Source organism: Methylobacterium sp. FW102-HT35C08 (assembly GCF_058790235.1).
The window spans coordinates 4043913-4098569 of sequence record NZ_JBYTCL010000002.1 but is presented as its reverse complement, the minus strand read 5'-3'; the positions used below and the strand labels follow the sequence as shown (position 1 = coordinate 4098569).

The 54657-nt window shown below is 71.6% G+C and carries 59 protein-coding genes (2 of these 59 running past the window's edge); 37 read left to right on the top strand and 22 right to left on the bottom strand.

The window, feature by feature from the left end; genetic code table 11:
* Positions 1-767, top strand: partial view of a LolA family protein gene (locus AC3WSN_RS19510; protein WP_492540154.1) — the 3' portion only. Its footprint begins 124 nt before the window's first position; only the last 767 of its 891 coding nucleotides appear in the window; its start codon lies beyond the left edge, outside the window; the stop codon is at positions 765-767.
* A 6-nt stretch (positions 768-773) separates the two neighbouring features.
* On the opposite strand, the gene AC3WSN_RS19505 is transcribed toward AC3WSN_RS19510, so the two are convergent.
* Positions 774-1505, bottom strand: coding sequence for a lysophospholipid acyltransferase family protein (locus AC3WSN_RS19505; RefSeq protein WP_492540152.1), 732 nt, complete (start codon positions 1503-1505; stop codon positions 774-776).
* A gap of 160 nt (positions 1506-1665) precedes the next feature.
* On the opposite strand from AC3WSN_RS19505, the gene xth reads away from it, so the two are divergent.
* On the top strand, positions 1666-2475 hold the full coding sequence (gene xth / locus AC3WSN_RS19500; protein WP_492540150.1) for an exodeoxyribonuclease III: 810 nt from the start codon (positions 1666-1668) through the stop codon (positions 2473-2475).
* 373 nt (positions 2476-2848) lie between these two features.
* On the opposite strand, the gene AC3WSN_RS19495 is transcribed toward xth, so the two are convergent.
* From AC3WSN_RS19495 to AC3WSN_RS19480, 4 genes are all read right to left on the bottom strand, one after another.
* Positions 2849-3157 carry a hypothetical protein gene (locus AC3WSN_RS19495; RefSeq protein WP_492540149.1) on the bottom strand — a complete coding sequence of 103 codons (309 nt, stop codon included), beginning with the start codon at positions 3155-3157 and terminating at the stop codon, positions 2849-2851.
* Positions 3158-3248: 91 nt separating this feature from the next.
* Positions 3249-3755 (bottom strand): peptide deformylase, encoded by a 507-nt coding sequence (locus tag AC3WSN_RS19490; RefSeq protein ID WP_492540147.1) that lies wholly within the window; start codon positions 3753-3755, stop codon positions 3249-3251.
* Positions 3756-3938: 183 nt separating this feature from the next.
* Positions 3939-4109, bottom strand: a complete 171-nt coding sequence (locus AC3WSN_RS19485; RefSeq protein ID WP_492540145.1) for a hypothetical protein — start codon at positions 4107-4109, stop codon at positions 3939-3941.
* Positions 4110-4415: 306 nt separating this feature from the next.
* On the bottom strand, positions 4416-4748 hold the full coding sequence (locus tag AC3WSN_RS19480) for a hypothetical protein (protein ID WP_238199317.1): 333 nt from the start codon (positions 4746-4748) through the stop codon (positions 4416-4418).
* 63 nt (positions 4749-4811) lie between these two features.
* Between AC3WSN_RS19480 and AC3WSN_RS19475 the strand changes: the two genes are divergently transcribed.
* Positions 4812-5192 (top strand): hypothetical protein, encoded by a 381-nt coding sequence (locus tag AC3WSN_RS19475; protein WP_192709845.1) that lies wholly within the window; start codon positions 4812-4814, stop codon positions 5190-5192.
* Here AC3WSN_RS19475 and AC3WSN_RS19470 read toward each other — a convergent pair.
* A complete protein-coding gene (locus AC3WSN_RS19470; protein WP_492540143.1) occupies positions 5177-5485 on the bottom strand; it encodes a GCG_CRPN prefix-to-repeats domain-containing protein in 309 nt (102 codons plus the stop codon). The genes AC3WSN_RS19475 and AC3WSN_RS19470 overlap by 16 nt on opposite strands.
* 271 nt (positions 5486-5756) lie before the next feature.
* On the opposite strand from AC3WSN_RS19470, the gene AC3WSN_RS19465 reads away from it, so the two are divergent.
* Both AC3WSN_RS19465 and AC3WSN_RS19460 read left to right on the top strand, forming a co-directional pair.
* Positions 5757-6032 (top strand): GNAT family N-acetyltransferase, encoded by a 276-nt coding sequence (locus AC3WSN_RS19465; protein WP_492540141.1) that lies wholly within the window; start codon positions 5757-5759, stop codon positions 6030-6032.
* Between the two features lie 756 nt (positions 6033-6788).
* Positions 6789-7658: a hypothetical protein gene (locus AC3WSN_RS19460; RefSeq protein ID WP_492540139.1), complete on the top strand. Its 870-nt coding sequence runs from the start codon at positions 6789-6791 to the stop codon at positions 7656-7658.
* Positions 7659-7909: 251 nt separating this feature from the next.
* Here the strand turns inward: AC3WSN_RS19460 and atzF are convergent, their stop codons facing one another.
* From atzF to AC3WSN_RS19435, 5 genes are read right to left on the bottom strand one after another with little or no spacing between them, the layout of a single operon-like run.
* Positions 7910-9715 (bottom strand): allophanate hydrolase, encoded by a 1806-nt coding sequence (gene atzF / locus AC3WSN_RS19455; RefSeq protein WP_492540137.1) that lies wholly within the window; start codon positions 9713-9715, stop codon positions 7910-7912.
* Positions 9716-9736: 21 nt separating this feature from the next.
* Positions 9737-10651 carry a polysaccharide deacetylase family protein gene (locus AC3WSN_RS19450; protein ID WP_492540135.1) on the bottom strand — a complete coding sequence of 305 codons (915 nt, stop codon included), beginning with the start codon at positions 10649-10651 and terminating at the stop codon, positions 9737-9739.
* On the bottom strand, positions 10651-11433 hold the full coding sequence (locus AC3WSN_RS19445; RefSeq protein WP_492540133.1) for an ABC transporter ATP-binding protein: 783 nt from the start codon (positions 11431-11433) through the stop codon (positions 10651-10653). The genes AC3WSN_RS19450 and AC3WSN_RS19445 overlap by 1 nt, the downstream gene beginning before the upstream one ends.
* On the bottom strand, positions 11426-12283 hold the full coding sequence (locus AC3WSN_RS19440; RefSeq protein WP_492540131.1) for an ABC transporter permease: 858 nt from the start codon (positions 12281-12283) through the stop codon (positions 11426-11428). The genes AC3WSN_RS19445 and AC3WSN_RS19440 overlap by 8 nt, the downstream gene beginning before the upstream one ends.
* Positions 12280-13230: an ABC transporter substrate-binding protein gene (locus tag AC3WSN_RS19435; RefSeq protein ID WP_492540129.1), complete on the bottom strand. Its 951-nt coding sequence runs from the start codon at positions 13228-13230 to the stop codon at positions 12280-12282. Before AC3WSN_RS19435 ends, AC3WSN_RS19440 begins: the two co-directional genes overlap by 4 nt.
* Positions 13231-13348: 118 nt before the next feature.
* Here AC3WSN_RS19435 and AC3WSN_RS19430 point away from each other — a divergent pair, with 118 nt between their 5' ends.
* A complete protein-coding gene (locus AC3WSN_RS19430; RefSeq protein ID WP_192709853.1) occupies positions 13349-14245 on the top strand; it encodes a LysR family transcriptional regulator in 897 nt (298 codons plus the stop codon).
* A 113-nt stretch (positions 14246-14358) separates the two neighbouring features.
* Here the strand turns inward: AC3WSN_RS19430 and AC3WSN_RS19425 are convergent, their stop codons facing one another.
* Complete coding sequence (locus tag AC3WSN_RS19425) at positions 14359-15036, bottom strand: Fe2+-dependent dioxygenase (protein WP_492540127.1); 678 nt, start codon at positions 15034-15036, stop codon at positions 14359-14361.
* Between the two features lie 18 nt (positions 15037-15054).
* Entirely contained in the window at positions 15055-16275 is a 1221-nt protein-coding gene (locus AC3WSN_RS19420; protein WP_492540125.1) for a PepSY-associated TM helix domain-containing protein, read from the bottom strand.
* A 221-nt stretch (positions 16276-16496) separates the two neighbouring features.
* On the opposite strand from AC3WSN_RS19420, the gene AC3WSN_RS19415 reads away from it, so the two are divergent.
* From AC3WSN_RS19415 to AC3WSN_RS19400, 4 genes are all read left to right on the top strand, one after another.
* Positions 16497-18845 (top strand): TonB-dependent receptor, encoded by a 2349-nt coding sequence (locus AC3WSN_RS19415; protein WP_192709856.1) that lies wholly within the window; start codon positions 16497-16499, stop codon positions 18843-18845.
* A 288-nt stretch (positions 18846-19133) separates the two neighbouring features.
* Positions 19134-19901: a YfdX family protein gene (locus AC3WSN_RS19410; RefSeq protein WP_492540123.1), complete on the top strand. Its 768-nt coding sequence runs from the start codon at positions 19134-19136 to the stop codon at positions 19899-19901.
* A 142-nt stretch (positions 19902-20043) separates the two neighbouring features.
* Entirely contained in the window at positions 20044-20685 is a 642-nt protein-coding gene (locus tag AC3WSN_RS19405) for a helix-turn-helix domain-containing protein (protein WP_492540121.1), read from the top strand.
* Positions 20651-21958, top strand: coding sequence for a DNA-packaging protein (locus tag AC3WSN_RS19400; protein WP_492540120.1), 1308 nt, complete (start codon positions 20651-20653; stop codon positions 21956-21958). Before AC3WSN_RS19405 ends, AC3WSN_RS19400 begins: the two co-directional genes overlap by 35 nt.
* 641 nt (positions 21959-22599) lie before the next feature.
* Here the strand turns inward: AC3WSN_RS19400 and AC3WSN_RS19395 are convergent.
* Positions 22600-23490 (bottom strand): hypothetical protein, encoded by an 891-nt coding sequence (locus tag AC3WSN_RS19395; protein ID WP_492540118.1) that lies wholly within the window; start codon positions 23488-23490, stop codon positions 22600-22602.
* Between the two features lie 30 nt (positions 23491-23520).
* On the opposite strand from AC3WSN_RS19395, the gene AC3WSN_RS19390 reads away from it, so the two are divergent.
* From AC3WSN_RS19390 to AC3WSN_RS19380, 3 genes are all read left to right on the top strand, one after another.
* The gene (locus AC3WSN_RS19390; RefSeq protein ID WP_492540116.1) at positions 23521-24717 is read left to right on the top strand and encodes a phage portal protein; all 1197 of its coding nucleotides are present in this window, start codon (positions 23521-23523) and stop codon (positions 24715-24717) included.
* Between the two features lie 237 nt (positions 24718-24954).
* Positions 24955-25461 (top strand): HK97 family phage prohead protease, encoded by a 507-nt coding sequence (locus tag AC3WSN_RS19385; protein ID WP_492540114.1) that lies wholly within the window; start codon positions 24955-24957, stop codon positions 25459-25461.
* A 15-nt stretch (positions 25462-25476) separates the two neighbouring features.
* On the top strand, positions 25477-26763 hold the full coding sequence (locus AC3WSN_RS19380; protein ID WP_492540112.1) for a phage major capsid protein: 1287 nt from the start codon (positions 25477-25479) through the stop codon (positions 26761-26763).
* 67 nt (positions 26764-26830) lie between these two features.
* Here AC3WSN_RS19380 and AC3WSN_RS19375 read toward each other — a convergent pair whose 3' ends face one another.
* Positions 26831-27580, bottom strand: coding sequence for a hypothetical protein (locus AC3WSN_RS19375; RefSeq protein ID WP_492540110.1), 750 nt, complete (start codon positions 27578-27580; stop codon positions 26831-26833).
* A gap of 693 nt (positions 27581-28273) precedes the next feature.
* Here AC3WSN_RS19375 and AC3WSN_RS19370 point away from each other — a divergent pair.
* A complete protein-coding gene (locus tag AC3WSN_RS19370; protein ID WP_192709866.1) occupies positions 28274-29908 on the top strand; it encodes a porin in 1635 nt (544 codons plus the stop codon).
* 142 nt (positions 29909-30050) lie between these two features.
* Here the strand turns inward: AC3WSN_RS19370 and dps are convergent, their stop codons facing one another.
* The 3 genes from dps to AC3WSN_RS19355 all read right to left on the bottom strand — a co-directional run bounded on the left by dps (position 30051) and on the right by AC3WSN_RS19355 (position 32691).
* Positions 30051-30596, bottom strand: coding sequence for a DNA starvation/stationary phase protection protein Dps (gene dps, locus AC3WSN_RS19365; protein ID WP_091775184.1), 546 nt, complete (start codon positions 30594-30596; stop codon positions 30051-30053).
* 271 nt (positions 30597-30867) lie between these two features.
* Positions 30868-31791 (bottom strand): S1 family peptidase, encoded by a 924-nt coding sequence (locus tag AC3WSN_RS19360; RefSeq protein ID WP_492540108.1) that lies wholly within the window; start codon positions 31789-31791, stop codon positions 30868-30870.
* 117 nt (positions 31792-31908) lie between these two features.
* Positions 31909-32691, bottom strand: a complete 783-nt coding sequence (locus tag AC3WSN_RS19355) for a S1 family peptidase (RefSeq protein ID WP_492540106.1) — start codon at positions 32689-32691, stop codon at positions 31909-31911.
* Positions 32692-32717: 26 nt separating this feature from the next.
* Between AC3WSN_RS19355 and AC3WSN_RS19350 the strand changes: the two genes are divergently transcribed.
* From AC3WSN_RS19350 to AC3WSN_RS19320, 7 genes are all read left to right on the top strand, one after another.
* On the top strand, positions 32718-33278 hold the full coding sequence (locus AC3WSN_RS19350; RefSeq protein WP_492540104.1) for a head-tail connector protein: 561 nt from the start codon (positions 32718-32720) through the stop codon (positions 33276-33278).
* 23 nt (positions 33279-33301) lie between these two features.
* Entirely contained in the window at positions 33302-33649 is a 348-nt protein-coding gene (locus AC3WSN_RS19345) for a head-tail adaptor protein (protein WP_492540102.1), read from the top strand.
* Positions 33646-34062: a tail completion protein gp17 gene (gene gp17 / locus AC3WSN_RS19340; protein ID WP_492540100.1), complete on the top strand. Its 417-nt coding sequence runs from the start codon at positions 33646-33648 to the stop codon at positions 34060-34062. The genes AC3WSN_RS19345 and gp17 overlap by 4 nt, the downstream gene beginning before the upstream one ends.
* Before the next feature lie 12 nt (positions 34063-34074).
* On the top strand, positions 34075-34485 hold the full coding sequence (locus AC3WSN_RS19335) for a phage major tail protein, TP901-1 family (RefSeq protein ID WP_238196226.1): 411 nt from the start codon (positions 34075-34077) through the stop codon (positions 34483-34485).
* A gap of 15 nt (positions 34486-34500) precedes the next feature.
* The gene (locus tag AC3WSN_RS19330) at positions 34501-34845 is read left to right on the top strand and encodes a gene transfer agent family protein (RefSeq protein ID WP_192709872.1); all 345 of its coding nucleotides are present in this window, start codon (positions 34501-34503) and stop codon (positions 34843-34845) included.
* Positions 34842-35072, top strand: a complete 231-nt coding sequence (locus AC3WSN_RS19325; RefSeq protein ID WP_492540098.1) for a rcc01693 family protein — start codon at positions 34842-34844, stop codon at positions 35070-35072. Before AC3WSN_RS19330 ends, AC3WSN_RS19325 begins: the two co-directional genes overlap by 4 nt.
* 132 nt (positions 35073-35204) lie before the next feature.
* Entirely contained in the window at positions 35205-35777 is a 573-nt protein-coding gene (locus tag AC3WSN_RS19320) for a phage tail tape measure protein (RefSeq protein WP_492540096.1), read from the top strand.
* Between the two features lie 3 nt (positions 35778-35780).
* On the opposite strand, the gene AC3WSN_RS19315 is transcribed toward AC3WSN_RS19320, so the two are convergent.
* Positions 35781-36692 carry a TauD/TfdA dioxygenase family protein gene (locus AC3WSN_RS19315; protein WP_492540094.1) on the bottom strand — a complete coding sequence of 304 codons (912 nt, stop codon included), beginning with the start codon at positions 36690-36692 and terminating at the stop codon, positions 35781-35783.
* Positions 36693-37087: 395 nt separating this feature from the next.
* On the opposite strand from AC3WSN_RS19315, the gene AC3WSN_RS19310 reads away from it, so the two are divergent.
* The 3 genes from AC3WSN_RS19310 (at position 37088) to AC3WSN_RS19300 (ending at position 39413) form a co-directional block, all read left to right on the top strand.
* A complete protein-coding gene (locus AC3WSN_RS19310; RefSeq protein WP_492540092.1) occupies positions 37088-37729 on the top strand; it encodes a phage distal tail protein, Rcc01695 family in 642 nt (213 codons plus the stop codon).
* 287 nt (positions 37730-38016) lie between these two features.
* Positions 38017-38892 carry a phage/gene transfer agent baseplate hub protein gene (locus AC3WSN_RS19305; RefSeq protein ID WP_492543175.1) on the top strand — a complete coding sequence of 292 codons (876 nt, stop codon included), beginning with the start codon at positions 38017-38019 and terminating at the stop codon, positions 38890-38892.
* Entirely contained in the window at positions 38889-39413 is a 525-nt protein-coding gene (locus tag AC3WSN_RS19300; RefSeq protein WP_492540090.1) for an NlpC/P60 family protein, read from the top strand. Before AC3WSN_RS19305 ends, AC3WSN_RS19300 begins: the two co-directional genes overlap by 4 nt.
* Before the next feature lie 41 nt (positions 39414-39454).
* On the opposite strand, the gene AC3WSN_RS19295 is transcribed toward AC3WSN_RS19300, so the two are convergent.
* The gene (locus tag AC3WSN_RS19295) at positions 39455-39736 is read right to left on the bottom strand and encodes a helix-turn-helix domain-containing protein (protein ID WP_492540088.1); all 282 of its coding nucleotides are present in this window, start codon (positions 39734-39736) and stop codon (positions 39455-39457) included.
* A complete protein-coding gene (locus AC3WSN_RS19290; RefSeq protein ID WP_492540086.1) occupies positions 39733-40173 on the bottom strand; it encodes a type II toxin-antitoxin system RelE/ParE family toxin in 441 nt (146 codons plus the stop codon). The genes AC3WSN_RS19295 and AC3WSN_RS19290 overlap by 4 nt, the downstream gene beginning before the upstream one ends.
* Between AC3WSN_RS19290 and AC3WSN_RS19285 the strand changes: the two genes are divergently transcribed.
* Positions 40172-44065, top strand: coding sequence for a baseplate multidomain protein megatron (locus AC3WSN_RS19285; RefSeq protein WP_492540084.1), 3894 nt, complete (start codon positions 40172-40174; stop codon positions 44063-44065). The two genes, AC3WSN_RS19290 and AC3WSN_RS19285, sit on opposite strands and share 2 nt — an antisense overlap.
* Before the next feature lie 17 nt (positions 44066-44082).
* Positions 44083-45063 carry a DUF2793 domain-containing protein gene (locus AC3WSN_RS19280; RefSeq protein WP_492540083.1) on the top strand — a complete coding sequence of 327 codons (981 nt, stop codon included), beginning with the start codon at positions 44083-44085 and terminating at the stop codon, positions 45061-45063.
* A gap of 138 nt (positions 45064-45201) precedes the next feature.
* On the opposite strand, the gene AC3WSN_RS19275 is transcribed toward AC3WSN_RS19280, so the two are convergent.
* Positions 45202-45756 (bottom strand): GDSL-type esterase/lipase family protein, encoded by a 555-nt coding sequence (locus AC3WSN_RS19275; protein WP_492540081.1) that lies wholly within the window; start codon positions 45754-45756, stop codon positions 45202-45204.
* A 78-nt stretch (positions 45757-45834) separates the two neighbouring features.
* Here AC3WSN_RS19275 and AC3WSN_RS19270 point away from each other — a divergent pair, with 78 nt between their 5' ends.
* From AC3WSN_RS19270 to AC3WSN_RS19220, 11 genes are all read left to right on the top strand, one after another.
* Positions 45835-46350: a phage tail tip lysozyme gene (locus AC3WSN_RS19270; RefSeq protein WP_192709884.1), complete on the top strand. Its 516-nt coding sequence runs from the start codon at positions 45835-45837 to the stop codon at positions 46348-46350.
* Between the two features lie 60 nt (positions 46351-46410).
* Positions 46411-46956 carry a hypothetical protein gene (locus AC3WSN_RS19265; RefSeq protein WP_492540078.1) on the top strand — a complete coding sequence of 182 codons (546 nt, stop codon included), beginning with the start codon at positions 46411-46413 and terminating at the stop codon, positions 46954-46956.
* A 74-nt stretch (positions 46957-47030) separates the two neighbouring features.
* A complete protein-coding gene (locus tag AC3WSN_RS19260; RefSeq protein WP_492540076.1) occupies positions 47031-47414 on the top strand; it encodes a hypothetical protein in 384 nt (127 codons plus the stop codon).
* Position 47415: 1 nt separating this feature from the next.
* Positions 47416-47706 (top strand): hypothetical protein, encoded by a 291-nt coding sequence (locus tag AC3WSN_RS19255; RefSeq protein WP_492540075.1) that lies wholly within the window; start codon positions 47416-47418, stop codon positions 47704-47706.
* Between the two features lie 133 nt (positions 47707-47839).
* The gene (locus tag AC3WSN_RS19250) at positions 47840-48211 is read left to right on the top strand and encodes a PepSY domain-containing protein (protein ID WP_492540073.1); all 372 of its coding nucleotides are present in this window, start codon (positions 47840-47842) and stop codon (positions 48209-48211) included.
* A 35-nt stretch (positions 48212-48246) separates the two neighbouring features.
* Entirely contained in the window at positions 48247-48924 is a 678-nt protein-coding gene (locus AC3WSN_RS19245) for a response regulator transcription factor (protein ID WP_192709888.1), read from the top strand.
* Positions 48925-48929: 5 nt separating this feature from the next.
* Positions 48930-50081, top strand: coding sequence for a 2-methylaconitate cis-trans isomerase PrpF family protein (locus AC3WSN_RS19240; protein ID WP_492543173.1), 1152 nt, complete (start codon positions 48930-48932; stop codon positions 50079-50081).
* 15 nt (positions 50082-50096) lie between these two features.
* On the top strand, positions 50097-51515 hold the full coding sequence (locus AC3WSN_RS19235) for an ATP-binding protein (RefSeq protein ID WP_192709889.1): 1419 nt from the start codon (positions 50097-50099) through the stop codon (positions 51513-51515).
* Positions 51516-51739: 224 nt separating this feature from the next.
* Positions 51740-53221, top strand: coding sequence for a c-type cytochrome biogenesis protein CcmI (gene ccmI, locus AC3WSN_RS19230; protein WP_492540071.1), 1482 nt, complete (start codon positions 51740-51742; stop codon positions 53219-53221).
* A gap of 181 nt (positions 53222-53402) precedes the next feature.
* Positions 53403-53915 (top strand): cytochrome c maturation protein CcmE, encoded by a 513-nt coding sequence (gene ccmE, locus AC3WSN_RS19225; protein ID WP_192709891.1) that lies wholly within the window; start codon positions 53403-53405, stop codon positions 53913-53915.
* A gap of 10 nt (positions 53916-53925) precedes the next feature.
* Positions 53926-54657 carry the start of a heme lyase CcmF/NrfE family subunit gene (locus AC3WSN_RS19220; protein ID WP_192709892.1) on the top strand. Its footprint extends 1269 nt past the window's final position, so the window shows 732 of its 2001 coding nt (coding positions 1-732); the start codon lies at positions 53926-53928; its stop codon lies beyond the right edge, outside the window.

Below are 54657 nucleotides of genomic sequence, written 5' to 3'. Positions count from 1 at the left end.
AGCCCGCACCGCAGCCGGAGGCCGCCCCGGCGGCGCCCGCGCCGGCCAAGAAGCCCGCGCCCAAGACCAAGGAAGCGAGCAAGGAATCGAAGCCCGTCAAGTCGGGCAAGGGCGGCGACAAAGCCGACCATAAGGCGCCCGAGCCCAAGGTCGCGGCGGTCGGCGCGCCGAGCGCGATCGTCACCGGCGACTCGGCGGATCCCGCCACGCTGCTGGCCCAGGCCAACGCCTATTTCAACGGCATCAACACCCTCACGGGCAGCTTCATGCAGATCGGCGCCGACGGGCGGCGGATCGGCGGCAAGCTGACGCTGGCCAAGCCCGGCCGCCTGCGCTTCGACTACGATCAGCCCTCGCCCCTGGAGGTCGTCGCCGACGGCACCTCGGTGGCGGTTCGCGACCGCAAGCTCAACACCCAGGACCTCTACTTCATCACTCAGACGCCGCTGAAATTCCTGCTGCGCGAAAAGATCGATCTCGCCCGCGACCTCACCGTCACCGACGTGGCCAACGATCCGGGCGGCGTGCGCATCAGCCTGGAGGACCGCGCGACCCTCGGCGGCACCTCGAAGATCCAGCTGTTCTTCGACGCCGACGTGAAGACCCTGTCGCAGTGGCGGATCACCGATCCGCAGGGCTACCTCACCACGGTGACGCTCTCGAACCTGCAGAAGGGCAAGAGCGTCGACGGAAGCCTGTTCTTCATCAATTACGGCCGCGCCGAGGACAAGGCGATGCAGCAGCAGATCCAGCAGACGCAGCCGTGACGGGCATCAAGCGCCGGTCGCGCTGAGCCCGGTCTCCCGCCACCGGTCCAGCTCCCGGTCGATGGCTTCCTCGGTGCCGCGCAGGAACTCTGCGGCCGGCAGGCCCGGGGCGACGGCGGCGAGGTAGCTCACCACCACCGTGCCGGACCGGGTCGCCGTCCCGCCGGGCCAGAACAGGCCGGAATTGAGCGCTACCGGCACCACCGGCAGCCCCAGCCGGCCGTAGAGCAACTCGACGCCGCGCTTGAAGCGCAGGGGCGCGCCGATCCCGCCGCGGGTGCCCTCTGGGAAGATCAGCACCGAGCGCCCGGCCGCGACCGCCGCCCGGCCGCCATCGATCATGGTGCGCAGCGCCTGGGTGCCGTTGGCGCGGTCGATGACGATCATCGGCGAGCGCCGCAGGAACCAGCCGACCACCGGGATCGCCAGAAGCTCCTGCTTGGCGACGATCGCCACGTCCGGCACCAGGACCAGGAAGGCCAGCGTCTCCCAGGTCGACTGGTGGTTGGCGACGATCAGGCAGGGCTCGGCCGGCAGGTGCTGGCGGCCTTCCTCGACGTAGCGCAGCCCGACGATCCGCCGCAGCCCGCCCAGGATCCCGCGCGCCCAGAGCCGCGTCGCCCGGCGGATCGGCCGCTGCGGCGAGCCGGACAGGAGGAAGATCGCCAGCGGTGCGAGGAACAGGGTCGTCCACGCCGCCCAGTAGACGGCAAACAGGAGCGAGCGGGCATGTGCCATGGCAGGGCCTCGACGAGGGGCCCGGGTCAGGGCAGGGCCCGGGCATAGCGCCTGCCGGCCCGGCACGCACGGCCTTTTGCCTCACAGACGGTGAACGGACTGTCGCGGGCCGCGAAATCGGCTATCGGAGCGCAACGCCGTCCGAACCCCAGCGCCGCCCGTGCAACTCACCGTCACCACCTGGAACATCAACTCGGTGCGCCTGCGCATCGACCTGGTGCTGCGCTTCCTCGCCGAGCACAAGCCGGACGTGCTCTGCCTGCAGGAGACCAAGTGCCCGGACGACGCCTTCCCGCTGAAGGCCCTGCGCGGCTCCGGCTACGAGCACGTGATGTTCGCCGGCCAGAAGGGCTACAACGGCGTCGCGATCCTCTCGCGCTTCCCCCTGCACACCCGCAGCGTGATGGGCTTCTGCGAGCGGGCGGACGCCCGCCACATCTCGGCGGTGCTCGGGCCGGAGGCGGGGGCGGCCTCGGGTATCGTGCTGCACGATTTCTACGTGCCCGCCGGCGGCGACGTGCCGGACCGCGACCTCAATCCGAAATTCGCCCACAAGCTCGACTTCCTGACCGAACTGCGCGCCTGGGGCGGCAAGCGCGTCTCCGGACCGGCGATCCTGATGGGCGACCTCAACGTCGCGCCGCTGGAGCACGATGTCTGGTCGCACAAGCAGCTCCTCGACGTGGTGAGCCACACGCCGGCAGAGACCGAGGCGCTCGAGATCCTGCGCGGGGAGGCGGGCTGGATCGACACGGCACGCCACCTCACGCCGGAGCCGGAGAAGATCTACACGTGGTGGAGCTACCGCTCCCCCGACTGGGCGGCCGCCAACAAGGGGCGGCGCCTCGACCATCTCTGGGTTTCGCCGGACTTGGCCGGGACGGTCCGCAAGGTCGAGGTGCTGCGCGAGGCCCGCGCCTGGGAGCGCCCGTCCGACCACGCGCCGGTGACCCTGACGCTGGATCTCTGATCCTGCGCCGCGCGCGGAACCGCGCTGCATCCGGAGCATTGCCCGCTCACGAACCCGCGATGCGAGCCAGCCCCGATGCGCAAGATCCTGATCGCCTTCCTTCTACCGAAGGTCGTGTCCTACCTGCGCCGCCGCTACGGCAACCCGCATCCGGCGCGCAACCGCGCCTTCTGAGCGGGCAGCCCAGCAGAGCGTCAAGCGCGGCCGGGGCCCGGGTCCCGGCCGCGCCGTGCGGACGATCGGTGCCCCAGCTGGATGTTGGTCCGCCGGGAAGTCGCCAGCGCCCGCCCGACAGTCTGGGCCAGGTTGTCGTACCGGAAGGTCGGCCCGCAAACGCAGCCCGCTTCTCCCGCATCCGCGCCCCGTGGCCCGCTCAGGCCGCCGGGCCGGTCTCGGCTTCGGAAAACTGCAGTGCTTTCGGGACGGGATTGATCGCGATGTCGGTCTCACTGAAAGGCGGCGCCCGCCCCAGATCGGCATGGTCGCCGAGGACCCGGCGCGCCGACAGGATCTTCTGGAACGCCTGCCGGTCGGCGCCCGCGTTGCGCGCCAGATCTTCCAGCCGGCGGAGCTTCTCGATCGTCAGGGCCGTCGCCGCTTCGGCCGAGGCAGGCCCGTTGACGGCCAAGTGCTGGACGAGCCAAGCCGTATGATCATCGAGGTCGATGATATCTGTGCCCATGGCGGCCATCCCATCCAACGTCATCATCGTTCCGGGCGTATGCCGAGACTGAGCATCGATCATTAACCTACCGAAGCAATCGGCCTGGATTTCAGGGCGACGCCGCGGATTTCAGCTTCCCGAACCGTTTGAGAAGACGCTCCCGCTTCAGCCGCGACAGGCGATCAATCCAGAACACGCCGTCGAGCTGATCGATCTCGTGCTGGATGACCGCGGCCAGGAAGCCGTCCGCTTCCTCCTCGAGGTCCGCTCCGTCGAGGTCTTTGTAGCCGAACCGGATGCGCGCAGGCCGGGTGATCCGCTCGCGGACGCCCGGCATGCTGACGCTGCCCTCCTCGTAGGTCGCCATGTCGGCGGACGCCCACACGAGGGCGGGGTTGACGTAGACATGCGGAGCTTGCTCCGGCGACATCCGGATCACCATGACCCGCGCGGACACGCCGATATGTGGGGCCGTCAAGCCGATGGCGCTCGCGGTCACGAGCGCGTCCCGGACATCGTCGGCCAGGACCTTCAGGCCCGGCCCGAACCCATCGACCGGGGTGGCCGGACTCGAGAGACGTGGATCCGGAAACAGGACCAGCGCGCGCGCCGACATGACGGGTCCCACTCCTGCGAGGCTCAAAATCTCACCACCCTCTATCGAAGCCTGGCGGCGTGGTGAACAGGGCTGTCCACGCATCCAGTGGCGCTGAGTCCGACGTGCTGGTCGGCCAGGGCGGGCTCCTGGCGATACGGAGGCGGCAGGCTAGGGCAGCCGACGGACGGTCAGGCCGGTCCGTCAGAGGCCGTCCCCGGTCGCGCGACGGCTCTCATCCCGGCATCGGCTTAGGGTGACGGATCCTTCGGAGGCCATCGGCTCAGCAAGCGGGCCGAAGCTCAGGAAGACCTCGTAGGCCATCTCGGCCAAGGCGTGGCCGATCCACGCCGTCGTGTCCCAGATCTCGTTCATGGCGTGGTGTCCTCAGCGGGCTCGAGCGCGTGACGGCCGGAAGGCCGTGGCAACACGGTCTCCCGGACGCGCGGCGTCAGGCGAAATGCGCCGGCAGGCTCAGGGCCTGCGCATAGGTCATCAGCGCGATCGCGCCGCCGATCAGCGTGGCGGCAAGGGTGATGCGGTTCGTCCAAGTCATCGTAGGCTCCAACGGGTTCGCGACTGTGTTCGCGTGATGAACCCGATGTATGCCTAAGCTTTCAGGCCCGACGTGTTCTGGGACACCCACGACACGACGGGACATCCGGACGGGGCGGCCGGTCGCTAGATCGTCTCGTAGGCGAACAGGATCGCGATGACCGACAGGCTGATCAGCCCAAGGACGAAGGCGATGTCGGCGCAGCGCTCCAGGCGGATCGCGAGGCCGCTCTCGGCCGCCAGGCGGATCGAGAGGTAGGAGGCGATCGCGCTGGCCAGGAACAGGATGGCCGTCAGGGCGGCAGCCTCGTCGACGTGGCTCGGACCAATGCGGCCCTCGACGATCTTCACCAATCCGATCAACGTGGTGCAGACGCCGACCATGGTCCCGGCATTGGGCAGGATGTGGCGCGACAGGCCTTCCTCGCCGGAACGCTGTCTCCCTGGGTTCCTGGTCATGCGCCCCCGCGGCTGTCCAAAGGCCGGTTATCGGCTCATCTTGGCCGCCTGAGGAGACCTGCCATGAAGCGCCCGCTGACCACCGGTTTCGTCGCGCCGCCGCCAAGCGGGTCGCGGCCAACCGCGCCCGAAGACCCGCCCGTGCCGACCTGGCGGGAGGTTGCACCGATCGTGGCGGCTCTGGTCGCTGTCCTGGAGGCGATCGAGACCGGCCCGAAGGCCGGCCCGGCGATGAAGGCCCATCGCTCCGCCATGCGCCGCCAGGGCGAGGCCGCCGCAGCTCTGGGCGGTCCCGAGGCGATAGCGGCGGTGCTGCAGCAGGTCGCCGCCACCGATCCCCAACGCGCCGAACGCCGCCTCGCGTTCATCCGCGAGGCCTGGACGGGGCTGTCAGGCTGGCCGCCTGACGCCCCGCCCGACGGCCATGATCACCAGCCCCCGTAGAAGCGGCGCGGGCCGTCGTAGCCGCCGGGGCCACGCTCGTAGCCACCGTATCCGTAGCCCGGCCGGCCACCATAGGGGCCACGCGGCCCGCCGTAGCCCCAGCCGCGATCGTTCGGCCGGCAATGGCCCCACGGGTTCGGGTGGAAGCCGGGACCGCAGCCGCCGGCCACGCGTTCGATGAGACCGCCGCCGTCCGGTGGGCCGTATCCGAACGGCGCCGCCTGTGCCGCCGTGGCTGTGGCGAACCCCGCCGCCAGCACCGCGGCCATCCCGAGCAACCTGGAGCGCTTCATGACACGATCTCCTGAGAACCCTGACCCCGGGCTTGCCGGGCCGGATGACAGGAAGATGCCGCCGCGACCGTGAACCGGGTCCGGTCGGGCTGTTCATCATTCCGACGGGGCGGCGCGGCGCCCGACATGCGGGCCGCGGCGCGGAGTGGGGAGCGGCATCAAGAGGGCGCGGCCAAGGGACCTCGGGCCGCGGCTCGACGTTCCCGTGCCGAGGCGCGTTGAAAGGATCGTCCCGGTGGCGTCAGGACCGGGGCCGGATCGGGAGATGCGGATGACGGATGCGGTGCACGACAACGGCGACCGGAGCCGCTTCGAGCTGGCGGTCGGCGGCGAGGTCGTCTTCGCCACGTATCGCCGCGAGGCCGGGCAACTCGTCATCAGCTACGTCTACGCACCGCCCGCCCTTCGCGGCACCGGGGCGGCCGACCGGCTCATGGCGGGCGTCGCGGCGCTCGCCCGGGCCGGCGGCGAACGGATCGTGCCCCTCTGCGGCTACGCACGGGCGTGGCTGCGCCGGCACCCCGCGCATCACGATCTGCTCGCGTGAGGAGCGGTCGGGATCGGCTTCCGATTCCGACCGGAGCCGAGGACGGATGCCGCCGTCTTTGCGAGCGGAGCGAAGCAGTCCGGTCGGCGTCGCGCTTCGGGGCGTCGCGCTGCCCTGGGGCGCCTCTCTGCGCGTGATGACGGAGTGGGCTGGATCCCCGCAAGGCTTCGACATCGCACCGGATCAGATGCGGTCGCGTGCCCCGGGTAAATCCGACGCTTGTTACCCGCTCACGAGGTCGGCTCGGGGTGGATTTCTCCCTGCCCGCTTCCGAGCGGCAAAGGCATGAGAGCGAACGTCGTAGCTCACCCGCTTGCAACCCTACCCGGGCCCTGGTTGCGTCCGCTTCTAGCAGGTCCGGAGGGGTCTGAAGTCTCGCCGGATCGCTCCGCATAGGTATGCCGTTCTGTGATGGAAGGGCCCGGCGCGGGCTTACGCAATCAAGACCCGCGTCCGCGGAGCCGCGAAGGTCTCACAAGACGAGACTGCCGAGGCCGTCCGACATTTCGCGCACAAGACAAGGGTCGCCGTATCTTGCGATTCTTGGCTATCCGGAGAACGACAGGATCGCCTCAGAGCTGGCATTGTCGGTTCGGGTGCTTACTTGACAGCGTGCGGTTTTGTTCAATACAAGGAGGCGAATCTGTGTGGTATCGTTGTTGTTTTTTGGTATTGACCTGAAATGGCTGAATGTCAGCTGAAATAAAAAAGTCTCAGCGGCTTGAGCCGTATTGTGATGTTTTGGGGTGAGGCAGAATGGTTGAGCCGACAGAGAGATCAATTAGCGTCGGACGGCCCGAAATAGACAGATCGGGCTTGTCATCTCTCATTTTAGACTCGGCGATACGATTTATTTCATTTCGGCTAGAGGCCCTGCCCGAGGACTGCGAAGCTTGGCTCTCCCAGTTCTGGGAAGAGGCAAACGAGTCCAGGCTGAAAATACCGGCTTATTTAGCCCTGCATCCGCGATTAACCTTGATGGCTGCAAGATGTACTGCGCGTTTGCCGCGCTTGAGTGCCCGGTTGAGCGATGGAGCCGAAGGTAAGCTCATTGAAAATGCATTGAATACGGTTTGTTTGGCAAAGGTTTTCAAATTATCGGATCTTGGAGCCTGCGTTCTAGAAATTCCTGCTCGGCCGCAGGATTACAGTCTCGGGTCATCCAAGCAGACCCTCAGGCGCAAAGTTAAGGCCGCAGAGAAGCTGGGCATTTATTGTCGGCCAGTGCATGATAAAGATGAGCAAATCGCGTTGGTCGCGACGCTTGATCGCGCGATCGCCGTCAAATCCAATCCGCTCTATCGGGAGCATGACAGCGATCATTCGTACTTGATCGGCAACGGGCTATGGACCGTCGCATTTGCACAGGACGGTGAGCCGCTTGTGATCGCCGTTACGCCGCGAGACGGGGAATGGGCCCTTCTTCAGGCCTTCGTCTCGCTCGGTGAAACCCAGCATCGTTCCGATGCGCGCTATCTCCTCACCAAAGTGGTCGTCGAGCGACTGGCCGTCGAGGGTGTCCGGCACCTGGTTGACACCCGTAGTCCTTCTCAACTGCCCAATGGGCTGCGCCATTTCCAGCGCATGCTCGGATTCCGCATCAAGCGTATACGTATGCGACAGTAGATCTGACGTGCATCTCTTTTCATGGCTGCGCACGTCGCTCGGGATCGGATCCGCTAGCAAGTCTACGCACCAAGAGGTTTGGCTGCAGAGGACCACGTCCCCGCGTCAACGCGAAGACGGCTAACCAGATTGTACAGACCTCGAGCGGAGGCCGACTCGCGACCGCTTCGGGCAGTCTTGGCGACCGTGCCTCTGCCCGTCCTTGGTCGCAGGAAGCCCCTCGCCGCGGGACCAAGCGTCAGATTTGACCCCTAGGCCGCCGCACGGCTGGCCGTATAGCCGCGCCAGCCGCCGAAGCGTGTGATGTCGGCCGCATCGACGATGCCGGCGGCCTCGACCAGGAATCCCTTGGGCGCCGTCCCGTCGGCGAGCCGCAGGGTGCCGATGCCGAGCGGCGCCGGGATCCCGGCTACGAAGGCCCCGAAGGCGGCGGGCGGCAGCGCCCACACCTCCGTCTCGATCGCGCCGCCCTCACCGGCGGCCACCCGGAGCAGGCCCGGGCGCTGGGGCGGCCCGCCGGGCAGGGCGTAAAGGCGATAGTCCGGCCCGGTCGGCACCGTCCGCAGGTACCGGGCGCCGCGTTCCGTCAGCTCGCGGTTCAGGGGCAGGCCGGACAGGTGCGCGCCGACCACCGCCAGCTCGATCTCGCCGGGCAAGGCCCGCGCCGGGCCGGGTTCCGCCGCGGGCACGGGCGTCGAGCCCGCACCGATCCGGGTCGCCGCACGAGCGTGCAGACGTGCGCCCAGGGCCGCGAGCAGCCCGTCCGATCCCCGCGGCGCCAGCAGGGTGATGCCCGCGGGGAAGCCGTCGGCCCGGGGCCGACCCGGGACCGCGAGGGCGCACCAGTCGAGCAGGTTGACGAAGTTGGTGTAGGTCCCGAGCTCGCTGTTCGGCCCGATCGGGTCGGCCGCCACGGCCGCGCAGGTCTGCGGGCGCGGATAGGTCGGCACGGCGAGCACGTCGACGCGGTCCCAGACCGCGTCGGCGGCTTGCCGCAACACCGTGAGGCTGTAGAGGCCCGCGAAGGTATCCGCCGCGCTGTAGCGCGCGGCGGCTCCGATCACGGCTCGCGTCGTCGGGTGCAGGATGCCGGGGCGGGTATCCATCACGGGGCGGATCGCCGCGTAGCGTTCGGCGACCCACGGTCCGTCGTAGAGCAGGGCCGCGACGGCGAACATCGGGCCGAAATCGACCGGCGCCGCCGCGCCGGCGAGCGCTTCGAGATCGGTGCGCGTGGCCGCGAAGGCGGCCTCCGAGAGGTGGTCGCCGCCGAAGCGGAGGCTCGCGGCATCCGGGAGCCCCAGGCGCAGGCCGGGTGGGAGGCCGGCGGGCGTCGCGGCCACGGGAAGAGCCCGCGACCAGGGGTCGACGCCGTCGAAGGCCAGCATGACCCGGAACGCCGCGTCGGCGTCGGCTACGGTTCCGGCGAACACTGAGAGCGTGTCGAGGGTGCGGCAGGCCGGCAGCATGCCGCGGCTGGAGATCGCCCCGAGGGACGGCTTCAGCCCGACGACGTTGTTGAGCGCGGCCGGGACCCGGCCCGAGCCGGCGGTGTCGGTCCCCAGGGCGAACGACACGATTCCGTGGGCCACCGCCACGGCCGAGCCGCTGCTGGACCCGCCGGGCACGTAGGCCGAATTGATCGCGTTGCGCGGGGCTGGGTAGGGGGTGCGCAGGCCGACGAGCCCGGTGGCGAACTGGTCGAGATTGGTCTTGCCGACCAGGATCGCCCCGGCCGCGCGGAGCCGCGCCACCGCGGGCGCGGTCTCGGCGGGGGTGTGGGCGAAGTCCGGGCAGGCGGCGGTGGTCGGTAGGCCGGCCACGTCGATGTTGTCCTTGACGGCGAAGGGGATGCCCCAGAGCGGCAGCGCCGCGGGGTCGAAGGGCGGCAGCGCCGCCGCGGCGTCCAGAGCCTCGGCCTCCGGCACCAGCGCGAGGAAGATGCCGGGATCGTCGACCGCGGCGATCCGGCGATAGGCCTCGGCCACGACGGCGCGCGGGTCGAGGCCGTCGGCGTAGGCCGCGTGCAGGAGCGGGATCGTCGGGAAGGGAGGCACGGTCACTCCTCGCAACGCGGCTCAGGATTCGTCGCCGGTGGCGCGATACCAGTCGAGGATCTCGCCCCCCTGCATGACCGCCACGTCGTGGCGCGCCAGGATGGCGTCGAGCAGCCGCTCCAGCAGGCCGATCCGGTGCGGCACGCCGGTGATGTACGGATGGATCGCGAAGCTCATCACCTTGGCGCCCCCGAGCGGGCCGGGACTCGCGGCCTCGGCGGCGAGGCGGTCGAGGTTGGCGAGCGCCCGCTCGACGAACTCGTCGGCGCGATGGTGCTGGATGGCGAGCAGCGGGATGTCGTTGAGCTCCACCGAGTAGGGCAGCGCCACGAGCGGGCCGGTGCGCGTCGCCACCCGGCAGGGGCGGTCGTCGACCACGAAGTCGCCGACGTATTCGAGGCCGGCCGCGTGAAGGTGGTCGGGGGTATTGAGGGTCTCGGTGAGGCCCGGCCCAAGCCAGCCGCGCGGCGGGCGCCCGGTCACCGCGGCGATGGCCGCGACGGTGCGGGCGATCATCCCGGGCTGATCCTCGACCCTGTGGGTCGGGACCTGGTGGAAGCCGTGGGCCATGAACTCCCAGCCGGCCCCGTGGGCGGCCTCGGCAATGCGCGGATACGCCGTGCAGACCGAGCCGTTGATCGACAGGGTCGGGCGGAGGTCGCGGCGCTCGAACGCCTCGAGGAAGCGCCAGAAGCCGACCCGCATGCCGTACTCGTGCCACGCCCAGTTTGGGATGTCCGGCAGCAGGCTCGCGGCGGTCGGCGGCACCAGGATCTGGCGCGGCATCGGGTGGTCGATCAGCCAGTGCTCGACATTGACCACCGGCCAGACGGCGACGTGCTTGCCGCCGGGCAGCGCCAGGTGCGGCCGGTCCACGGCGGCGCGGTAAGCGAGGCGGTTCTCGGGCCGGCGGGGATCGTCGAAGGCAATGTCCATCAGGCGGCCGCCCGCGGCGCGTGATGGCTGTGGAGCTGCGCGGCCAGCATCCGGCGCAGGTCGTTGAAGGCCGGGCTCGACACGTCGCGCCGCCGCGGCAGGTCGACCGCGTGCACCGCCTCGATCCGCCCGGGGCCGGGCGACATCATCACGATCCGGTCGGCGAGAAAAATCGCCTCCTCGATCGCGTGGGTGACGAACAGGATCGTCAGCCCAGTGCGCGACCACAGGTCGAGCAGCTCGTCCTGCAGCCGCTCGCGGGTCATGGCGTCGAGCGCCCCGAAGGGCTCGTCCATCAGCACCACCTCGGCCTCGTTGGCGAGCACCCGGGCGATGGCGACGCGCTGCTTCATCCCGCCCGAGAGCTGGTGTGGGTAGGCGTCGGCGAAGGCCTGGAGGCCGACGAGGGCGATGTAGCGCTCGGCGGTGTCGCGCACTTCAGCGGCGGGCCGCCCGCGCGCCTTCGGGCCGAAGCCGATATTGTCGCGCACGGTGAGCCACGGGAACAGGCCGTAATCCTGGAAGACCATGCCGCGGCTCGGCCCCGGCCCGGCGATGGGCTTGTCCCACATCAGGGCCTGCCCGGCGGTCGGGGCCTCGAAGCCGGCGGCGACCCGCAGCAGCGTCGACTTCCCGCAGCCCGAGGCGCCGAGCAGGCAAACGAACTCGCCCCGGGCGACGGTGAGGTTCGCCTCGCGCAGGGCCTCGGTCCGGCGGCCGCCCGCCGCGTAGGTCTTGGAGACCGCGCGCATGTCGAGGATCGGGATCGTCGGGTCAGCCATGATTGGGGCTCCAGGCGAGCAGCCGGTGGCCGAGCTGCATGACCAGCCAGTCGGAGACGAAGCCCGCGACCCCAATCACCGCCATGCCGCAGATCACGATCTCGGTGCGCGAGAGCTGGCGCGCCTCCATGATGATCGCGCCGAGGCCGGTCTGGACCCCGGTCATCTCGCCGACCACGATCACCACCCAGGCGAAGCCGAGGCCGAGCCGCAGGCCCGTGAAGATCGACGGCAGAGCCGCCGGCAGCACCACCCGGACGAACTGCGCCGGGCCGGTACAGCCCAGCATCGCGGCCGCCTCGAACAGGCGGGGTTCCACCGAGCGGACCCCGAACACGGTGTTGACCAGGATCGGGTAGAACGCCCCGAGGAACACGAGGAAGAAGGCCGAGCGCGGCCCCAGGCCGAACAGGATCATCGCCAGCGGCAGCCACGCGGTGACCGGAACGGGGCGCAGGACCTGCAGGACGGGATCGAGGAGCGCCCGGATCAGGGGCACGCGGCCGATCAGCAGGCCGAGCGGCAGGGCGGCGGCGGCCGCCAGCGCGAAGCCGCCGTAGACCCGGCCCAGCGAGGCCGCGAGGTGGGTCCAGAGCGTGCCGCTGAACGCGTCGTCGTTGACGCCGCCGACCGCGAGATCCCGCATCTCGGCCCAGACCTCCGCGGGCGGCGGGATCAGGCTGTAGGGCCGGCCCGCGGTGGTGACCTGCCAGACCGCGGCGAGCGCCGCCGGCACCACGCAGGCGAGCACCAGCCGGCGCAGGCTGGCGAACCCAGCACCGGCCCGGTCGGCCGCGCGGGTGGGTGCCACCGTCGCCCGCAGGGGGCCGACCTCGATCCTGGTGCTCACGCCCGCCCCATCGCGTCGACAAAGCGGGTGTCGATGAAGCCGGGCTCGGGCAGGCGCTTGATCTGCTTGAGCGTCAGCATGTGCTGCGCGTAGGCCTGCGCCTGCCGGACCTCGTCCGGTCCGAGACGCCAGGTCAGCTCGACATTCGGCGCCGAGAGCTCGAGCGCCTCCCGCTTCTGGCCGAGCTTGGCCACCGCCATGGCGATCATCGCGTCGCGGTCGCGGGCCGCGAAATCCGTGGCCTTGCGGTGGATCTCCAACATGGTCCGGACCAGGTCTGGCCGCTCGGCCAGCGTGTCGCGATGGGCGCCGAACACCATGTTCAGGGCGCCCATCTCGGTGCCGTAGGGATACTCGACGAGCTGGCCGACGCCCGAGGCGAGGCTGACGCCTGGCCCCGGCTCGGCGCCGACATAGGCGTCGACGTCGCCGCGGGCGAGCGCGATGTGCATCTCCGAGAAGGAGACCCGGACGGGGGTGATGTCCTTCACGGACAGGCCTTCCATGCGCATCCGCTCCAGGACGAATACTTCCTGGGTGCTGCCGGGCCAGATCGCGACCCGCTTGCCGCGCAGGTCCTTGATGGTCCGGATCTCGGAATCCTTCTTGGCGATCACCGCCATCCCGCGATTGCAGGTCGACGCGATCACCACGACCGGTTCGCCGGCCGCGGCACCCAGCGTCGCGGCGGCGATGCCGAAGGTGCCGAAATCCACCGACTTGGTGACGACGGCGTTCTTGCACTCGGTCGGGCTCTCGAACGGCACCACCCTCACGGTCACGCCCGCGGGGGTAAAGCGCTCGTAGAAGCTCGGCGCGATCGAGTGGATCAGCTTGAGCGAGCCCATCCGGATCGTCACGGGCGCGCCCTGGGCGCGGGCGCGGGACAGGGGTCCGACGACGAGGCCGGCCCCGAGACCGGCCAGGAGGGTGCGGCGGCGGATCATCGAACGGCTCCTGCAGGGTCGCGACAGCCTTGACACTAGGCACGCCCCCTGTTGCAAGGAAGTGCTATTTTCTGAGCGAGCCGTTGCTTTCCCAGCAACGGCAGCGGAGGATGCGTCGGTGAAGCATCTGCGCACCGTTACTTACGTCGCCGAAATCGCCCGCGCCGGCTCGATCCGGCGCGCCGCGGAGCGGCTCAACCTGACGCCGTCGGCCCTGACGCGGCAGATCCAGGATCTCGAATACGAACTCGGCACGCCGATCTTCGAGCGCCTGCCGCAGGGGATGCGGCTCAACGCGGCCGGCGAACTCTTCGCCCGGCACATCCGCGACCAAGTGGCGGATCTCGACCGGGTGCGCTCGCAGATCGCCGACCTGTCCGGGGTGCGGCGGGGCCACGTGGCCCTGGCGTGCAGCCAGGCCTTCGTCACGCAGGTCGTACCGGAGGAGGTCGAGGCCTACCGCGCCCGTTTTTCCCAGGTCGGCTTCACCGTGCAGGTTCGCGACCACGCGCAGGCGGTGACCGCGCTGGCGGCCTTCGAGGCGGATCTCGCCCTGATCCTGCAGCCGCCCCCCTCGGCGGAGCTGCACCTCCTCTATTCCGGCCACCAGACCCTGTGCGCCCTGATGCGCAGCGGCCACCCGCTGGCGGCGGAAGCGGGGCCGGTGCGGCTGCGCGACTGCCTCGCCCATGCCCTGGCGCTGCCGGACCGCTCGCTCGCCATCCGTCACCACATCGAGCAGGCGCTCGCCCGGCGGGGCGTCGAACTCCGGCCGGCCGTCGAGTCGGGCTCGCTGGAATTCCTGCGCAACCTGACCCTGCGGGAGGACGTAGTCAGCCTCCAGGTTCCCAGCGGCATCCCGGAGGATCCGCGCCTGCACAGCCGCCCGATCGATACGCGCGACCTCACGCCGATGACGCTCGTCTTGGCGCAGCTGCGCGGACGGTCGCTGTCGGTGGCCGCGGCCAAGTTCGCCGATCAGCTCGTCGTTCGGCTCAATCGAAACTCCGCCTGACGAACAACGATCATCAGACCATCACCAGGTTTTGCCGAGAAGCGGCGTACGACTGGTTGGACCGCTGTTACTGCTTTTGCGGTGGCACGACCGGATCGTGCCGGCCGCGCCGATCAGGTCTCGGCCCATTGCCGAAGCAGGTTGTGGTAGGTCCCCGTCAGGGTGACGAGCGCGTCATGTCCCGGAACGTCGCGAGTCAGATGCCGGATCGAGGTGTCGAGGTCGAACAGCAGGGCCCGGCGGGTCCTGTCGCGGATCAGGCTCTGGATCCAGAAGAACGACGCCACACGCGAGCCGCGGGTGATCGGCGTGACGTTGTGCAGACTGTCCGCAGGGTAGATCACCAGGTCGCCGGCCGGCAGCTTGACGGCATGGCTGCCGTAAGTGTCCTCCACCGTTAGCTCGCCGCCGTCGTACTCGTCCGGTCCGCTGAGAAATAGCGTCGCCGAGATATCCGTGCGGATGCGCTGGCCGTCCAGGGACTGGCGGATGGCGTTGTCGATGTGGGCGCCGAACGTCATGCCGGAATCGTACCGGTTGAACAGCGGCGGGAAGACCGTGTGCGGCAGGGCGGCCGAGAGGAACAGCGGACTGCGCTTGAGCGCGAGCATCACCATGCCGCCGAGTTCCTGGGCCTCGGGCGCGTCCTCCGGCAATTGCAGGTTCTTCTTGACCTGCGCCGACTGGAACCCGGCGGTCACCCGCCCGTCGGTCCAGGCCGCCTGGTCCATGATGGTTCGGCACCGGGCAACCTGATCCGCATTCAGGACCTGCGGGATGTGTACGAGCATAGGACGTGCTCCCTTCGCCTAGGCGTTCTCGGCTGAGATCAGGCGCCGGCCGGGAAACGCTGTCGCGTCGTTCCGCAGCGCCGCCCGGTTGCGCCGCTTCCGCAGCCACATCAGCACGCCGGTGATCGCCAGCAGCGTGGGCAGCGCCCCGCAGAGACCGGCCAGAGCCGCCCAGACCGGGCCATGCGCGCGGCCCTGGTGCACGCGCCGCATCCAGGCGCCGATCGCGTCGCCGCGGCGTTGCGCCGGCTCCAGCGTCGTCTGTCCCGTCGCATCATCGATGCTGACCGCGTGCCGGGTTCCATCGGCGGCCTGAACCTCCAGGCGCCACGCCTTCGTGACGGCGCTGGGCACAGCAAGCAGGCGGGGTGTCTCCGGCGCAGCCGCGTCCGTCCCGAGCGCGAGGGCCCGTTCCGCCGTTAGCATCGGCTGCGGCATGAGGGGATCGCCGCCGGGACGCCGGACGGGCGGTCGCGGCGCGTCGAACGCGTTCAGGACGGCGCTGGCCTGCGGCGGGAAGGCGAGCATGATCCCGGTGAGCGCCATCAATCCCAGAGGAATGGAGATCCAGAAGCCCGCGAAGTGGTGCAGGTTGATGCTCTTCGCCGGGCCGCGCCGCCAAGCCAGGGCGCGCGCGAAGCCTCCATTGCGCGGGAACCAGAGGATCAGCCCGGTCACCGACAGCAGGAGCAGCGCCACGCCGGTCCAGCCGACGATGTCGCGGCCGGAATATTCAGGCACCATCAGGTTCTCGTGGAAGACGTGGATCTGCCCGATTAGCGAATTGCGCAGGTCCTTGACCCCCAGCACCGCGGCCGTCGCCGGGTCGAGATAGACGAGGCGGCTGGGCGGGCGCCGGTTGCCGCCCGGCTCCCCGGGCCGGCCGCTCCGGTTCGCCGCGCCGCCACCCCCGGGTCCACGCCCGTCCATCGCCGGCGCGGGTTGGAGTCGGACCACCACCGTGACCGGGCCGCCCTCTTCGTGCGGCCAGCGCAGCACGGCCGCCTGGCCGCCCACGGCCTCGCTCGCGCTGCGCAGATAGGCGTCCGCGGAACGCGCGACCGCCGCCCCGGTGGTCGCGTAGAGGCCCGGATTGAGAACCGTGTCGATCTCGTCGTCGAACACCAGGACAAGCCCGGTGAGCGAGATCGGGACGATCAGGAGCGTCAGGCCGATCCCGAGCCACAGGTGCACCTTCCGGAACACCGTACGCCAGGAAGGGAATCGTCCAAATGCCATCCGTCTCGCGCCCGCTCGGCCATTGCTGGCCGCTCTTGGGTCAAGAACGGAACGAATGCAATCGCACTATTTTAGAATCATTCGAGTACATTCTTTCCTTCGAATTATTAAAATCTAAAAATAACAGATATACCACCAAGATGTACCGTTTTATGTTGCTGTATGCGTGTGGATTAAGATACGCGCCGGAAACGTAGCCGGAGCGGACGTCTAGAATTACTATGAAGAAGCAGGAACTGATCGCCGAGCTGTTCTCGGTTGGGCAAGATGGGGCCGGCTCCGCATTCGACAATGCACCCGGACCGCGTGCGCCGGGATTGGCGCGCCTGTCGCAGGCTGCGCTCGGCGCGGCGTCCCTGGCCTTCGTGTCAGCGCCCGCCGCGGGGCAGGAGACCCTGTCGGTCGTGATGGATCAGCTCGACGTCACGACGTCGGGGCCCGCCACGGGCTCACCCTACAATCCCCGGCAACTCCAGCTTCAGCGGTTGCCGACCCCGATCCTCGATACGCCCCAGAGCATCACGGTTGTCCCGCAGCAGCTCATCCAGGATCAGCGCGACTCGACGCTCGTGGAGACGCTGCGCAACGTGCCCGGCATCACGATGTTCGGCGGCGAGGGCGGCACGCAGGGCGACAACATCAACATCCGCGGCTACTCCGCCCGCAACGACTTCTATCGCGACGGCGTCCGCGATCCGGGCTGGTACACGCGCGACACGTTCAGCATCGAGAGCGTCGAGGTGCTGAAGGGGCCGTCCTCGTTCCTGTTCGGGCGCGGCTCGACCGGCGGCGTCGTCAACGTCACCAGCAAGCTGCCGTTCTTCGCCGCCGACAAGGTCCAGATCGACGCGTCGGGCTACAGCGCCCCGGGGGCGCGCGTCACCGGTGACATCAACTCGGTTCTGGGCGACTCGGCGGTCCGCCTCGCATTTGTCGCCAACGACACCGATGTCGCCGGCCGCGACCATATCAACACCACGCGCTTCGGCGTCGCGCCCTCGATCCGGGCCAACCTGACGCCGGACGATCAGGTGACGGTCAGCTACATCTACCAGAAGGATAACAACATCCCCGATTACGGCATCCCGGTGCTGCCGGGCGCCTATTTCGGGACGTATTACGGGCAGCCGGCGCCGGTCGCGAAGAACACCTATTTCGGCCGTCTCAGCCCGGGCTTCTCCGACACCGAGCGGGTGGATGCCCATATCGGCACCCTGCAGTACAAGCACACCTTCGATCAGGATTGGAGCATCACCAATACAACGCGTTATTCGCTGATCGACCGGTTCGTGCGCGTCCGCGGTGTCCAAGTCAACGCGACGAACCTGTACGGGCAGGCGACCGGCGGCGTGCCGCTGTCCGGCGCGGCGCTGTTCATGCGCCCGCTCGGCAATCTGTACGTGAACAACACGAATGACTTCCAGAACCACACCACCAACACGCTGTTCACGAACCAGACCGATCTCGTCGGCCACGCCGAGACGTTCGGCCTCCAGCACACGCTGCTGAGCGGGATCGAGCTGAGCCAGGAGACCCGCGATCAGTATCGGACCAACATCGCGGGCGGCTCGCGCGTCAATGTCGGGTTTCCCAACCCGTATCCGGCCAGTCCGGGCACGATTCCAGCGACCAGCACGGACACGTACGCCGTCGGCGACACGGTCGGCGTCTATGCGAGCGATCAGGTCAAGATCAACCGCTACCTCGAGATCCTGGGCGGCCTGCGCTACGACGATCTCACGGTCCGCCAGCACGCCGCGACCGTCCGGTCGGGAACCTACAACGAGACCGGGCCGCTGAACGCGACCACGCCGTACGACGTCGTCAACAAGGTGCAGTTCGTCAGCTGGCGAACCGGGGCCGTCGTTCATCCGGTCGACAACGCCAGCGTCTACTTCATGTACGGAACTTCGTTCGACCCGTCGAGCGAGTACCTGACGATTACCGGCGGACAGCAGAACCTCAATCCGACGACCAACGAAACCTACGAGGTCGGCGCGAAATACGATCTGTTCGACAGTCAGCTCAGCCTGACCGGCGCCGTGTTCCAGGTAACCCAGCAGAACGCCATCGAGGCGGTCGACCAGACCAACGGCATCTACGCGACGGTCGGCACCACCCGGGTCCAGGGATTCGAGCTCGGCATCGCCGGCAAGATCACCGACGCCTGGAGCGTCTTCGGCGGCTACACCTATCTCGACGGCCGGGTCCTGAAGAGCGCCCGGAACACGGCCGGCGCCTTCGTGACGACGCCGGGCAATGTTCTCGCCAACACGCCGCACAATACCTTCTCGCTGACCAGCACCTACGTCGTCCTGCCGGGCCTGACGGTCGGCGGCAGCGCCTATTACGTCGGCGAACGGTTCACCAGCGCGGCGAATACAGCATTGGTGCCCGGTTACTGGCGTCTCGACGCGCTGGCCGTCTACAAGTTGACCGAGAGCGCGGCCCTGCAGCTCAACGTCTACAACATCGCCAATACGAAGAACTTCGAGACGGTGTCGGGCTTCGGTTCGGCCACGCCGGGTCCGGGCCGCACCTTCGTGCTCACGGCCCGCCTGACCTTCTGAGGCGGGTTCCGCCTGAGCGCTTTGCGCGCGGCGTCTCCTCCGTCAACGCGAGCGGAGCGAAGCGACCCAGGGTCGCGCGACGTCGCAAGTCGTGGCGCTCCTGGATCGCCTCGCTCCGCTCGCAAGGACGGGCGCCGCCGGCGATCCGGTCGGCCGCGGCGCACATGGACGATGTTTCATCGTCCGGACATGCGACCAAGACGGACCGGATCTATTATCTGAACATCGGATGAAGAGAGCGAATGTAGCGCAAATCATCGCATCCGACGTTCAGATGGAGATTGGACGATGACTTATCGGAAGTCTATGGCCGCGGCGCTCGTGCTCACCACCATCCTGGGCGGATCGGCCTTCGCGGCCGAGCAGGCCGCCCAGCCGAGGGCGGCCAACCAGACGGCGATCGACAAGGATGTCGGCAAGCTCTCGAAGGACGGGGCGCAGGGCTTCCGGGATCTCCAGCTCACCCGTCTGGCGATCTTCGAGGCCGATCCCGCCCAGGCCAAGGACATGATCGGCAAGGCGCAGGCGGCCTTCGCCAAGGCGAAGACCGACGACGCGGTGTTCACCAAGGCGGAGACCGACCTCAAGACGCAAGCCGCCATGGCCGGCCACAAGGCCACGGCGACCAAGAGCGAGGCCGCGCCGGCCTCCAAGACGGCGGTCGCCTGGGTGCCGGTCGATGCGCAGCTGGTCCTGGGCGACGACTTCGTGGCCACGCCCGAGAAGGCCTCGGCCGTGACCGAGGCCAACAAGAACCTCGCCAAGGGCGACCAGACGGGCGCGCTGGAGAAGCTCAAGCTCGCCCATGTCGACGTGAACTTCACCATGGCGGTGCTGCCGCTCGACAAGACGGTGACCGATATCGATCAGGCGGCGACGCTGATCGGGCAGGGCAAGTATTACGAGGCCAACGCGATCCTGAAGACGGCCCAGGACGGAATCCGCTTCGACGTGATCGACGCGGTCGCCCTGCCGCAGAAGGCCACGGCCGCCACCGCCGACAAGACGGCGCCGCAGGCCACCGGGACGGCGGCGGCGGCCAAGAGCGGTCGGTGAACGACAGCGCGCTGGCCGGCCGGTGCCGGTCAGCGCGCTGCCGAAATTCCTAGATCTGTCCTGAAATAGGAATTTGAGCTTGACACCGTCGCGCTGCTCGGCTATCAAGCAGGCACGGTCGAGACGTGTGCGGAGACGGGCGATGCCGCTCACCGGTGCCCACCCCGCCGAGACCCGCGCGGCGGCCCTGCGCCTCCTGCGCGAGACCGATCTCTCCATCGCGGCGATCGCGGCCCGGGTCGGCGCGAGCGCCCGGACCGTCTGGCACTGGAACGTGCGGGCCGGCTGGCCCAGGCCGCCGCGGCGGCGCTGGATGCTGACGGCGCGCTGGCCGGCGGCGCGCCGGGCCGCATTGCTGCGCCTGCTCGGCGCGTCGGGCGCCGATCCCGCCGACGTCGCCGAGGTGCTGGGCCTTGACCGCCCCGGCCCGGAGGCTTTGGTCTGGGCCTTCGGACCGGCGCTGGCACCGGCCGTCCGCGCGCGCCTGGACCAGCCGCCGGTCGATCCGGCAATCCTGCGGGCGCAGCTGTGCGGCCACATCGCCCGGCAGATCGCCACGTTCGATGCGGCGCTGAGCCGGGAGGCGCCGGCCTTGCGCGACTCGGCCCGGGTGCTGCGCGATCTCGGCGGGCTTAAGCGGCTGCTCGACACGGTCGGGGCGGATGGCGGGCGGAACGACGCGGGGGAGGGGAGCGATGATGGCACCGAGCCCGACCTGCCCGCCCTGCGCGCGGAGATCGCGCGACGCTATGCTGGCTTTGTCGGCGGCCGGGCGTCTGCCTGACTTTCTCGAGACCCTGCCGCCGGCGCTGCTCCGGGCGCTCGCCGGCGACTGGCTGCACCAGGCCCGGGCGGACCAGCTCCCGCCGGCCGAGTCCGAACCCTGGACCACCTGGGCGGTGATCGGCGGCCGCGGCAGCGGCAAGACCCGCACCGGGGCCGAATGGATCGACGCGCTCACCCGCGGCGATCCGGCCTTCACGCCCGAGCCGGTCGGGCGCATCGCGCTGGTGGGCGAGACGCATCTCGACGTGCGCGACGTGATGGTGGAGGGGCCGTCCGGGCTCCTCGCCTTGCCGCGCCGTGGCCGTACGCGGCCGGTCTGGTCTCCGAGCCGACGGCGGCTCGAATGGGAAAACGGCGCGGTCGCGCTCGCCTTCTCGGCGGAGGAGCCCGACGCGCTCCGCGGCCCGCAATTCGGCGCCGCCTGGTGCGACGAGGCCGCCAAGTGGCGCCAGCCGGAGGCGACCTTCGACATGCTGCAATTCGGGCTGCGCCTCGGCGCCCGCCCGCGCAACCTCGTGACCACGACGCCGCGGCCGGTCCCGCTGATCCGCCGCCTGCTCGCCGATCCGCGCACCGTCGTGAGCCGGGCGCGCACGCAGGACAACGCGCGCAATCTCGCGCCGGACTTCCTGGAACGGGTGGTCGGCCGCTACGCCGGCACCCGCCTCGGCCGCCAGGAACTCGACGGCGAGCTCATCGCCGACCGGGACGACGCCCTGTGGGACCGCGCCGCCCTGGAGGCGGCCCGGGTCGGTGCCGCACCGGAACTCGGCCGGATCGTCGTGGCGGTCGATCCGCCGGCCGCCTCGGGTGCGCGCTCGGATGCCTGCGGGATCGTCGCGGCCGGCCGGGCGGGCACACACGCCTACGTGCTGGCCGATGCGAGCTTCGCCCGCGCCAGCCCGCAGGCCTGGGCGGGGGCGGCGCTGGCGCTCTATCACCGGCTCCGGGCCGACGCCTTGGTGGTCGAGGTCAACCAGGGCGGCGAGATGGCCGCCGCCGTCCTGGCCCAGTGCGACCCCGCCGTGCCGGTGACGCGGGTGCACGCCACGCGCGGCAAGTACCTCCGGGCCGAGCCGGTGTCGCTGCTCTACGCCCGCGGGTTGGTCCACCATGTCGGGGCATTCCCGGCGCTGGAGGACGAGCTGTGCGATTTCGGCCCCGACGGCCTGTCGAGCGGGGCCTCGCCCGACCGGCTCGACGCCCTGGTCTGGGCGCTCACCCACCTGATGCTGGAGACGCGGGCGGAGCCGCGGATCCGGCGGCTCTGATCCGGGACGGTCGCGCGGCTTAAGCCGTCATCCCAGGGCCGCGCAGCGGAGCCCGGGATTCAGACCCGCCGAGGCGTCACGTTCGGGCACCGCCAGCGGTTCTGGGTTTCGGGCTCGCCTGCGGCGCCCCGGAACGACGGCGGAAACCTGAGCCCGACGGGGGCGCTGACGCCCGGGATCAGCGCCGGCGCGGCCCTAAAACAATACGGCGCGCCTCGCGGAGGCGCGCCGGAAGTCGGTTCGTGGTCTCTGGAACGAACTGCATCCTGTATACACGGTTTTTCACGCCACGCTGTGGCGGACGGGTCACGGGATCACAATACTGGTATCATTTCCCCAGTTCGGCGGTATCGGCGCGCAACAATGGCCGCGCGCTGTCATTGGCGGATAGGCCGGTCGCGCTGTCCCGAGGCGCTTCGCCCGTGATGATGGCGCGGCCTTCAGCACTCGATGCTGTCGGCCGGGCGCGGTGTCATCCGGTTTCCGTTCGAACGCTTCGGCCGAGGTGCCTCTCTCGTCATCGCGAGCGGGGCGAAGCGACCCAGGGCCGCGCGACGTCTGAGATCGGGGCGCCGACGGAACTGCTTCGCGCCGCGCGCAAGGACGGAATCGCCATCGGTTCGGCGGTCCGGAACGGCCCGTCACTCCGGCGCGGTCAGGCTCCGGAGGGCGGCGCGGATATCCGCCAGGGTTCCGACCAGGGCGTAGCAGGCGAAATCGTGGGCGCCCGCCGCGGCGTGCGCGACCGCGAAGGCGCAGCTCAGCCGGGTCGTGTCTGGGCCGCGCCGGACCGCGAAGGCGGGATGCGGGGCGTCCACCTCCTGTTCGGGCGGGTTCGGGCTCCAGAACGCCAGGGCGTGCGAGCCCTCGGGCATCGCCAGGATCACGGGACGCCGCTGATCGCCGTCGCCGGAATCGAGCCGGCTGACTGTTCCCGTGCCGCGGTCGAAGCTCCACGCCTCGGAGAACTCCGCCGGCACGGCAGCGGCAAGTGCCTCGAAGCGTGCGGCGTCGGCGGGTTCGGGCAGGTCGAAGCGCGCCTGCACCTCGACGGCGTTGCCGAGACCCGGCAGGCCGAGGCCGACCCGCTTGTGCAGGATCACGGCCTTGGCCCCGGCCGGCGTCCAGGCGAGGCGGGTCTCGGTCTCGGCCCAGCTCCGCCCGAACCGCAGGCCGGTCAGGCGCTGCGCAGCCGGCGCGCCGTCTTCCGGGCTGCCGGCCTCGCTCGCCGCGCGGCCGTCCGCGTCCGGGCCGACGGTGAGGCGCGCCTGCAGGGCGTCATCCGCCTCCGTGTCGGCGATGAAGGTGACGCCGTCCCAGGTCAGGCTGTCGACCGCCCCGGCGACGCGGCGCGCGAGGCGCAGGCTGAGGTCCGACCGGCCGAAGGGCCGCGCCAGGACCAGGGTCCCGTTGGGCTCCGGCCAGACGGGCGCGTCCCCGGCCTCCGCCGCCGTGGTGACCAAGGCCGCGAGCGCCGCCGCGAGACGCCCGCACCGGGCCGCGCGGGCGCGCGAGGGGGACCAGGACTGCATCGCGAGACCATAGCGCAGGAACGGACCGGCATGTCGACTGTCCTCGAGAAGCTGGCGCGCCTAGCGCGCCGCGCCGCACCCGGCGGCCCCGTCCTGGCCACCAAGGCCGCCGCTTCCCCGGCCTTCGCGCTCTACGCCGAGGGCCGGGCCAGCTGGACGCCCCGCGACCCGGCGGCGCTCGCCCGGGTCGGCTACCAGGGCAACCCGGTGGTCCACCGGGCCGTCCGGCTGATCGCCGAGAGCGCCGCGAGCCTGCCGCTGATCGCCACCGGGCCCGGCGCGGCGCGCGCGGCCGACCTGCTGGCGCTCCTCGCCCGTCCGAACCCGCGGGAGAGCGGCACGCACCTACTCGAGACCGTCTATGCCGACCTGCTGCTGACCGGCACGGCCTATCTGGAGGCGGTCGCGCTCGACGGGCGGGTGGCGGCGCTCCAGGCCCTGCGGCCGGGTCGGATGCGGATGCTGCCGGGGCCGGACGGCTGGCCGGTCGCCTACGTCTACACCGCCGGCGGGCGCAGCCGCCGGTTCGACCTGCCGGCGCCCGGCACGCCGGCCGTGGCGTCGATCCTGGCGCTCGCCCTGTTCCATCCGGACGACGAGACCGGCGGCCTCGCGCCGATCGAGGCCGCGGCCACCGCCCTCGACATCCACAACGCCGCGAGCGCCTGGAACAAGGCGCTCCTCGACAATGCCGCCCGGCCGTCCGGGGCGCTGGTCTTCGCGGGGGCGAGCCTGTCGGAGCCGCAATTCGAGCGCCTCAAGGCGGAGCTGGAGGCGAACTACCAGGGTTCGGCCAATGCCGGCCGGCCGCTGCTGCTGGAGGGCGGCCTCGACTGGAAGCCCCTCGCGCTGTCGCCGCAGGACATGGATTTCGTCGCGGCCAAGAACGCGGCGGCGCGGGAGATCGCCCTGGCCTTCGGGGTGCCGCCGCTCCTGCTGGGGCTCCCCGGCGACAGCACCCACGCCAACTACGCCGAGGCCAACCGCGCCCTCTACCGTCAGACCCTGATCCCGCTGGCCGCCCGCACCGCGCGGGCGCTGGCCGGCTGGCTGGAACCGGATTTCGGCCCGGTGGACCTGGAGCCCGACCTCGACCGGATCGAGGCGCTCGCGGGCGAGCGGGAATCCCTCTGGCGCCGGGTCCAGGCCGCGGACTTCCTCACGGTCTCCGAGAAGCGCGAGGCGGTGGGCTACCCGCCGGAGCGGGCGGAAGGCGTTGGGGGCTGAGGGGAACCGCTAGACTATTGGTTCGCAGTCCGATGCTTTCACCCCGTCATTCCGGGGCGCCGCAGGCGAGCCCGGAATCCAGAGCCTCGACAGCGGCCGGAGGACACGGGACGGCCGGTGTGACCCGGCTCCGTCGTGGCCCCAAACGGCGGACCCGCCCCACGCGCCTGCGGCATCCGCGCGGGCCTCCGGCAAACCGCACCGCTCCCACGATCGCCACCCGCCGAGGATCCCGCCATGGACGGCCATTTCACCGGCTATGCCAGCCTCTTCGGCGTGCCCGATCTGGGCCACGACGTGGTGGTGCCGGGCGCCTTCGCGGCGAGCCTCGCCCAGCGCGGGCCGGCGGGCGTGCGGCTGCTGTTCCAGCACGACCCGGCCGAGCCGATCGGCCGCTGGCTCACCCTGCGCGAGGATGCCCGCGGCCTCCGGGCCGAGGGCCAGCTCAACCTCGCCGTGCAGCGCGCCCGGGAGATCGACGCGCTGATGCGCCAGGGCGGCCTCGACGGGCTGTCGATCGGCTTCCGCACGCTGCTCGCCCGGCCCGGTGCGGGCGGGGCGCGCCGGCTCCATCAGGTCGATCTCTGGGAGATCTCCCTGGTGACCTTTCCGCTCCAGCCGGGGGCCCGGGCGAGCCCGGATCCCGGCGCGGATCCCCTCGTGGCGGAGATCCGCGGCCTCGCCCGTCGGATCGCCCCGTCCCGCCTGCCGGGTCCGGCACTCCGGCCCCGACGCCCCTCCTGACGACGAGGTTGACCCATGGATGCCACCACCCTGACGGCCCGCGCCGGCCTCGAGACAAAAGGCGGCCTGCCCGACCTGGAGAACAAGGCCGCCCGGCCCGAGGCCGGGCCGATGCGCTCGGCGCTGGACGAGCTCGCCACCGCCTTCGCGGCGTTCAAGGAGACGAACGAGGTGCGCCTCGGCGCGATCGAGGGCCGGCTCGGCGCCGACGTGCTCACCGAGGAGAAGCTCGCCCGTATCGACGCGGCGCTGGACGCGGCCCGCACCCGCCTCGACCGGATCAGCCTGGAGCAGGCCCGGCCGCCGCTCGGCGCGCCGCGACCGGACGCCTCCGCCCACGAGCACAAGGCGGCCTTCGACCTCTACGTGCGGGCCGGCGAGAGCGCCGGGCTCAAGCGCCTGGAATCCAAGGCCCTGTCGGCCGGCTCTGGGCCGGACGGCGGCTACCTCGTGCCGGACACGATCGAGCGCACCGTGCTGACGCGTCTCGCCCAGGTGTCGCCGATCCGGTCGATCGCCAGCGTGCAGCAGATCTCGGGCGCCCAGTACAAGCGCGCGGTCTCGGTGGGGGCGCCGGTCACCGGCTGGGCGGCGGAGACGGCGCCGCGGCCCGAGACCGCCGCGCCGGCGCTCTCGGAGATCGCGTTCCCCGCCATGGAGCTCTACGCGATGCCGGCCGCCACGCAGACGCTCCTGGACGATGCGGTGGTCGATCTCGACGCGTGGCTCTCGGCCGAGGTGGAGACCGCCTTCGCCGAGCAGGAGGGCGTCGCCTTCGTCACCGGCAACGGCGCCAGCCGCCCGCGCGGCGTCCTGAGCTACGACACGGTCGCCAACGCCGCCTGGGTGCCGGGCAAGCTCGGGTTCGTGGCCACCGGTGCGGCGGGCGCCTTCCCGTCGACCAGCCCGGCGGACGTGCTGTTCGACCTCGTCTACGGCCTGCGCGCGGGCTACCGCCAGAATGCCGGCTTCGTCATGAACCGGCGCACCCAGAGCGCGATCCGGAAGTTCAAGGATGCGGAGGGCAACTACCTCTGGCAGCCGCCGCTCGCCGCCGGCCGGGCCGCGACGCTGATCGGCTTCCCGGTCACGGAGGCCGAGGCGATGCCGGATCTCGGCAAGGACAGCCTGTCGGTGGCCTTCGGGGACTTCCGACGCGGCTACCTCGTGGTGGACCGCACCGGCATGCGCGTGCTGCGGGACCCGTACTCGGCCAAGCCCTACGTGCTGTTCTACACCACCAAGCGCGTCGGCGGCGGGGTGCAGGATTTCGACGCCATCAAGCTGTTGAAGTTCGGCTGAGCCGGTCCGTCGTCTTCGCGGAGGCTGCCGGAGCGGCCGGCTCGTCGCCACACGCTCGGGGACGGCGCTAGCCGGCGCGATCCTTCACGGTCTCGTACGCGAACGGGGCGGCGAAATAGGCGCCCCTTGCGTCCAGGGGCCAGGAGGCGCTCACCGAACGCCTGACCGGCGCCGACATCGAGAGCGGCTGGCTGAGCTTGAGGGGGCCGCCGACGGCATGCGGCGGTTCTGCGACCTCGCTCTGCGTCGGACCGGCCTGCCCCGACCGGCTGGCTCCGGACAGTTTCCGGGCCTGCTCCTGGGCACGCTCCAGGTTGGTGCGGGCGGCGACCAGACGCTCGCTGGCCTCCCGCCGGATCCGGACGGACGTGCCCGGCTGGGCCGACCGCACATCCACGGCTTCCCAATAGGCGGTCGCGGCGAGCAGCTCGGCCTGCGCCTCCTTCAGGGTCGGCACCGGCGGCGCCGGCAGCTCCGGCATCTCGCTGAGCCGCCCCTCCAGCACGGCGCGCGCGACCGTGATCTCGAATCGCCGGTCCACGCCGAACCGGGCCATCCGCTCCAGATGCGGCTCGATCATCTCCAGAAGCGGGATCGTCGGAACGACGAGTTCGTGGACGTCGCCGGCCCAACCCTGATCGCACTTTTCCCCGTTGACAGCCCAGAAGACGCCGCGGGCCGTGTAGATCCGGCCGGCCTTGATCTCGCGAAGACGCACGAAGAAGTAGCGCTCACCGTAGATCGGATCCCGTGAGCACACACAGGCCAGGCTGCCGGGAGACGCGGTCTGGTAGTAGGTCTCGAAATCCGTTTCCACTGGACGCTCGCGATCTCATGAACGGCATGACGCGGATCCGCGGCAGCGGACACGCGGTGATCGAGAGGCGTCGATGCGCGAGGCCGCGCGCCGCCGCCGACCGCGCCTGGGGCATGTCGCCTGTCGGCCCGGTTGTTCTTCAGACAAGCAGTGAAATTCGATTTCTCTGCCTCACGGCAAAGATCTCGTCGGGGTCAATACCTGGAGCGAGCTTGAGGTGCTGTCGGATGGATCGTGTCACCGATCCCTCCGTCCGATCCGTCCGCCCGCGGCGATGCTCCGCCGCGACGCCTTCGGATACGCGTTCAGACACAAGCTCGCTCAGCCATCTCCATCAATATACCGGTTTACTTGCACTATAACACGCCACTGTCAACGCAGTTCACATTATTTCTGTCAGAAACGAACTCAGATCTGTATTATTTTCGACAGAAAAATTAGCCTCAATGCTGTTTCCAGCAGAAAAGAAACTCGCGATTTTGTGGTCTTCGTACCACCGATCGGTCAGTTAGCCTGACGTGACCCATTTTCGGATTGATCAGCCACGGCATCTTCAGCAACTTTGATCACAGAAGGGTTCGGCCAAAACAGAACCCGTGGGTTGAGCGCATCAGCGCCGGCCGAACACATAATAATCATGCAGCTTTCGTGATGACGGAGCTGCGCGTGGGTCTCGCTGGCTTGGGGATTTCGATGAGGCTGTTGAAGGCATCACTTCTGTGTTCGGCCGCAGCATTTGCGGGGGCAAGTGCAGCGCAGGCCGCTGATCTGCCGGTCAAGAAGGCCGTCCCGATTGAGTACGTCCGCGTCTGCAACGCGTACGGTGCAGGATTTTTCTATATTCCCGGCACCGACACCTGCCTGCGCCTCTCGGGCCGCGCCCGCTTCGAGGGCGGCTATCAGCCGACCTACTCGCGCACGGGAACACGGAACTTCGGCGACACCGCCGGTTACCGGACCCTCGGGCGCTTCAACCTGGATGCGCGCACGCAGACCGCCTACGGCACACTCCGCGCCTTCGTGCGCCTCGATGTCGCCTCGCGCACCGGCGGCTCCTACGGCGGCGGCACCTCCGGCACCCAGCAGCGCTACGGCAACGCCTACGCGGCACTCGGCATCGACACCTTCGGCCGGGCGCAGCAATACGTGAACCTCGACAAGGCGTTCATCCAGTTCGCCGGCCTGACCGCCGGTCGCGCCTCTTCGTTCTTCGACTTCTACGCCCACGATTTCGAGTTCAACGGTTACTCGCTCGGCTCGGACACGTCCTCGACCAACCTGCTCGCCTACACGGCCACGATGGGGAACGGCCTGTCGGCGACGCTCTCCGTCGAAGACCCGACCTTCCGCCGGACCCCGGTCTTCTCGCCGCTCAGCAATACGGTCACGGCGGCGAACGGCTCAGTCACGAATTTCGGCCTGACCAACGTGCCGACCCCGATCTTCTACCGGACGGCGGCCGGCGCGCTCGCCACCAACACGGTCAACATCATCCAGGCCAACCGCATGCCCGACTTCGTCGGCGTGCTGCGCCTCGACCAAGCCTGGGGCTCGGCCCAGCTCTCGGCCGCCGTGCACGAGGTGAACATCCAGGATCCCACCGTCATCGCCGGCGGCGTGCCCGGCGCGGTGGTCACGCCCCACGCCAACAGCGTGTACGGCTGGGGCGTCCAGGGCGGCCTGAAGATCAACGCGCCGTTCATCGCGCCGGGCGACGCCCTCTATCTCCAGGGCGCCTACGCGAACGGCGCGCAGATGTATACCGGCTACTGCATGTATAGCGGCTGCGAGGCCCAGACCTCGGCGACGCTGCAGGGTCAGAAGTTCGATCAGTACTTCAACGACGCCGTGGTCAACCCGATCACCGGCCAACTCCAGACGTCCACGAGCTTCACCGCCACGGCGGCCTACCTGCACTACTGGTCGCCGGAATGGCGTTCGGCCTTCATCGGCAGCTACGGCGAGCAGAACTTCTCGTCGGCCATCCGCTACGGCCAGGGTCTGATCTTTCAGAACTTCGCGGGTATCAGCGGCTCCAACGCGATCGGCACGCCGGGCACCCGGTTCTTCCAGATCAGCCAGGCTCTGCGCGACACGTACCAGTTCTCGGTGGGTGGAAACCTGATCTGGTCGCCGGTCAAGGACCTCGATATCGGCGTGGAGGCTCTCTACACCCAGTTCGGCGTGAAGAACGGCCGCGTCATCGACAACGACAAGGATCCGACCGCCTACAGCCGCATCGCGGCGATCAATGCCGGCGGACCCGTGCGGACCATCACGTCGGACGGCGTCGAGCAGTTCCGCTTCCGCGTCCAGCGCGACTTCTGATCTCGAATCCGGACCGGTTTGTTCTCCAAAGCTTCCCGGTCCTGATGTCCCCGTGCAAGGGACTCCACTGCCCGGCCAATCGGCCGGGCTTTTTCTTGTCTCGGTCGAGGCCCCGCCCGCGGACGGGCGGGGCGGATCGACCTCAGCGCCCCGAATTGCCGTCGCGCAGGGTGCCGGTCGGCTCCTGCACGTGGGCCTCGAGGAACCACAGGTGCTTGTCCACGGCTCGGGAGATCTCGGTGAACAGGTCGGCCGTGTCCGGATCGCCGGCCTCGTCGGTCTCGTCGATGTTCTGCCGCACCGCGTTGGCGTAGGCGGCGTAGCTGTCGATCAGCGCGGCGATGTGGTCGGCGATGGCGTAGATGCCCGTCGGGTAGGCCGGGAGCTTCGTGCGCTCCGCGACCGCCTGGGTCGAGCCGAAGGCCGTGGCGCCGAGCTGCACCGCGCGCTCGGCGACGCTGTCGTTGAGTTCGTCGAGCTGGGTCCGGAACCCGTCGAGCATCTCGTGGACGCCGATGAACTGCGGACCCTTGAGGTTCCAATGGGCCTGCTTGATCGCCAGCGCCAGATCGATGCCGTCCGCCAGCCGGGCGTTGAGCGCTTCGATCGAGACCTTCTTGGCGTTGGAATCGGTGTTGTTGCGGGTCTTGTGCGTCCGCGGGGTGTTGCTGGTGCCGGTGTCGGCCATGTTCTCGCTCCGTGAGCCGGTGATTGTTCGGATGCGAAAGTGCCGATGCGGCCCCAGGTTCCCGCAGGCGCGACGGATCCACGGGATGGTGAGCGCTGCCGCACATGCGGAAGCCGCGGATTGCCGCCGCGGCGCGGGGGTGCCTCTCGGACGCCTCTCCAGGGCGGCGTACCGCTGCGGCGCACGCGAATCCGACCCGTATCGCCCGCTCGAGATGCGCGCGCATCTCGGGTGAGGGATGCGGGTAGGTCAGGCCGGATCGGCGACGGCTCTAGCGGCGCCGGCCCGGGCGGGCCATCCAGTCGGAGCGGTTGCCGCGCGGCAATGCCTCGCCCACCTGGATCCGCGACAGCTCCGCCGACCGGGACGCGATCCAGCCGGCATGTTCGGCCACCGGGGTCACCGCGGTGAAGCCGCCGCAGGCGGTCCGGCGCGCGCCCTGCTGGAGGGCGCCGCTCGACCAGCTCACCACGCCGACGATCCGGTAGCCGCCGGGGCCGCCGGCCAGGATCGGGCCGCCGGAATCGCCGAGGCACGCCCCGGCACCCGAGGTCTCGGCCATCCGCCGCCGGTCCGTCACCACGGTCACGCGATTGGCGACCTGCAGCGAGCCGATCGACACGAGATGCGCCAGCCGCAGGACCCGTGCCGAGTTCCGCCGGTTCTCCGCCACGACGCCGAAGCCCGCGATATCGACGGGCGCGCCGTTATCGATCGCGGCGGCCCCGCGCGGATCGAGGGGCATGTAGTCGGCGCCCAGCGGCTGCTCGAGCTTGAGCAGCGCCAGGTCGACGCCGGGCTGGTCCTCCGGGGTCGTGCCGGGGACGAAATCGGGGTGCATGGTCGCGGCGATCACCGCGGTCCGGTGCTGGCGGAAGCCGCGGTCCACGCTGATCACCGTGTAGCCGGCCGGGCGCATCACGCAGTGGGCGGCGCTGAGCACGAGGTCGGGCGCGATCAGCGTGCCCGAGCAGATCTCGCCCTCCGTGCTCTCGATGCGCACCACGAAGCTGCGCGCCCCGTTCGGATCCCGCGTGGTCGTGCCGTTGATTACCGCCGCGGCGGGGGCCGGCATCAGGCCCGCGACGGTGCCGAGCAGCGCCGCGCCGAGCAGGCCGCCTCCCAAACGGCCCGCGAGGCCGCCGCACAGGACGCGCTCGCGGAGGCCGGCCTTGCGGATCGGGCGAGGGAACATCGGGCACTCCAGGGGGGCGCGGGTGAGGGACGCCGTCGAACGGGCGCGGCGCCCGGTGAGCCTAGAGCAAGGCAATGTCCCGGCCAAGCTGAGGTTCCCTGCCGGTGAGGCCGGGATCTAGTCCGTCCAGCGGGCGCTCCGGCTCCAGGCGCCGAGCCTTTCGTCGATCCAGCCGCGCTGCGGTCCCAGCAGGATGCCCTGCGTGAGGCCGCCGCAGCTGCCGCCGATCCAGGCGGAGAGCGCCAGCACTCCGCCGTCGGGCGCCGCGATCGGGCCTCCGGAATCGCCCTGGCAGGCGCCGCCGGCGCCGCCCCGCAACCAGACCAGGATCCGGCTCGGCCCGTAGGGCTCGATCACCGGCAGGGCGACGCTGCGATAGGTGCCGGTCGAGCGCGGGTCGCCGGGTTTGGCGGCGCCGTAGCCCGACAGGGTCAGGCTGTCGCCGGCCCGCGGCATGGCCGCGCTCAGGGTCACGGGCGCGAAGCGGTCCGGCAGCGGAGTCGCCGTGCGCAGGAGCGCGAGGTCGATGGAGCGGCGCCGGGCCTTCGCGGCGCCGGCATCGTAGCCGGGATGCACCGCCCGCGCGGCGATCTCGACGAGGACGGGCGCGCCGGCCGCGTCGCGGAAATGGACCCGGTGCTCGCCGTCGGCGGCGCAATGGCCGGCGGTCAGCACCGTGTCGGGGGCGAGCACGATTCCGGTGCAGACGCCGCCCTTCGACGACAGGACCATCACGGCCCCGCCGGCCGGCGCCTCCGTGCCGCCGACGATGGCGCGCGCCGGCGCGGCCGCGAGCAGCAGGCAAGCCGCCAAGCAAGCCGCCAAGCAAGCGGCCAGGCAAGCGGCCAGGGGAGCCGTCGCGACGGCAAGGACCGCCGGGCGGCGCTTCGAAATCAGCATCGACCCACCATCGAGAGAGACGCGCGATGATCCCGTTACGCATCGACGCCGCCGCCGTCGAGCCGGTGAGCGTGGCCGACCTGCGCGCCTACCTGCGGTTCGAGTCCGACGACGACGGCGCCGAGGACGCGCTGCTCCAGGCCCTGATCACGGCGGTGCGGGCCAGCCTGGAGATCGAGACGCGCCGGATCCTCGTCCGGGGCCGCTACCGGATCGCGCTGTCCGCCTGGCCGTCCGACGGGCAGGTGCCGCTGCCGCTGAGCCCGCTGGTGGAGCTCCTGCGCGCCGGCTTCGCGGAGGCGGGGGGCGTCACCGACCTCGCCGCCGGGCTGGTGCGCCTCGGCCCCGACCCGGTCGAGGCGCCGGGCCTGCTGGTCGATCCGGCCGCGCCCGATCCCGCCGGGCGCACGATCCTGATCGAGGTCGCGGCCGGGTACGGGGGCGACGGACCGCCCCTGCCGGCGTCCCTGCGCCTCGCGATCCTGCGCCTCGCCGCCGCCCGCTACGAGCGTCGTGGCGACGAGCCGGACGCCGCCCGCACCGACGCCGCCGACCTCGCGGCGCCCTTCCGCCGGATGCGGCTGTGATGGCCCGGACCGGAGCCGCACCGATGGCCGCCTCGCGCCCACCCCTCGGCGCCCGCCGTCGGCGCTTCGTCCTCGAGCGTCCCCTGGAGGAGCCCGACGGGTTCGGAGGTGTCCTGCGCCGCTACGTGGCCGGCCCGGTCCTGTGGGGCGCCCTGGCGCCGGCGGGCATGGTCGATCGCACCGCCGGCGGCCGGACCGACACGCGGCCCGTCTACCGCGTCACCCTGCGGGGCCGGCCCCGCCTCGACCCGACGATGCGGCTCGTGGTCGGCCCCCGCCGCTTCGCGATCCGCGCTGTCACCGAGCCGGATGCGCGGGGCCGCGATTGCGTCTGCCACGTCGAGGAACTGCCGCGGGAGAGCCTGCCGTGAGCGACCCGAGCCCGCTGCTGGCCCTGCGCGCCGGCCTGATCGCCCGCTTCTCCGCCGATCCCGGCCTTGCGGCCCTGCTCGGCGGCCACGTCCGGCTCTACGACGAGCCGCCGCGGGGCACGCCGCCGGTCTACGCCCTGTGGGAGGATTCCGCGATCGAGGACGATGCCGTGGACGGGGCCGAGCGCCACCGCCACAGCCACGCGATCGCGGTGATCGCGCAGCCCGGCTCGGTCCGCACCGCCCTGGACGCTGCCGCACGCATGGCCGCGCTCCTGGCCGATGCGGCGATGCCGCTCGCCGGCTGCCGGCTCGTGACCCTGCGGGTCCGCGCCATCAGGGCCCGCCGCGACGCCCGGACCGGCGAGGCCCGGGCGAGCCTGGCGGTCGAGGCCGTCACCGAGATCCTGTGAGGGGAGGGGCCGATGGGCGCGCAGAAGGGCAAGGACCTGCTGATCCGGGCCGGGGACGGCGCGGGCGGCTTCGTGGCCGTGGCGGGCCTGCGCACCCGCCAGATCACGCTGAACGCCGAGACCGTGGACGTCACCAACGCCGATTCCGCCGGGCGCTGGCGGGAGCTGCTCGCCGGCGCCGGCGTGCGCCGAGCCGCGATCGCGGGCTCCGGGGTTTTTCGCGACCAGGCCTCGGACGCGCGCCTGCGGCTGATCTTCTTCGAGGGGGTGATCGAGACCTTCCAGATCGTGGTGCCGGCCTTCGGGCTCCTGGAGGGCCCGTTCCAGATCGCGAGCCTCGAATACCGCGGTGACCACGCCGGCGAGGTCACCTTCGACATGAGCCTTGATTCGGCGGGTGCGCTCGCCTTCGCGGCGGCCTGAGCCGAGGGGAGTCGCATGGTGAACCGGATCCGCGGCGCGGTGCCGCTCGATCTCGCGGGCGAGCGCTACACCCTCTGCCTCACCCTCGGGGCGCTGGCCGAGCTGGAATCCGCGCTCCAGGCCGGCGACCTCGCGGGGCTCGCCGCGCGCTTCGCGGGCGGGCGGGTCTCGGCGCGGGACCTGATCGCCCTGCTGGGGGTCGCCCTGCGGGGCGGCGGCCACGATCTCGACGATGCGGCGGTCGCCCGGCTGCCGCTCGCGGGCGGGCTCGACGCCGTCTCGGAAGCCCTCGGTGCTGTGCTGGCGGCGGCGTTCGGGGAGGCGCCGGGCCCGGCAAACCCTCCCCGGAGCCGTCCGTGACCGCGTCGCGGTCGGGGGCGGCTCGTGACCCTGCCGGCTTTCCGTGGGACGACGCCCTGGCGCTCGGCCTCGGGGTGCTGCGCTGGCGGCCGCAGGAATTCTGGGCGGCGACGCCGCGGGAGTTCGCCGCGGCCCTCGGCCGTCGCGCCGGTCCGGAGCCGCTGAGCCGCGCCGCCTTCGCGCGCCTGCTCGCCGCCTACCCCGATGCGGTGTCCGGTCCGACCTGACGATCGGAGCCATCGGACATGCACGAGCCTCCCGACCTCGACCTCATCCTGAGGTGCCCGCGACGCACCTCAGGATGAGGGGGATGGGTGGGACAACCCGGATTTGAGCCTCTTCCACGACAGGGCACGCCGATGACCGAAATCGAAACCGACACGCCGGCTGCCGCACGGATCGCGCAGCTCGAAACCCTCGACCGGCTCGCGCAGAATTTCGGCCGCAGCCTGGACGCGGCGCTGACCCGGGGCGCCGCCTCGGGGCGCAGCCTCGACGGCGTGCTGACCACCATCGGCACCCGGCTCGCCGGCGCGGCGGCCCGGGCGGCGGGCGGCTCGATCCAGTCGGGCCTCGCGGGCTTGATCAACACCGTGCTGGGTGCGGGATCCGAGACCGGCTTCGCGCGGGGTGGCGTGTTCCGGGGCGGGCGGGTCCAGCCCTTCGCGGCGGGCGGGGTCGTGGCCGCGCCGACCTACTTCCCCATGGCGGGTGGCACCGGCCTCATGGGCGAGGCCGGACCCGAGGCGATCCTGCCGCTGGGGCGCGGCCCGGACGGCCGCCTCGGCGTCGCGACCGGAGGCGCCCCAGCCCGCCCGGTCTCGGTGACCGTCCACATCGCGACCCCCGATCCGGCGGCCTTCCGCCGCTCGGAGGCGCAGGTGACCGCGAGCCTCGCCCGAGCCGTGGCGCGGGGCCAGCGGGCGACGTGAGGATCACGCCGCCTTCCGGGTCTCCGAGTCCCGCGCGCGGCTGCGGCGGCCGTCGACGCTGACCGGGGCCACGCCCTGGATCGTCACGCGCCGGACCACCCGGGGCTCGTCGCCGTAATCGTCCACCGCGCGGTGGACGGTCGCCCGGTTGTCCCAGATCGCCACGTCGCCCGTCCGCCAGGACCAGCGCACCGTGTTCTCGGGCCGGGTCGCGTGGTCGTGGAAGATCGCCAGCAGGTGCTGCGAATCCGCCGTGGTCAGCCCGACGATGCGCTGGATGAAATGCCCGACGATCAGGGAGCGCTCGCCGGTCTCCGGATGCACGTGGACCAGCGGGTGCTCGGTCTCGAACACGGTCCTGGTGAAGACTTCGTCGTAGCGCCGCCGCCCGGCCTCCGAGACGTTCACCCGCCCGCCGACATAGTCGTAGACGTTGGAGTGCAGCGCCCAGAGCTTGTCGGCGAGGTCGCGCAGGGGTTCGGGCAGGTCGGCATAGGCCGCCGCCGTGTTGGCCCAGAGCGTGTCGCCGCCATAGGCCGGGAGCGTCACCGCGCGCAGGATCGAGATCGCCGGGTAGGCCGGCACGAAGGTCACGTCGGTGTGCCAGGAACTCGCCCGCTCGCCGCGGCTGCCGTCGATGTCGAGGATGCCCGCCGTCCCCGCGAGCGACGGCACGGTCGGGTGCGGGACGAGGTCGCCGAGGCGCCGGCCGAACGCCTCCTGCCCGGCCTCGTCGAGAGTCTGGTCGCGGAAGAAGACGACCTTGTGGGTGGTCAGCGCCTGCCGGATCGCCGCCACGGTCCCGGTCTCGAGATCGCCCGAGAGGGCGACGCCGCGTATCTCCGCCCCGATGCGGCCGGCGACGCGGCGAATGTCGAGGGCGGATGCGTGCAGGGGCTGAGGATTGGCGCTCATCAAAGGATTTCCTGGCAGAACGGCGTCGCGTCGTGCGGATCGCGCGATGAACCGAGATGTGCAGGCCGAAAGGACTTCAGAGAACATCCGCTTCGGTGTGCCGATCTTCGATCAACCGCCGTCCTGTGTCGATGAACGGCGCTTTTGATTTTCCGGCTCCTCTCGAAAGACTTTTTTCAGCTGCTGCGATCCGGCAGCGATGACGTTCCCCGACGTCGCCAGACCGAGCCGAGGCAGGGCACCGCGATCGTCCTTGCGAGCGGAGCGAAGCAATCCAGCGGCGCCACGGTCACCGATGTCGCGCTGCCCTGGGTCGTGTCGCTGCGCTCGCGATGACGGCGGTGGCGTGGATGACCCGCGCGGCCCTGTCGCCACCCGAACCGGAGAGGTCCGCCATGGCCGACGACTTCCACGAGGTGCTGTTCCCCCTCGACGTGTCCCTGCGCGCCGGCGGCGGCCCGCAGCGGCTGACCGAGATCGTGACCCTGGCCTCGGGCCGCGAGCACCGGAACGGCCGCTGGGCCGATTCCCGCCGCCGCTACGATGCCGGCTTCGGGATGCGCGGCCTCGACGCGCTGCACGCCGTGCTGGCCTTCTTCGAGGAGCGCCGCGGCCGTCTCTACGGGTTCCGCTTCCGCGACCGGATCGACGGCCGCTCCGGGCCGCCGGGCCGGCCGGTCGGCCCCCTCGACCAGCCGCTCGGCACGGGCGACGGGGTCACCGCCACCTTTCCGCTGGTGAAGACCTACGGCGCCGGCTTCGCGCCCTATCGCCGCCGGATCGCCAAGCCGGTGGCCGGCAGCGTCCGGGTGGCGGTCGGCGGCCGGGAGGTCGGGCCCGAGGCCTTCGCGTGCGATCCCGCCACCGGCCTCGTGACCTTCGCGGCCGGCCACGCCCCCGGGCCGGGCGCCGCCGTGACGGCGGGCTTCGCCTTCGACGTGCCGGTCCGCTTCGACACCGACGAGCTGACCATCGACCTCGCGGCCTTCACGGCGGGCGAGATCCCGAAGGTGCCGCTCGTCGAAATCGTGCCGTGAGATAGGGGGCGTGCTGAGAACCGCGTCGCCGCGCCAGATGTTCGGCACCGTCATTCCGGGGCGCCGCAGGCGAGCCCGGACCCGGAGGGGCACGCCGGAGGCGGGCAATCCAGACACGCGTCGTCGCAGGATCTGCCGCCGCGGCGGCACTGGATCCCGGGCTCCGCTGCGCGGCCCCGGGATGACGGTGCGCAGTGGCTGAGGTCGTCAGGGCCGTCCTGCGCGAGCGCGCCGAGCGGAGGCGAGACATCGCCTTCATCCAACCCCAGGCCTTGAGGGGGGGCACCATGCGCGACATCCCGGAGGCTTTCGCGGCCCATCTCGCGGGGGGCGTGACCACCCTGTGCCGCTGCTGGTCCCTGCGGCGGCGGGACGGGGCGACCCTCGGCTTTACCGACCACGACCGCGACCTCACCGTCGCGGGCCTCGTCCACGAGGCCCGGACCGGGCTGGAGGCCGCCGAGGCCAGCGCCGAGCTCGGCTTCGCCGTCTCGGGCGGCGACGTGGCCGGGGCGCTCAGCAGCCTCGGCCTCACCGAGGCCGACATCGCCGGCGGCCTCTACGACGGAGCTACCGTGGAGACCTGGCTGGTCGACTGGACCCATCCCGGGACGCGGCTGCTCCTCGACCTCGCCACGATCGGTGAGATTCGCCGGGAGGGCGACGCCTTCGTGGCGGAGCTGCGCGGCCTCACGCACCGGCTCGATGCCGAGCGCGGCCGGACCTACCGGGCCACCTGCGGCGCCGCGCTCGGCGACGCCCGCTGCCGGGTCGACCTCGCCCCGTGGCGCACCACCGGCCGGGTGACCGGTGTTCCGGAACCTGCAACGCTCTCGGTCGCGCTGGCCGACGGCTTCGGGGACGGCCTGTTCACCGGCGGCCGGCTGACCTGGACCGCGGGGGCCAATGCCGGGTTCTCGGCGGATCTGCGTCTCCAGCTCGGCGCCCTGCTCGAACTCTGGAGCGCGCCGCCGCGGCCGGTCGCGGCCGGAGACGCCTTCACCGTCACGGCCGGGTGCGACAAGCGTCTCGCCACCTGCCGCGACCGGTTCGCCAACGCGGTCAACTTCCAGGGCTTCCCGCACATGCCCGGCAACGACGTGGTGATGCGGGCGGTGCCGGGCTCGGATCACACCCTCGACGGCGGGAGCCTGTTCCGATGAGCGCGATGCGGCGGGATGTCGGCGCGGCGGCGCTCGGCGAGGCGCGCCTGTGGCTGGGCACGCCCTACCGGCATCAGGCCTCGCTCCGCGGGGTCGGCTGCGACTGCCTCGGGCTGCTGCGCGGGGTCTGGCGCGGGCTCTACGGCGCCGAGCCCGAGGCGGTGCCGCCCTACAGCGCCACCTGGGCAGAATCGGCCGGCCCCGGCGCCGACCCGCTCACCGCGGCGGCCGCGCGCCACCTCGTGCCGGTGGCCGATGCGCCCGCGGCCTGCGCGTTGCGCGCGGGCGACGTGCTGCTCTTCGCCTTCCGCCGTCACCAGCCGGCCCGCCACTGCGCCATCGCCACCGGCGACGGCGCGATGATCCACGCCCATGACGGCGCGGTGGTCGCCGAGGTGGCGCTGACCGCGTGGTGGCGGCACCTGACAGGGGTGTTCCGGTTCCCGGAGGTCGTCGGTCCTGCGGCGACGCATGATCAGGATCCGCTGTCCGAGCGCGACTCGGGACACCGTGCGGCTTGAATTCGGACTCGTCGTCGACCGAGCGATCGCTTGAGGTCGGCTCAGGCCGCGGCAGCGACGCGCAGTTCGACCTGAAGCCCGACCGCGGAGAGCATCGCGATGAGCGAGTCGATGGCGAAAAGATCGATCTTGCCGCGCATCAGATCTGAGACGCGCGGCTGCGTGACACCGAGGATCTTCGCGGCCTGGACTTGGCTCAGGCCGGATTGCTCGATGTGATCCCGCAGGACCATCATCAGCTGCGAACGAATGCGCATGTGCGCGGCATCTGCCGGCGTGTCCTCAATCGCGTCCCAGACGCTGTCGAAAATTCGGTCGGTCATGAATTCAGCTCCCGGACGAGATCGGCGTAGCGCTGCTTGGCCAGGGCAATATCCGTCGACGCCGTCTTCCGCGTCGTCTTCCGGAAGCAGTGAAGGACGAAAATCGCGTCCGGAAATTTGGCTACATAGATGACGCGGAAAGCGCCGTCCGGTTCGCGGATGCGGATCTCGCGGACGCCTGATCCAACAGATGCCATCGGCTTCCAGTCGTCCGGATCGCGGCCGGATTGAACCCGGTCGATCTGGTGGCCCGCCGCGCGACGCGCATCCCTCGGAAAGCCGCGCAAGTCATCGAGCGCGCTTCCGCGAAACACCACGCTTCGGGATCGTCCGCTCACGGCCTCGGGACCGCACACCACGTTCCGATCCGCTGTTGATACAAAAATTTGTATACGCCGGCAACCGCTGCCGCGCGTCATCGCCCGGAGCCCTGCCATGGCGACGCTGATCCTGTCCTCGGCCGGCACGGCACTCGGCACCGCGCTGGGCGGCCCGATCGGGGGCATGCTCGGGCGGGCGCTCGGCTCCATGGCGGGCGCGGCGCTTGGCGGCGCGCTGTTCGGCTCCGGGCGGCACACCCGCTTCGTCGAAGGGCCGCGGCTCGCCGACGTGGCCGGGCTCACCTCCACCGAGGGCGACCCGATCCCCCGCGTCTACGGCCGCGCCCGGATCGGCGGCACCCTGATCTGGGCGACCCGCCCGCTGGAGGTCGCCAACACCACGGTGGCGCGCGCCGCCGCTCCGGCGAAGAGCCTGGGCGGCCAGAAGACCGTGACCACCCACTACGCCTATTTCGCCAACCTCGCGGTCGGCCTGTGCGAGGGCGAGATCGCCTGCGTCCGCCGGATCTGGGCGGACGGCAAGGAGATCGACCAGGCCGGCCTGACCCTGCGGGTCCATACCGGCGGCCTGGACCAGGCGCCCGACCCGCTGATCGTCGCCAAGGAGGGATCTGAGGACGCCCCGGCCTATCGCGGCCTCGCCTACGTGGTGTTCGAGTCCCTGCCGCTGGCCGAATTCGGCAACCGCGTCCCGCAATTCGCCTTCGAGGTGATCCGCCCGGTCAGCGGCCTGTGCGGCCGGATCCGCGCCGTCGACCTGATCCCCGGGGCGAGCGAGTTCGGCCTCGATCCGGACCGCGTCACCGTCGATCTCGGCCTCGGCCGGACCGAGGCCGCCAACCGCCACCAGCTTCAGCGCGCCACCGACGTGATCGCGTCCCTCGACGCGCTCCAGGCGCTCTGCCCGAACCTCCAGCGGGTCGCCGTGGTGGCGACGTGGTTCGGCTCGGACCTTCGCGCCGGGGCCTGCCGGGTGGTCCCGAAGGTGGAGGGCCGGCGGAAGCACGCCCTGCCGGCGGACTGGCGCGTCGCCGGGATCAGCCGCGCCGAGGCCGAGATCGTCTCGCTCCTGCCGGACGGCAGCCCGTCCTACGGCGGGACGCCCTCGGACGATGGGCTGACCCGGCTGGTGGCCGAGCTTGTCCGCCGCGGGCTGGAGGTGGTGCTCTACCCGTTCGTGATGATGGACGTGCCGGCCGGCAACGCGCTGCCCGATCCCCGCGTGCCCGGCGCGATCCAGCCGGCCTATCCCTGGCGCGGGCGCATCACCTGCGATCCGGCGCCCGGCCTGCCCGGAAGCCCGGACGGCACCGCTCGAGCCGACGCGCAGGTCGCGGCCTTCTTCGCGGGCGGCTACCGCGACGCGGTGCTGCACTACGCCGACCTCGCCGCGGGCTGGGCTGCGTCCGGCGTGCGGATCGCGGCCTTCATCATCGGCAGCGAGTATGTCGGCCTGACCCGGGTGCGCGGCGCCGCCGGCTACCCGGCCGTGCAGGCGTTCCGCGATCTCGCCGCCGCCGTGCGCGACCGCCTCGGGCCGGCGGTCGCCCTGGTCTACGGCGCCGACTGGACCGAGTACGGCGCCGATGTCCGCGACGGCGGCGCCACGATCCGGTTCCCCCTCGACGACCTGTTCGCAGATCCCGCCATCGCGGCGGTGGGAATCGACTGGTACCCGCCGGTTTCGGACTGGCGCGACGCGCCGGACCATGCCGACCTTGCGGTCGCGGGCGACATCACCGACCGCGCCTACCTCAAGAATCGGGGCGCCTCGGGCGAGGGATTCGACTGGTACTACGCCGACGCGGACGGACGCGCCGCGCAGGACCGCAGGCCGATCGAGGACGGCGCCTACGGCAAGGCCTGGATCTACCGGCCCAAGGATCTCGTGGCGTGGTGGTCGAACCGCCACGTCGAGCGCGACGGCGGTGTCGAGACCCGTGCCACCGCCTGGGTGCCGATGGGGAAGCCGATCTGGCTCACCGAGATCGGGGTGCCGGCGGTCGACAAGGGCACGAACGGGCCCAACGTCTTCCCCGACCCGAAATCCATCGAGAGCGCCGTCCCGCCGGAATCGCGGGGTCTGCGCGACGAGCTGATCCAGCTCCGCGGCGTCGCCGCGGTGATCGCGCGCTTCGACCCGGCGGTGCCGGGCTTCCGGGAGGCCGACAACCCGGTCTCGCCGGTCTATGGCGGTCGGATGGTCGACCCGGCGGCGCTCCATGTCTGGGCCTGGGACGCGCGGCCGTTCCCGGCCTTCCCGACCGTGCGCGGACCCTGGGCGGATGCCGGCAACTGGCGCATCGGCCACTGGATCACTGGGCGGATCGAGGGCTGCGACCTCGACCTGCTGGTCCGGCAGATCCTCGCCGAGTTCGGCTTCGACGCGCCGGTCTCCGTAGAGGCCGCCGCCTATCTCGACGGCTACGTCATCGACCGGCCGCTCACCGCCCGCGGCGCCCTGGAGACCCTGGCGCAGGTCTACGGCCTCGACGTCTCGGCGGTGGCCGGCACCCTGCGCCTCCGCGGGCCGCGCCGCGACCGGCCGGTGGTGCTCGCCGAGGCCGATCTGGTCCGGCTCTCCGAGGAGAAACCCGTACTCCGGCAGGTCCGGGCCGAGGAGAGCGCCCTGCCGCGCTCGGTGGAGCTCGGCATCACCGAATCCGAGAGCCCGGATTACCGCCGCGCCGCGGCGGCGGCCGTGCGGCCGGCGGGCGACCGGCGGCGCGAGACCCGGATCGAGGCGGCGATCGTCACCCGCCGCGAGACCGGCGACGCGCTCGCCGAGGCGCTGCTCGACCGGATCATCGCGGCCCGCGACGGCGCGGTGTTCACGCTGAGTCCGCGCCGGGTCGAGCTGGAGCCCGGCGACCTCGTGGCGGTCCCGGCGGACGTCCCGGGCGGCACGGTGCTGCGCAAGATCGACCGGATCGACGACGCACCCACCGGCCGCCGGATCGAGGCGAGCGGCGTGCCGCCGCGCGGCGGACCCGGGCGGGGGCTCGCCCGCAGCCCGGCTGTGCCGGCCGTCGCGCCGCCGGCCTTCCCGGGGCCGCCGCTGGCGCTCGCCCTCGACCTGCCGGTGGATCGGGGCACCCCCACGGTGCTGCAGTATCTCGCGGTGGCGGCCGAGCCCTGGCCGGGGGCGGCCGCTCTCTGGCGCGCGGACGGCGCGGGGCCGCTCGCGCTTCACGGCCGCGTCGACTATCCGGCCTGCCTGGGGCGCACCCGCGCGGCGCTCCCGGCCGGACCGCTCTGGCGCCTGCAGCGCGGCGTGACGCTCGACGTCACCCTGCGCCGGGGCGGCGCGCTCGCCTCCGTGGGGACCGCCACGATGCTCGCCGGCGGCAACCTGTTCGCGCTGATCGGCCCGGACGGTGCCGTCGAGCTGCTCGGCGCCGCGCAGACCGTGCTCACCGGTCCCGACACCTACCGGCTGTCCGGCCTCCTGCGCGGGCTCGCGGGCAGCGAGGACGTCGCCTCCCGGATCACCCCGCCGGGCAGCCTGATCGTGCGCCTGGACGACGGCGCGGTGGTCCCCCTGGTGGAGCGGCTCGACGAGGCCGGACGGGGCTTCCGCTACCGGATCGGGCCGGCGGGGAGCGATCCGGGCGATCCGGCCTTCACGGACCTCGCCGCGACCGCCGGCCTCGCGGCACTGCGGCCGCTGCGGCCCGTCCACCTGCGAGCGCGCCGGGAGGCGCAGGGCGTGCGGCTGTCCTGGATCCGTCGGGCGCGCCGCGACGGCGATTCCTGGGAGCCGGCCGAGATCCCGCTGGACGAGCCGGAAGCCTACGCGGTGACGCTCTTCTCCGGGGACGCGGCCGTCCGGACACTCCGGGCCGAGGCCCAGACCCTCCTCTACGCCGACGAGGCGGCGGATTTCGGCGGGCCGCAGACCAGCCTCGACCTGGCCGTGGCGCAGATCGGTGCCGTCGCCGGCCCCGGGCCCGCCCGTCGCGCCCGCATCCCCGTCCGCTCGGCCTGAATGCCCGGGAGTCTGCCATGTCCGACACCACGCCCCATCTCGGCCTGCCGCTGATCGCCGCGAGCCAGGCCCAGAAGCACGTCACCCACAACGAGGCGCTCGGCCTGATCGACGCGCTCGTGCAACTCGCCTGCCTCGACAAGGACCTGACCGCCCCGCCGCCGAGCCCCGCGGAGGGCGACCGCTACCTCGTGGCCGCGGCCGATCCCGGCGGCGCCTGGGCGGGCCTCGGGGGCCAGGTGGTGCGCTTCGCCTACGGGGTCTGGACCGGCGCGGTGCCCCGGGTCGGCTGGCTCGCCTACCTGATCGACGAGGCCGACCTCTACGTGTTCGACGGCGCCGCCTGGACGAGCTTCCGCCGGACGCTCGCGGCGGTCCAGAGCGTAAGCCGCCTCGGGATCAACACGGGTGCTGACGCCACCAACCGCCTCGCCGTCAAGGCGGACGCGGCGCTGCTGACCTGGGACGACGCGACGCCGGGCAGCGGCGACATGCGGATCTTCGTGAACAAGCGCGACGCCGCGCGCGACGCCGCCCTGGTGCTCGAAACCGGCTACGCGGCGCGCGCGCTGCTCGGGCTCCTGGGGAGCGACGATTTTTCCCTGAAGGTCTCGCCCGACGGCGCCGCCTTCGCCACCGCGCTCACCGCCTCGGCCAGGACCGGCGGGATCGATTTCGCCTCCACCGAGACCGCCCTGGCGGCCGCCGCCAGCACCGATCTCGGCGGCACCGGCACGCGGCGGGTGCTCGTGACCGGCGCGGGGCGGATCACGCGCTTCGGCACCGCGGCCGACCGAGAGCGGTTCGTGCGCTTTGCGGGCGGCGCGACCCTGGTGCACCATCCCGAAGCCCTGGTTCTGCCGACCCGGGCCGACATCGTGACGGCCGCCGACGATACGTGCATCGCGCTCTCGGATTCCGCCGGCCGCTGGCGTGTGTGGCACTACCAGCGGGCCGACGGGACGCCGCTGGCGGCCGGCGCGCGGCCCGCCGCGTGAGCGGTTTCGCGCGCGCCGTCATCCCGGGGCCGCGCAGCGGAGCCCGGGATCCAGACGCGCCGACGCGCCAGGACCTGCACCCCGAGCGGGTCTGGGTTCCGGGCTCGCCTGCGGCGCCCCGTAACGACGGAGGGGTGCTCACCCGGGGACGAGCGCCCGGAGCATCGCGGGCTCGACCGCCGCGTAGCCCGCGGCGTTGAGGTGGATGCCGTCCTCGGTGAAGGCGCGGGCCAGCGCCCCCGAGGGGTCGGCGAGAGGCGTCTGATAGTCGATGAGGCGGGCCGCGCCCGCGTCGCACAGGGTGCGCAGCCACGCGTTCAGGACGCGGATGCGCGCCACCGGCCGGAGTTCGGGACGCCAGCCCCAGAAATCGCTCGGCATCACGGTGCCGATCCAGAGCGGCAGCCCGGCCTCGAAGGCCAGCCGGCCCATGGCCAGGATGTTCGCGGCGATCTCCCGGTCCGGGACAGGGCCGCCGATCTCCGCGATGTCGTTGATCCCGCAGAGCAGGTGGATACCGCGCGCGCCTTCGGCGTCCCGGAGGAACCGCGCCCGGACCTGTCCGCTCGTCTGGCCCGGGACGCCGCGGGCCACGAAGCCGTGACGCGCGAAGGTCTCGGCCCGCTCGACGCCCCAGGCGGCGGTGATCGAGTCGCCGATGAACACCAGCGGCCGGTCCTGTCGATTCCCCACGCGTCCTCCCTCGGCACCGCGCCCGCACGGCCGCCATAGCCCGGCGTCGTGCCGGGCGCCATCGACCGGAGCACAGCCATGCCGACCACCGGAACGGCCCGGGCAGCGGGCGACGTCTTCGCGGCCGAATGCGGCCGCCTGGGCCCGCGCCTGATGCGCGATCTCGGCCTGACCGACCTGCAGGCGGCGGGGCTCCTGGGCAATCTCGGCCACGAGAGCGGCGGTTTCCGACAGCTGCAGGAGGTGGCGCCCGCGGTGGCGGGCTCCCGCGGCGGCTGGGGGCTCGCCCAGTGGACCGGTCCGCGACGCGTGGCCATGGAGGCGTGGTGCCGGGTGCGCGGCCTCGATCCGGCCGACCCGGAGGCCGGCTACGGCTACCTCTGCGCGGAGCTGCGCGGCACCGAGGCCGCCGCGCTCGAAGCCCTGCGGGCCGCCGCGAGCCTCGAAGCCGCCACCGCGGTGGTCTGCCGCCGCTTCGAGCGCCCCGGCATCGTCGCGCTGCCGAGCCGGCTCGCCTGGGCGCGCCGGGCGCTCGCCGCCCTGCGCGCCGCCGCCGGGCCGGTAGCCCCGGGGAAGCCGCCGAGCCGGCGCTGACCCTCCACCCGTTCCCGAGCCGGCCGGGTCCGCCGCGCGAACAACCCTCGGAGATCGACCATGACGCACCGCTTCCGTCTGGGGCTGGCTCTCGCCTGCGCGGCCCTGCCGTTCGCCGCCCTGCTGTCGCCGGCGTATGCCGCCGCCGCGCTGCCCGCCACCGGGGTGAGCCCGCCCTGGGGCGACTGGCTGACCGGCCTGCTCCAGCCGGTCTCGGCCTTCCTCGTGCCACTCGCGGCCGCGGCCGTGACCGCCGGCATCGCCCGGGTCGCGCCCTGGGCGGCCTCGGTGCTGACCCGCGACCGGGTCGAGGCGGCGATCCGCGCGGGGGCGGAGTTCGGCCAGAACGCCGTGGCCGGCGCCGCCAAGGGCCGGACCGTCAGCGTCGATCTCGGCTCCGCGGTGGTCGCAGCCGGCGCCCGGCACGTGCTCGCCACCGCGCCCGCCCACGTCGTCCGGTCGGCCGGCGGGGCGGAGGGCGTCGCGGCCCGGATCTTCCGGGCCCTGCCGCTCGATCCGCAGGCGAGTGCCGCGACCGTGCTCGCCCCGGCGCTGGCCGAGCTGCGCGAGCGCGACGGCCGGCCGAGTGCCGCACGGCAGGGCTGAGGCCGCGTCGCGGGGGCGGAACGATGACGCCGGGCGGTCCCGCCCGGCACCGGCCGGGAAAGGATACGCCTGCCATGACCGATCCCCGCCCCCCTGCGCACCGCGCCGCCAAGCCCGCTTCCGGGGCCCCTTCCAGGGCCGCTGCCGAATCCCGCGAGGACGAGGCCGGCCCCGGCATCGCCCTCGGGGGCCGGGCGCGGGCGATCCGCTTTCCGCCCTTCTGGCATGTCTGGTTCGGCCGCCAGACCGAGCCGCGCCTCGCCGCGCTCGACGAGATGGTCGACGCGCATGTCGAGCGGCGGGCTTTGCGCCGCTATCTGACGCGGCTGAACCACGCGACGGTTCTGGCCTTCCTCGGCGCCGCCGCGGCCGTGCACTGGTTCTCGGACCAGATTGCCTGGATCGCGGCGCGGATCCCCGCCCTGCGGTCACTCTGGATGCTCGTGGTGGGAGGGTGAGATGCACCTGTTGCGGTGGGATCAGATCCTCGACCGCCTCTGGCTGGCCGCCTCCGGGGCGGCGGCTCTGGCCCTCGCGCTCGATCTGGGTGCGCAGGTCGGGTCGCGCGGCTGGTCATCGGACGGCGCCGTCCTGACCGCGCTGGCCGGCCGCGCCCCTGTCGCGGCCGGCCTCGAACCGACACGACCCGGGATGCCGGCAGCCCGCCGGGAGACCGTTTCCGTGACCCGTCCTGCATTGCCTGTGCGAACCGGCGCCGGCGGGGGAACCGAGCCGGGTTCCGGGCCGTAGTGCCGGCACGATGCCGCCCACCGCCCTATCGCGCAGAACAGGATCTTTCGGTCAGCCCGCCGCCTCCACCGCGAGGGAACAACAGCCACGTATTCAGGGCGCATTCAGTGCCCGCGGCCCACATCTCGTGCCAATGCGCTACACCATCGCCCTGGTTGCCATCAGCCTGACCGCCGCGGCCCTCGCCGCGGGCGGCCTCGGCTCCATGGCCGATGACGGGCCGGCCCCGCAGACGGGCGCCGTCTCCAGCCAGGCGCCGCTGCGGATCGAGGCCTGCCTGTCGCCCGCCGACATGCGCGAGGAGGTCGGCGAGCGGCGGGTGATCCCGCCCGTGGCGGCGATCCGCGCGGCCCGCACGGTGATCCCCCGGGCCGAGATCCAGCGGGCGAGCCTGTGCCGTTACGAAGACACGCTCGTCTACATGCTCACCGCCTTGCGCCGGGACGGGCATTTCGTGCACGTGATTGTCGATGCGCGCACCGGCACTGTCGCGGGACAATATTGAGCGGGCGCCTAACCCGACCTGGAATGGAGTGAGCCGTGCGTCTGCTCGTCGTGGAGGATGACAAGGACATCAACCGGCAGGTGGTCGCCGCGCTGGAGGAGGCCGGCTACGTCGCCGACAAGGCCTATGACGGCGAGGAGGGCGGCTATCTCGGCGAGAGCGAGCCATACGACGCCATCATCCTCGACATGGGGCTGCCCAAGGCCGACGGCGTCAGCGTGCTCCAGAAGTGGCGCCGGGCCGGGGTGAAGACTCCGGTGATCATCCTCACCGCCCGGGACCGCTGGTCCGACAAGGTCGACGGGTTCGATGCCGGGGCCGACGACTACGTCACCAAGCCCTTCCACATGGAGGAGCTGATGGCGCGCGTCCGCGCGCTCCTGCGCCGGGCCGCCGGGCACGCCTCCAGCCAGATCGCCTGCGGGCCGGTGACCCTCGACACGCGCTCCGGCAAGGTGTTCGTCGACGGCGCCCAGGTGAAGCTGACGAGCCACGAATACCGGCTGCTCTCCTACCTGATGCACCATACCGGCCGGGTCGTCTCCCGGGCCGAGCTGACCGAGCACCTCTACGACCAGGATTTCGATCGCGACTCGAACACGATCGAGGTGTTCGTCGGGCGCCTGCGCAAGAAGCTCGCGGTCGACCTGATCCAGACCGTGCGCGGCCTCGGCTACCTCGTGGATCCCAACCAGCCGCCGGCGCGGGTGTGACGGCCGTGCCGGGGCCCGGCACCCTGCCGGCCGTGTTCATGCGCGGCGGCACCAGCAAGGCGCTGATGCTGCACCGCCGGGACGTGCCGGGTGACCTCGCCGCCTGGGAGCCGGTCTTCCTTTCCGCCATGGACAGCCCCGACCCGTTCGGGCGGCAGCTCAACGGCATGGGCGGGGGCGTCTCGTCGGTCTCGAAGATCTGCGTGGTCGAGCGCTCCGCGCGGCCGGACGCCGACATCGACTACACCTTCGTGCAGGTGGTGGTCCGCGACGGCCGCATCGACCTCTCGGGCAATTGCGGCAACATGCTCTCGGCCGTGGGACCGTTCGCGATCGACGAGGGGCTCGTCGACGTCCCGGACGGCCCGGTGCGGCTGCGGATCTACAACACCAACACCCGCAAGCTGATCGAGGCGCGCTTCGCCGTCCGGGGCGGCCGCGCGGTCTATGGCGGAGACCTTCCGATCCCCGGCGTGACCGGCACCGGCGCGCCGATCCGTCTGGACTTCGTCGATCCCGGCGGCGCCACGACCGGCCGGCTCCTGCCCACCGGCGCCGTCCGTGAGCATCTCGACGTGCCGGATCTCGGCGCGATCGAGGCCTCGCTGGTGGATGCCGCCAATGCCTGCGTGTTCGTCCGCGCCGCCGATCTCGGGCTCGCCGGCACCGAGCTGCCCGCCGCCCTGGAGGCGGTGCCGGGCCTGCTCGACCGGCTGGCGCGGAACCGCCGCGCCGGCTCCGTGGCGATGGGCATCGCGCCCGACCTCGAGGCGGCGGCGCGCATCGTCCACGTGCCCTTCGTCGGCCTCGTCGCGCCGCCGCGGGATTCCGGCAGCCTCTCCGGCGAGACGATCCGCGCCGCCGAAATCGACCTGACCGCCCGGGTAATCTCCAACGGCGTGCCTCATCAGGCCCTGCCGCTCACCGCCACCCTGTGCCTCGCGGTGGCCGCCCGGATCGAGGGCAGCCTCGTCCACGAAGCCGCGCGGCCCACCGACGCCGCCCTGCGGGTCGGCATGCCGTCGGGCATCCTCACCGCCGATGCCACCGTCACGCGGGATGGCGAAAGCTGGCGGGCGGAGCGCGGCTCGTTCTTCCGCACGGCGCGCCCGCTGATGCGGGGCGAGGTGTTCTACGATGCACCGCCGCCCGTCTGAGCGACCGACGCATCCATGATCGACCTCATCGGCCTCTTCTCTCTGCGCCGCCGCTCCATCGCGGTGCGGCTCGCCGTGTCGGCGTTCCTGGCCAGTTCGGCGATCCTGCTGATCGCGGCCTGGATCCTCACGACCCTCTATCGCGAGAACACCGAGCGGTCGTTCGACAGCCGGCTGCTCGTCTTCGCCAACAACCTCGCCACCGATCTCGTCTCGCCCAACGATCCCGAGAGCCGGACCTTCTCGCTCGGCGACCCGCGCTTCGACCTGCCCCTGTCCGGCTGGTACTGGCAGGTCGGCAAGCCCGATGCGAAGCCGCGGGACGTGCGCACCTCCCGCTCCCTCGTCGGCGTGCCGCTCCCGCCCGCGACGGATTCGGACGGCAAGGTCGGGGTCGGTCAGATCCGCCAGGGCTACGGCAAGGGGCAGGACGGGCGCCTCCTGCGCATCATGGAGCGCGACGTCGATCTCGGCGAGGAGGGCCGCTACACGGTCCGGGTCGCCGGCCCGGCCGACGAGATCGTCAACGACGTCGACCGGTTCCGCAATTCGCTGACCATCACCTTCGGCCTGCTCGGCCTGTCGCTGGCGATCACCACCCTGCTGCAGATCCGGTTCGGCCTGGCGCCGCTCAAGAAGATGCGCGCCGCGCTCGGCGCCGTGCGCCGCGGCGAGGCCGACCGCATCACCGGCACCTATCCGCGCGACATCGCCCCGCTCACCGGCGAGGTGAATCTGCTGATCGAGACCAACCGCGAGATCCTGGAACGCGCCCGCACCCAGGTCGGCAACCTCGCCCATGCCCTGAAGACGCCGCTCTCGATCATCGTCAACGAGGTCGGCGCCTCCGATGCCCCGGAGGAACTCGCCCAGAAGATCCGCGAGCAGGCCGCGGTGATGCGCGACCAGGTCAACTACCATCTCGACCGGGCCCGCGCCGCCGCGCTCGCCGGCACGCTCGGCACCTCGACCGAAGTCGAGCCGGCCTTGGCCGGCCTCGTGCGCACCTTCGGCAAGATCTACCGCGACAAGGACATCGCCTACGACGTCCACGTGCCTCCGGGCCTCCGCTTCCGCGGCGAACGCCAGGATTTCGAGGAGATGGTCGGCAACCTCGTCGACAACGCCTCGAAATGGGCGCACGGCCGGGTCGCGATCCGGGCCGAGGCGGTATCCAAGGACGATTATCCCCATCTCGTCGTCGCCATCGAGGATGACGGCCCCGGCCTGCCGCCGGAGGCGCGCCAGGCTGTGCTCGGCCGCGGCCGGCGGCTCGACGAATCCAAGCCCGGCTCGGGCCTCGGCCTGTCCATCGTGGCCGACCTCGCCGCGCTGTACCGGGGTCACTTCACGCTGGAGCAGGCGGCTCTGGGCGGCCTGCGGGCCGTGCTGGAGGTTCCGGGCGACGCGCCGGTGGGCGCGACGGCGCATTGAGAGCCGGATGCTCCGCGGCTCCGGTGGCCGGGGTCCGCCGTGTTCAACAAGCTTTGACCGGGGCTGTCGGCGCGCACGCTGAGGGGTGGTTCCCCCTCGGCCCTTGTCATCGCGGTGAAGTTGCGTGACACCGTGCCGCCGCCGGGGGGCGTCGTGGCGTCACGCTGTCGGCTCCACATGGTGTGGAGAGGTGCGGGCCGGTCCGGCCTGCTGGCGAAGGTTCGATGACGGCGATCTGGTTCATCCTGGCGGCCATGACCGCGGCGGCCGTGCTCGGCCTGCTCTGGCCGATGTCGCGGCGCGCCTCCGTGCCGACCGGGGAGGCCGGCGGAAGCGCCATCGCCACCGAGACCGCCTTCTACGAGGATCAGATCGCCGAGATCGGGCGCGACCTGGAGCGCGGGCTGATCGCCCCGGAGGAGGCCGAGTCGGCCAAGGCCGAAGCGGCGCGCCGCCTGCTGCGGGCGAGCCGCGAGTCGCAGCTCGAGGCCGAGGATGCCGGCGTGGTCGAGGCGGCACGCCCGGCCGAGCCGCGGCTGCGCCGTCGCCGGGCGGCCTCGGCCTTCGCGCTCTCGACCATCCCGCTCGTGGCGCTGATCGCTTACGGCCTCTACGGCTCCCCGGAACTGCCCGCCCAGACCGCCGCCGACCGCGCGGCGGCCCGCGGCGGCACCGACGAGCTGATGAAGGCGGTGGGCCAGATCGAGGCGCGCCTCGCCCGCGACCCGAACGACGCCCGGGGCTGGGCGGTGCTGGCTCCGGTCTACATGCGCACCGGTCGCTTCGACGATGCCGCCCGCGCCTACGCGAACATCGCGCGGCTGAAGGGCGAGACCGCCGACATCCTCGCCGATCAGGCCGAGGCCCTCACGGCGGCGGGCGACGGCACCGTCACGCCCGAGGCCAAGGCCCTGTTCGAGAAGGCGCAGGCCAAGGATCCGAACGCGCCGAAGCCGCGCTTCTACCTCGCGCGGGCGGCCGAGCAGGCCGGCGATACCGGCGAGGCGATCCGCCAGCTCACGACCCTCGAAACCGCGAGCCCGCCGGATGCCCCCTGGCTCGGGGTGGTCCGCCAGACGCTCGCCCGCCTGAAGGGAGAGCCGCCTCCGCCCGCCGCAGAACCCAAGGCGGCCCCCCAGATTCCGGCTGAGCAGCAGGCGGCGATCCGCGGCATGGTCGACGGCCTCGATGCCCGGCTGAAGGCCAGCGGCGGCACGCCCGACGAGTGGCTGCGGCTGATCCGGTCCCGGACCGTGCTGGGCGACCGCGATCAGGCCGTCGCGGCCCTGGCCCGCGCCCGCACCGCACTGGCGAACGATCCACAGAGACTTGCTCAGGTGGAGCAGGGCGCCCGCGATCTCGGCCTTGAAGCCGGTGCATCCGCGGGGGCGCCGGCCGCGTCCGGACTGGTTGCCCAGGCCGAGACGGGGGCCGCGATGGCGGCCGTGCGCGACATGCCGCCGGCCGAGCGCGACGCCGCCATCCGCGGCATGGTCGAGAGCCTCGACCGGCGCCTCGCGGCCCGGGGCGGCACGCCGGACGATTGGCTGCGCCTCGTGCGCTCCTACACCGTCCTTGGCGAGCGCGATCAGGCGACGAAGGCCCTCAACCGCGCGCGGATGGCGCTCGCCGCCAACAGCGAGGCGGTGGCGCGGCTCGACGGGCTCGCCCGGGAGCTCGACTTGCCCGCCAAGGCCAGTCCCTAACCCGGCAACCCCCGGTGCCACAAGGTCGCGCGGTGTCCGCAGCGGCGTCGGCTGTACGACAATCGGTCTCGACGCCTGCCCTTGACCCGCGCCCGTGCGGAGCCGACACCCTGGAGTGTAGAATGAGAACGGTTCGGACCTGGGCGGATCCTCGCCCGCCGAATCGCGGGGTGGACGCATCGTGACGCGTAAGAAACGCCGCCTGATCCTGATCGCCGCCTGCGGCAGCGTGCTGGCGCTCGCCGTGGGGCTGATCCTGTACGCCATGAGCGGGTCGATCGTGTTCTTCCGCTCGCCGTCCGACATCGCCCTGCAGGGCATCACGCCCGGCACCCGCCTGCGTCTCGGCGGCCTCGTGAAGGACGGATCGGTGAAGCGCGGGCCAGACCAGGTCGTGGACTTCGCCGTGACCGACACCAACGCCACCGTCGAGGTCCAGTACAAGGGCCTGCTGCCGGACCTGTTCCGCGAGGGACAGGGCGTGGTCACCGAAGGTGTCTTGGAGCCGGGCGGTCGGTTCCGCGCCGACACGGTGCTCGCCAAGCACGACGAATCCTACATGCCCCGCGAGGTCGCCGACGCCCTGAAGGCGCAGGGGCGCTGGCAGGAGGGCGGCCCGAACAAGGGCGGGCCCGCCCCGAAGCCGGCGACCGCCTCGGCCGACGGGACGCTCGGTCCCCGCAGCGAGCGGTGAGGAAGCCGGCATGATCGTTGAGACCGGCCATTTCGCGCTCGCGCTCGCGCTCGCGATCTCTCTCGTCCAGATGGTAATGCCCATCTGGGCGGCGCGCACCGGCGACCCGGCCCTACGCCAGACCGCCTCGCAGGCGGCTCTGGGCGCCTTCGGCTGCGTGCTCTTCGCCTTCGCGGCGCTGACCTGGGCGCATGTGACGTCCGACTTCTCGGTCCAGAACGTCGTCGAGAACTCGCACACGCAGAAGCCGCTGATCTACAAGATCTCCGGCGTCTGGGGGAACCACGAGGGCTCGATGCTCCTCTGGGTCCTGATCCTCACGCTGTTCGGCGCCTGCGTGGCGGCGGCCAGGAATTCCGTGCCGCCGCGGCTGCGGGCCAGCACGCTGGGCGTGCAGGGGCTCATCACCTTCGTCTTCCTGCTGTTCATCATCACAACCTCGAACCCGTTCAGCCGCGTGATCCCGGCGCCGGTCGAGGGCAACGACCTCAATCCGCTGCTGCAGGATCCGGGCCTCGCGATCCACCCGCCGCTCCTCTACGTCGGCTATGTCGGCTTCTCGATCAGCTTCGCCTTCGCGGTGGCCGCGCTAATCGACGGGCGCATCGACGCCGTCTGGGCGCGGGCGGTGCGGCCCTGGACGCTGACGGCGTGGTGCTTCCTGACCCTCGGCATCGCGATGGGCTCCTACTGGGCCTATTACGAACTGGGCTGGGGCGGCTGGTGGTTCTGGGATCCGGTG

Excerpts from the sequence above, each read along its gene's own strand:
- AC3WSN_RS19505 (WP_492540152.1), bottom strand. The coding sequence starts at position 1,505 with ATGGCACATGCCCGCTCGCTCCTGTTTGCCGTCTACTGGGCGGCGTGG.
- AC3WSN_RS19495 (WP_492540149.1), bottom strand. The coding sequence starts at position 3,157 with ATGGGCACAGATATCATCGACCTCGATGATCATACGGCTTGGCTCGTC.
- AC3WSN_RS19490 (WP_492540147.1), bottom strand. The coding sequence starts at position 3,755 with ATGTCGGCGCGCGCGCTGGTCCTGTTTCCGGATCCACGTCTCTCGAGT.
- AC3WSN_RS19485 (WP_492540145.1), bottom strand. The coding sequence starts at position 4,109 with ATGAACGAGATCTGGGACACGACGGCGTGGATCGGCCACGCCTTGGCC.
- AC3WSN_RS19480 (WP_238199317.1), bottom strand. The coding sequence starts at position 4,748 with ATGACCAGGAACCCAGGGAGACAGCGTTCCGGCGAGGAAGGCCTGTCG.
- AC3WSN_RS19475 (WP_192709845.1), top strand. The coding sequence starts at position 4,812 with ATGAAGCGCCCGCTGACCACCGGTTTCGTCGCGCCGCCGCCAAGCGGG.
- AC3WSN_RS19470 (WP_492540143.1), bottom strand. The coding sequence starts at position 5,485 with ATGAAGCGCTCCAGGTTGCTCGGGATGGCCGCGGTGCTGGCGGCGGGG.
- AC3WSN_RS19465 (WP_492540141.1), top strand. The coding sequence starts at position 5,757 with ATGACGGATGCGGTGCACGACAACGGCGACCGGAGCCGCTTCGAGCTG.
- AC3WSN_RS19460 (WP_492540139.1), top strand. The coding sequence starts at position 6,789 with ATGGTTGAGCCGACAGAGAGATCAATTAGCGTCGGACGGCCCGAAATA.
- AC3WSN_RS19450 (WP_492540135.1), bottom strand. The coding sequence starts at position 10,651 with ATGGACATTGCCTTCGACGATCCCCGCCGGCCCGAGAACCGCCTCGCT.
- AC3WSN_RS19445 (WP_492540133.1), bottom strand. The coding sequence starts at position 11,433 with ATGGCTGACCCGACGATCCCGATCCTCGACATGCGCGCGGTCTCCAAG.
- AC3WSN_RS19435 (WP_492540129.1), bottom strand. The coding sequence starts at position 13,230 with ATGATCCGCCGCCGCACCCTCCTGGCCGGTCTCGGGGCCGGCCTCGTC.
- AC3WSN_RS19425 (WP_492540127.1), bottom strand. The coding sequence starts at position 15,036 with ATGCTCGTACACATCCCGCAGGTCCTGAATGCGGATCAGGTTGCCCGG.
- AC3WSN_RS19420 (WP_492540125.1), bottom strand. The coding sequence starts at position 16,275 with ATGGCATTTGGACGATTCCCTTCCTGGCGTACGGTGTTCCGGAAGGTG.
- AC3WSN_RS19415 (WP_192709856.1), top strand. The coding sequence starts at position 16,497 with ATGAAGAAGCAGGAACTGATCGCCGAGCTGTTCTCGGTTGGGCAAGAT.
- AC3WSN_RS19410 (WP_492540123.1), top strand. The coding sequence starts at position 19,134 with ATGACTTATCGGAAGTCTATGGCCGCGGCGCTCGTGCTCACCACCATC.
- AC3WSN_RS19405 (WP_492540121.1), top strand. The coding sequence starts at position 20,044 with ATGCCGCTCACCGGTGCCCACCCCGCCGAGACCCGCGCGGCGGCCCTG.
- AC3WSN_RS19400 (WP_492540120.1), top strand. The coding sequence starts at position 20,651 with ATGCTGGCTTTGTCGGCGGCCGGGCGTCTGCCTGACTTTCTCGAGACC.
- AC3WSN_RS19395 (WP_492540118.1), bottom strand. The coding sequence starts at position 23,490 with ATGCAGTCCTGGTCCCCCTCGCGCGCCCGCGCGGCCCGGTGCGGGCGT.
- AC3WSN_RS19390 (WP_492540116.1), top strand. The coding sequence starts at position 23,521 with ATGTCGACTGTCCTCGAGAAGCTGGCGCGCCTAGCGCGCCGCGCCGCA.
- AC3WSN_RS19385 (WP_492540114.1), top strand. The coding sequence starts at position 24,955 with ATGGACGGCCATTTCACCGGCTATGCCAGCCTCTTCGGCGTGCCCGAT.
- AC3WSN_RS19380 (WP_492540112.1), top strand. The coding sequence starts at position 25,477 with ATGGATGCCACCACCCTGACGGCCCGCGCCGGCCTCGAGACAAAAGGC.
- AC3WSN_RS19370 (WP_192709866.1), top strand. The coding sequence starts at position 28,274 with ATGAGGCTGTTGAAGGCATCACTTCTGTGTTCGGCCGCAGCATTTGCG.
- dps (WP_091775184.1), bottom strand. The coding sequence starts at position 30,596 with ATGGCCGACACCGGCACCAGCAACACCCCGCGGACGCACAAGACCCGC.
- AC3WSN_RS19360 (WP_492540108.1), bottom strand. The coding sequence starts at position 31,791 with ATGTTCCCTCGCCCGATCCGCAAGGCCGGCCTCCGCGAGCGCGTCCTG.
- AC3WSN_RS19355 (WP_492540106.1), bottom strand. The coding sequence starts at position 32,691 with ATGCTGATTTCGAAGCGCCGCCCGGCGGTCCTTGCCGTCGCGACGGCT.
- AC3WSN_RS19350 (WP_492540104.1), top strand. The coding sequence starts at position 32,718 with ATGATCCCGTTACGCATCGACGCCGCCGCCGTCGAGCCGGTGAGCGTG.
- AC3WSN_RS19345 (WP_492540102.1), top strand. The coding sequence starts at position 33,302 with ATGGCCGCCTCGCGCCCACCCCTCGGCGCCCGCCGTCGGCGCTTCGTC.
- AC3WSN_RS19335 (WP_238196226.1), top strand. The coding sequence starts at position 34,075 with ATGGGCGCGCAGAAGGGCAAGGACCTGCTGATCCGGGCCGGGGACGGC.
- AC3WSN_RS19330 (WP_192709872.1), top strand. The coding sequence starts at position 34,501 with ATGGTGAACCGGATCCGCGGCGCGGTGCCGCTCGATCTCGCGGGCGAG.
- AC3WSN_RS19320 (WP_492540096.1), top strand. The coding sequence starts at position 35,205 with ATGACCGAAATCGAAACCGACACGCCGGCTGCCGCACGGATCGCGCAG.
- AC3WSN_RS19315 (WP_492540094.1), bottom strand. The coding sequence starts at position 36,692 with ATGAGCGCCAATCCTCAGCCCCTGCACGCATCCGCCCTCGACATTCGC.
- AC3WSN_RS19310 (WP_492540092.1), top strand. The coding sequence starts at position 37,088 with ATGGCCGACGACTTCCACGAGGTGCTGTTCCCCCTCGACGTGTCCCTG.
- AC3WSN_RS19305 (WP_492543175.1), top strand. The coding sequence starts at position 38,017 with ATGCGCGACATCCCGGAGGCTTTCGCGGCCCATCTCGCGGGGGGCGTG.
- AC3WSN_RS19300 (WP_492540090.1), top strand. The coding sequence starts at position 38,889 with ATGAGCGCGATGCGGCGGGATGTCGGCGCGGCGGCGCTCGGCGAGGCG.
- AC3WSN_RS19295 (WP_492540088.1), bottom strand. The coding sequence starts at position 39,736 with ATGACCGACCGAATTTTCGACAGCGTCTGGGACGCGATTGAGGACACG.
- AC3WSN_RS19285 (WP_492540084.1), top strand. The coding sequence starts at position 40,172 with ATGGCGACGCTGATCCTGTCCTCGGCCGGCACGGCACTCGGCACCGCG.
- AC3WSN_RS19290 (WP_492540086.1), bottom strand. The coding sequence starts at position 40,173 with ATGGCAGGGCTCCGGGCGATGACGCGCGGCAGCGGTTGCCGGCGTATA.
- AC3WSN_RS19280 (WP_492540083.1), top strand. The coding sequence starts at position 44,083 with ATGTCCGACACCACGCCCCATCTCGGCCTGCCGCTGATCGCCGCGAGC.
- AC3WSN_RS19270 (WP_192709884.1), top strand. The coding sequence starts at position 45,835 with ATGCCGACCACCGGAACGGCCCGGGCAGCGGGCGACGTCTTCGCGGCC.
- AC3WSN_RS19265 (WP_492540078.1), top strand. The coding sequence starts at position 46,411 with ATGACGCACCGCTTCCGTCTGGGGCTGGCTCTCGCCTGCGCGGCCCTG.
- AC3WSN_RS19260 (WP_492540076.1), top strand. The coding sequence starts at position 47,031 with ATGACCGATCCCCGCCCCCCTGCGCACCGCGCCGCCAAGCCCGCTTCC.
- AC3WSN_RS19255 (WP_492540075.1), top strand. The coding sequence starts at position 47,416 with ATGCACCTGTTGCGGTGGGATCAGATCCTCGACCGCCTCTGGCTGGCC.
- AC3WSN_RS19250 (WP_492540073.1), top strand. The coding sequence starts at position 47,840 with ATGCGCTACACCATCGCCCTGGTTGCCATCAGCCTGACCGCCGCGGCC.
- AC3WSN_RS19235 (WP_192709889.1), top strand. The coding sequence starts at position 50,097 with ATGATCGACCTCATCGGCCTCTTCTCTCTGCGCCGCCGCTCCATCGCG.
- ccmI (WP_492540071.1), top strand. The coding sequence starts at position 51,740 with ATGACGGCGATCTGGTTCATCCTGGCGGCCATGACCGCGGCGGCCGTG.